This window comes from Pseudomonas baltica, assembly GCF_014235765.1.
GTDB lineage: Bacteria > Pseudomonadota > Gammaproteobacteria > Pseudomonadales > Pseudomonadaceae > Aquipseudomonas > Aquipseudomonas baltica.
The window spans coordinates 798684-856354 of the sequence record NZ_JACMYH010000001.1; the positions used below are offsets into that span (position 1 = coordinate 798684).

The 57671-nt window shown below is 60.3% G+C and carries 39 protein-coding genes and 1 pseudogene (2 of these 40 cut by a window edge); 16 read left to right on the forward strand and 24 right to left on the reverse strand.

The window, feature by feature from the left end; genetic code table 11:
* From H7993_RS03625 to sohB, 3 genes are all read right to left on the reverse strand, one after another.
* A protein-coding gene (locus tag H7993_RS03625; RefSeq protein ID WP_185793468.1) for a dermonecrotic toxin domain-containing protein crosses the window boundary here: on the reverse strand, positions 1-1566 show its start. It extends 3441 nt beyond the left edge of the window; 1566 of the gene's 5007 nt are visible here — the first part of the coding sequence; its start codon is at positions 1564-1566; its stop codon lies off the left edge, out of view.
* 91 nt (positions 1567-1657) lie between these two features.
* Positions 1658-6040, reverse strand: a complete 4383-nt coding sequence (locus H7993_RS03630; RefSeq protein ID WP_185793469.1) for an NEL-type E3 ubiquitin ligase domain-containing protein — start codon at positions 6038-6040, stop codon at positions 1658-1660.
* Between the two features lie 96 nt (positions 6041-6136).
* On the reverse strand, positions 6137-7162 hold the full coding sequence (sohB, locus tag H7993_RS03635; protein ID WP_122476871.1) for a protease SohB: 1026 nt from the start codon (positions 7160-7162) through the stop codon (positions 6137-6139).
* Between the two features lie 249 nt (positions 7163-7411).
* On the opposite strand from sohB, the gene H7993_RS03640 reads away from it, so the two are divergent.
* The 8 genes from H7993_RS03640 (at position 7412) to H7993_RS03675 (ending at position 18646) form a co-directional block, all read left to right on the forward strand.
* On the forward strand, positions 7412-7729 hold the full coding sequence (locus H7993_RS03640) for an SCP2 sterol-binding domain-containing protein (protein ID WP_185793470.1): 318 nt from the start codon (positions 7412-7414) through the stop codon (positions 7727-7729).
* A gap of 194 nt (positions 7730-7923) precedes the next feature.
* Positions 7924-12090, forward strand: a complete 4167-nt coding sequence (locus H7993_RS03645) for a dermonecrotic toxin domain-containing protein (RefSeq protein ID WP_185793471.1) — start codon at positions 7924-7926, stop codon at positions 12088-12090.
* Complete coding sequence (locus tag H7993_RS03650; RefSeq protein WP_185793472.1) at positions 12090-13016, forward strand: hypothetical protein; 927 nt, start codon at positions 12090-12092, stop codon at positions 13014-13016. The genes H7993_RS03645 and H7993_RS03650 overlap by 1 nt, the downstream gene beginning before the upstream one ends.
* A gap of 105 nt (positions 13017-13121) precedes the next feature.
* Positions 13122-13964 carry an iron uptake transporter permease EfeU gene (efeU, locus tag H7993_RS03655; RefSeq protein WP_122476866.1) on the forward strand — a complete coding sequence of 281 codons (843 nt, stop codon included), beginning with the start codon at positions 13122-13124 and terminating at the stop codon, positions 13962-13964.
* Between the two features lie 7 nt (positions 13965-13971).
* Entirely contained in the window at positions 13972-15165 is a 1194-nt protein-coding gene (efeO, locus tag H7993_RS03660; RefSeq protein WP_185793473.1) for an iron uptake system protein EfeO, read from the forward strand.
* 296 nt (positions 15166-15461) lie between these two features.
* The gene (gene efeB / locus H7993_RS03665) at positions 15462-16775 is read left to right on the forward strand and encodes an iron uptake transporter deferrochelatase/peroxidase subunit (protein ID WP_185793474.1); all 1314 of its coding nucleotides are present in this window, start codon (positions 15462-15464) and stop codon (positions 16773-16775) included.
* 27 nt (positions 16776-16802) lie between these two features.
* The gene (gene efeO, locus H7993_RS03670; protein WP_122476861.1) at positions 16803-17630 is read left to right on the forward strand and encodes an iron uptake system protein EfeO; all 828 of its coding nucleotides are present in this window, start codon (positions 16803-16805) and stop codon (positions 17628-17630) included.
* Positions 17631-18154: 524 nt separating this feature from the next.
* Complete coding sequence (locus H7993_RS03675) at positions 18155-18646, forward strand: REP-associated tyrosine transposase (RefSeq protein WP_185793475.1); 492 nt, start codon at positions 18155-18157, stop codon at positions 18644-18646.
* 250 nt (positions 18647-18896) lie between these two features.
* Here the strand turns inward: H7993_RS03675 and H7993_RS03680 are convergent, their stop codons facing one another.
* The 7 genes from H7993_RS03680 to H7993_RS03710 form a co-directional block, all read right to left on the reverse strand.
* On the reverse strand, positions 18897-19688 hold the full coding sequence (locus H7993_RS03680; protein ID WP_122478319.1) for an IclR family transcriptional regulator: 792 nt from the start codon (positions 19686-19688) through the stop codon (positions 18897-18899).
* A 58-nt stretch (positions 19689-19746) separates the two neighbouring features.
* Positions 19747-21057: an MFS transporter gene (locus tag H7993_RS03685; RefSeq protein ID WP_122478321.1), complete on the reverse strand. Its 1311-nt coding sequence runs from the start codon at positions 21055-21057 to the stop codon at positions 19747-19749.
* A 145-nt stretch (positions 21058-21202) separates the two neighbouring features.
* Positions 21203-22351, reverse strand: coding sequence for a galactonate dehydratase (gene dgoD, locus H7993_RS03690; RefSeq protein WP_122478323.1), 1149 nt, complete (start codon positions 22349-22351; stop codon positions 21203-21205).
* Between the two features lie 277 nt (positions 22352-22628).
* Entirely contained in the window at positions 22629-23252 is a 624-nt protein-coding gene (locus H7993_RS03695; RefSeq protein ID WP_185793476.1) for a 2-dehydro-3-deoxy-6-phosphogalactonate aldolase, read from the reverse strand.
* A gap of 1 nt (position 23253) precedes the next feature.
* Positions 23254-24252, reverse strand: a complete 999-nt coding sequence (locus H7993_RS03700) for a 2-dehydro-3-deoxygalactonokinase (RefSeq protein WP_185793477.1) — start codon at positions 24250-24252, stop codon at positions 23254-23256.
* Between the two features lie 283 nt (positions 24253-24535).
* Complete coding sequence (locus H7993_RS03705; protein ID WP_122478330.1) at positions 24536-25831, reverse strand: MFS transporter; 1296 nt, start codon at positions 25829-25831, stop codon at positions 24536-24538.
* Between the two features lie 188 nt (positions 25832-26019).
* Complete coding sequence (locus H7993_RS03710) at positions 26020-26481, reverse strand: ANTAR domain-containing protein (RefSeq protein WP_185793478.1); 462 nt, start codon at positions 26479-26481, stop codon at positions 26020-26022.
* A gap of 449 nt (positions 26482-26930) precedes the next feature.
* Between H7993_RS03710 and H7993_RS03715 the strand changes: the two genes are divergently transcribed.
* Positions 26931-28211, forward strand: a complete 1281-nt coding sequence (locus tag H7993_RS03715; RefSeq protein ID WP_185793479.1) for a glycosyltransferase — start codon at positions 26931-26933, stop codon at positions 28209-28211.
* A gap of 15 nt (positions 28212-28226) precedes the next feature.
* Here H7993_RS03715 and H7993_RS03720 read toward each other — a convergent pair whose 3' ends face one another.
* Positions 28227-28550 (reverse strand): ComEA family DNA-binding protein, encoded by a 324-nt coding sequence (locus tag H7993_RS03720; protein WP_185793480.1) that lies wholly within the window; start codon positions 28548-28550, stop codon positions 28227-28229.
* A 298-nt stretch (positions 28551-28848) separates the two neighbouring features.
* Here H7993_RS03720 and H7993_RS03725 point away from each other — a divergent pair, with 298 nt between their 5' ends.
* Positions 28849-30054: an O-antigen ligase family protein gene (locus H7993_RS03725; RefSeq protein ID WP_185793481.1), complete on the forward strand. Its 1206-nt coding sequence runs from the start codon at positions 28849-28851 to the stop codon at positions 30052-30054.
* Between the two features lie 431 nt (positions 30055-30485).
* Here H7993_RS03725 and H7993_RS03730 read toward each other — a convergent pair whose 3' ends face one another.
* The 13 genes from H7993_RS03730 to H7993_RS03790 form a co-directional block, all read right to left on the reverse strand.
* Positions 30486-31376: a glycosyltransferase gene (locus H7993_RS03730; protein WP_122478340.1), complete on the reverse strand. Its 891-nt coding sequence runs from the start codon at positions 31374-31376 to the stop codon at positions 30486-30488.
* Between the two features lie 169 nt (positions 31377-31545).
* Positions 31546-32181 (reverse strand): CatB-related O-acetyltransferase, encoded by a 636-nt coding sequence (locus H7993_RS03735; RefSeq protein WP_185793482.1) that lies wholly within the window; start codon positions 32179-32181, stop codon positions 31546-31548.
* A 16-nt stretch (positions 32182-32197) separates the two neighbouring features.
* The gene (locus tag H7993_RS03740) at positions 32198-33094 is read right to left on the reverse strand and encodes a glycosyltransferase family 2 protein (RefSeq protein ID WP_185793483.1); all 897 of its coding nucleotides are present in this window, start codon (positions 33092-33094) and stop codon (positions 32198-32200) included.
* A gap of 418 nt (positions 33095-33512) precedes the next feature.
* Positions 33513-35513 carry a polysaccharide biosynthesis protein gene (locus tag H7993_RS03745; RefSeq protein WP_185793484.1) on the reverse strand — a complete coding sequence of 667 codons (2001 nt, stop codon included), beginning with the start codon at positions 35511-35513 and terminating at the stop codon, positions 33513-33515.
* A gap of 100 nt (positions 35514-35613) precedes the next feature.
* Complete coding sequence (locus H7993_RS03750; protein WP_185793485.1) at positions 35614-36624, reverse strand: MraY family glycosyltransferase; 1011 nt, start codon at positions 36622-36624, stop codon at positions 35614-35616.
* Positions 36621-37592: a UDP-glucose 4-epimerase family protein gene (locus H7993_RS03755; RefSeq protein ID WP_185793486.1), complete on the reverse strand. Its 972-nt coding sequence runs from the start codon at positions 37590-37592 to the stop codon at positions 36621-36623. The genes H7993_RS03750 and H7993_RS03755 overlap by 4 nt, the downstream gene beginning before the upstream one ends.
* Before the next feature lie 24 nt (positions 37593-37616).
* On the reverse strand, positions 37617-38732 hold the full coding sequence (locus H7993_RS03760; RefSeq protein ID WP_185793487.1) for a glycosyltransferase family 4 protein: 1116 nt from the start codon (positions 38730-38732) through the stop codon (positions 37617-37619).
* The gene (locus H7993_RS03765; protein WP_185793488.1) at positions 38729-39874 is read right to left on the reverse strand and encodes a glycosyltransferase family 4 protein; all 1146 of its coding nucleotides are present in this window, start codon (positions 39872-39874) and stop codon (positions 38729-38731) included. Before H7993_RS03765 ends, H7993_RS03760 begins: the two co-directional genes overlap by 4 nt.
* The gene (locus H7993_RS03770) at positions 39875-40771 is read right to left on the reverse strand and encodes a GDP-mannose 4,6-dehydratase (RefSeq protein WP_122795717.1); all 897 of its coding nucleotides are present in this window, start codon (positions 40769-40771) and stop codon (positions 39875-39877) included.
* Positions 40771-41802 carry a GDP-mannose 4,6-dehydratase gene (gmd, locus tag H7993_RS03775; RefSeq protein WP_122714154.1) on the reverse strand — a complete coding sequence of 344 codons (1032 nt, stop codon included), beginning with the start codon at positions 41800-41802 and terminating at the stop codon, positions 40771-40773. Before gmd ends, H7993_RS03770 begins: the two co-directional genes overlap by 1 nt.
* A gap of 297 nt (positions 41803-42099) precedes the next feature.
* Complete coding sequence (locus tag H7993_RS03780; RefSeq protein ID WP_122478358.1) at positions 42100-43518, reverse strand: TolC family outer membrane protein; 1419 nt, start codon at positions 43516-43518, stop codon at positions 42100-42102.
* Entirely contained in the window at positions 43515-44840 is a 1326-nt protein-coding gene (locus H7993_RS03785) for an HlyD family type I secretion periplasmic adaptor subunit (RefSeq protein ID WP_122714156.1), read from the reverse strand. Before H7993_RS03785 ends, H7993_RS03780 begins: the two co-directional genes overlap by 4 nt.
* Before the next feature lie 13 nt (positions 44841-44853).
* On the reverse strand, positions 44854-46695 hold the full coding sequence (locus H7993_RS03790) for a type I secretion system permease/ATPase (protein ID WP_122714157.1): 1842 nt from the start codon (positions 46693-46695) through the stop codon (positions 44854-44856).
* Between the two features lie 722 nt (positions 46696-47417).
* On the opposite strand from H7993_RS03790, the gene H7993_RS03795 reads away from it, so the two are divergent.
* From H7993_RS03795 to H7993_RS03820, 6 genes and pseudogenes are all read left to right on the forward strand, one after another.
* Positions 47418-48236, forward strand: a complete 819-nt coding sequence (locus H7993_RS03795) for a hypothetical protein (protein WP_185794161.1) — start codon at positions 47418-47420, stop codon at positions 48234-48236.
* 17 nt (positions 48237-48253) lie between these two features.
* Positions 48254-49699 (forward strand): DUF4214 domain-containing protein, encoded by a 1446-nt coding sequence (locus H7993_RS03800; RefSeq protein ID WP_185793489.1) that lies wholly within the window; start codon positions 48254-48256, stop codon positions 49697-49699.
* 149 nt (positions 49700-49848) lie between these two features.
* Positions 49849-51433: pseudogene (locus H7993_RS03805) on the forward strand (glycosyltransferase family 2 protein); the annotation flags it as partial.
* 792 nt (positions 51434-52225) lie between these two features.
* Positions 52226-54634 carry a glycosyltransferase family 2 protein gene (locus H7993_RS03810; protein WP_185793490.1) on the forward strand — a complete coding sequence of 803 codons (2409 nt, stop codon included), beginning with the start codon at positions 52226-52228 and terminating at the stop codon, positions 54632-54634.
* Positions 54635-54770: 136 nt separating this feature from the next.
* The gene (locus H7993_RS03815) at positions 54771-56324 is read left to right on the forward strand and encodes a hypothetical protein (RefSeq protein ID WP_185793491.1); all 1554 of its coding nucleotides are present in this window, start codon (positions 54771-54773) and stop codon (positions 56322-56324) included.
* A gap of 118 nt (positions 56325-56442) precedes the next feature.
* Positions 56443-57671 carry the beginning of a glycoside hydrolase family 99-like domain-containing protein gene (locus H7993_RS03820; RefSeq protein ID WP_185793492.1) on the forward strand. 2551 nt of this gene lie beyond the right edge of the window, so 1229 of the gene's 3780 nt are visible here — the first part of the coding sequence; its start codon is at positions 56443-56445; the stop codon falls past the right edge of the window.

The window sequence follows — 57671 nt, forward strand, 5'->3', positions numbered from 1 at the left end:
CTGTTGCATCTCGTCGACCACACCGTCCGCGCCATAGGTCGTGCCGAAATCGGCGGCCACGCCGTGGGCGACGACGGCCAGTGCCAGGTTGCCGACGATGCCCTTGAAGTGTCCGAACGCTTCGTCGGTGCGGCCATCCTCCCAGGCCTCGATACCGTGGTAGACCTCACCGACCAGCTGCTGCGCGATCACCGGCACCATCACCTCGCCCAGCGCCGGAATGCACAGGGCAGCTAGGTTCAACAGCGACACCCCCTCCTCCAGCCAACCGCTCCAGCGCGCCTGACGCTGATCGGCGTCGATCCGATCGGTAGGCACCGCCAAGCACCTGGCTTCGGCCTTGAGCCAAGCCACATGGCGCTCGTGCAGATGGGCAAACAGCTCGCCGCGCACCGACACCTCGACGATATCCAGCTTGGGTCGCGCATTGACCACGGCGATCTTGCGCCCGTTATCACCGTCCTCGGTGCGCCAGAGCCGACGTTGCAGGCGCGCCTGGAACTCGGCGCGTTCGGTCTGCGCCACCCGCGCAAGCAACCGGCCAACGGAGTCGGGCTTGAGTAGCTCCACAGCCAGCGCCTGGATGAACTCGGCCGTCGATGCGTATTGCTTCAGGGGTGCCCGCGCATCGCCCGGCATCCATACCAGACAAGGCATGGGCGCCGTCGCCTGGCCCACTCCGCGCGCCGGCCCGATCACCAGCACATCGTGCAGCGCCGACCCGAGCAGGCTCAGCCGAGAGAACTGTAACGTGCCGGTACCCCAGCGCTCGACGCGGCCGGCGACCACACTTTCGACCACCTTGAAGCCCTGCTCGTCGATGTCCCCTTTCATCCGCGCGACATGGGCCAGCACCCGCAGCTGGGCCCTGCGGGTCGCGTTGACTGCGGCAGCGACCTGGGCACGGGTGGCGGTGGCTTCGAACACCTCGCTCAAGTGCGCCTGGTACAGACGCCCCAGGTCCAACTGGCGGACCAGGGTGGCGAATCGTCCGGGGTCGATCGGCAGTGGGTTGTCGATGCGGTATTCAAAGCGGCTGGTGAACGGACCGAGCGGGAACGGACCGCTCTTTTTCACGCTGCCCGAGGGTGCCAGCGTGGTACGCGGATGAAAATCCGGAGCTGCCACGAAGTTGCCCAGCGCTGCCATGATCAGGGGTTCGGCTTGAGGCACATGGTCGTTATCCAGACCCAGCAGGTGCTCGCGCGTCTGGATACGGATGAAGTCCGTGGCATGGACATTCAAGGTTGCGCCGAAGCGCATGCGCATGGCCTCGGCGAGGATCGGTTCGGCGAATGCGACCACGCTGCGAAACCCGGCCAGGGCCAGGCTCAGCTTCGAGCGGCAACGCTGGCGCTCGGCCTGGGCGGATATCAAAGCGTCACGATGCTCGCTCGAAGCGCGGGTGAACCAAGGCAGTGGGCCGTTCGAGCTGAATTGCTCGGACACCAGCGCTTGCTGCAACTGGTTCATCTGCGTCGTGCCGATGGCGGCGGCCCATGCGGGGGTGCGCTCACGAATGAACGCATCATGGCGACCTGGAAGGGGAATCTCGGTGCTGGACATGCTTGGCTTTCCTGGTTTCGAAGAACGCCCAGCAAAACAGAGCCGACAAGGGCGGCTGCGGTAGCCATGCACCACAGCCGCCGGGGCTTGCCTATTGCGCCATGGCCTCCTGCGTCAGCGCACGCAGGACTGTCATTTCCGCGGCCTGGCGCTCCACCTGCAAGCTGACCAGTTCCTGGTCAAAACCGTCGTCATAGTCACGCGCCTGCAACTGTGCCAGGCGCACCTGCCACGGTGCCTGGGCGGCGTCCAGGCGAGCCCGGTGCTCGCGTCGCAGGTAATCGAGCCAGTAGTCCTGGCTCATGTGCCACTCCAACAGGGCCGCATCGCTTTCCTGTTGCAGCACCTGGCTGGCCACTGCATCGAGCTGGGCCGACGTCACCGGCTCGATGGCCCCGAACAGCATGCCATGGGGCTGGTTCAACAGACCCAGCCGCGTGGCCAGGCCAATCCGGTAGGCCAGCAGTACCTCGACCTCTTCCATTTCGTCCGCGTCGATATCGCGGGCCGCCGCGCGCGCCCGCACATCGGCGCGGGCCAGGCTGTCGACGCGATCGAGGCGGTACAGGCTGCGCGACAACCCAAGCAGCTGAGCACTGCGTTGCGGCCCATCGAGCGCGGGGTCGGCTGCGCGGACGTACATCTGTTGTTGTTCCAGGTCGGCAAACAGTGCCATCACCTGATCACCGCAAGTGTCCGGGCGCTGGGCGATGGCGAACAATTGCTCGCGCAGCGAGCTCGACGCAGCTGCCGCGTCGATCACTTTCCAGGCCCGCTCGGCCAGGTTGGCGGGGACCAGACGGTAGTCTGCGGTATCGCTGAGCCTGCCCAGCAGCTGCATGAAGCGCCGGCTGCCCGGCATCGCACGCAGCCTGGCCAGTCGCGCCGCAGCCTCGCCGTCGGCCGCTTGCGCCAGTATCTGCAGGTAGTCGAAGACCACGCCCACGGCCTGCAGGCGGCTGACCGCAACGGCGCTCAAGTGGGCGAAAGAAAGACCCAGCGGGCGTGGCACTTGTGGCTCGCCTCGGAAGAACGCCAGCGTGTGCAGCTCGGGCACCTCGACGATGGGATTGTCGTCCAGCTCGACCCAGCGCAGGCGCAGCGGTTGACGGTCCATCAGGCCGGTCAAGCCGACAGGCCACTGCTGCAGCTGACAATCGCGCAGGCGCAGCCCGCCTATGGCCTGAAGCAGGCTCAGGTCCAGGTGCGGGCCCACCGGATTCCCCGACAGGTCCAGGTAATCCAGCGTTCGCAGGCTGCCCAGCGCCTGCATGGCCTGGGGCGTCAGGGTCATGCCGTTGCGGCCCACCCACAGGCTTTCCAGGTTGGGCAGCCTGGCAAGAATGGGCAGGTGCTCGGCCATCGCCTGGCCATCGGTGTTGTCCAGGGCCAGGTAGCGCAATGAGGACAGGCTGGCCAGGCGCTGCACGGCGGTCGGGGGAATCTGCACGGGGTTGTCGCGCAGCACCAGAGCGTGCAGGCCAGGCAGTGTGGCCACCTCATCGAACATCGTTGGCGAGGCCTGCAGGCGGTTGTCGTCGAGCGCGATCATCTGCAGTTCGTTCAGCGCCGTGACACCGGGCGGGATCCGCGTCAGGTAATTGCTTTGCAACTCCAGATGTTCCAGTTGGGTGAACATTTCCAGAAACCCGGGCGTCAGCTCGGTCAGGCCGCACTGTTCCAGCGACAGATAGCGAACCCGGGAAAAGTCGCCTTCCAGCACCGGCAGCGTACCAATGCGCAACTCCGAGAGATCGAGCACTTGCGACATTTCACCGGCACCGTCCTCGGCCAGGGGTGCCTCGCCGCGCCAGGCAGCCATGATGCGCTGCCGCGCCAGCTCGCGATCTGCGCTGGCGACTGCAACGGGTTGCCCATCGGCACCTGGCGTGGTGGTGCTTTCCTGGGCCCAGTGGGCCAGGGAGGCATCCAGCCGCCGCCCTTCGTCGAAGCGTGCCTGCTGGCGAGCGGCGCTGAGGGGACGCACAGGTTGCGCCAGTTCGTCCTGGCTGCCACCACGACCGCTGAGACGATAACCCCAGCGGTGCCCCGCGATGCGCTCGGGCGCCGTGAAGGCCTTGGGCCGGCGCTGGCCAATGAGCCGGGCGGCCCGCAGGCGATCCCCGGCTGCCAGGGCCAAGAGTTTCTGCGGCGAAACAGTGCGCTGTTGTTGCTCACTCATGGCCGCCGTCAGGCCCTGGCGCAGCCTGGCGGTGCGTGCATCGCCGGCGCCAGTGAGGCCGAGGATGGCTCGATTGAGCTGCGCCTCCCACAGGCTCCAGCGTGCCTGGGTGGCCAAGCGCAGCGGAACGCGGGCAGCGGCAATCAGCTGTGCCCGTTCGCGGTCGTTGGCGCCGGCCGCGATCTCTTCGGCAACCACCTGCGGCAGGCGGGGAAAATCGCGAAGCAAGGCGGCCGCCGGATGCCCGACAGGTATCGCTGGTGCTGCTTCGCGCAAACGCGCCAGAGCGGCCGTACGCTCACTCGCGGGAAGCGCCAGCACGGCCCGTTCGGCGCGCAGGTCATCGGCGCACGCCTTGACCAGCGCCGGGAGCTTGCCGCCGCGACGATGCAGATCGCGCAACTGGCGCCCGCTGATTCCGCTGACCTGGCGCACCCGTTGCAGCGCGGCATCATCCAGCCCGTCCAGCGCAGGGCCGAATCGACGCAGCGCCTGCACGGCAGTCCATTGCCCGGGATCTTCGTGGGCCACGCGCCAGGCGCCTTCACCGTTGTGGGTCAAGGCCAGGCGATACTCGACGTCGGCCGCGGGATGTTCGATGTACCAACGTGCGCTACTGGCCTCGAAGCTTTGTCGGTAGAACAGTCCATCGTGCTTGATGTAGTGGCTGCCCCCGTGCGCGTACTGCCACTGCGCATCGGGCACCAGCGTCTGCGGAAGCTGCTCGCTGGCCGCGAACGCTTCCAGGGTGGTCGGCCACAGGCGGGTGCGCCCGGCTCGGTCGACGACCGGCAGCATGCCGGCCACGAACGGCGACCGCGCCAGGGCCACGCCGCCTGCGACCGTGGCGCCCACCACAGCGAGATTGACCGCGACGGCGAAAAAGTGAGCTGCCGCTTCTTCGGTCTGTCCGTGGGTCCAGTCGTCCATGCCGACGAACAGCTCGCCAAGCAGTTGAACGGTGCCGACGGCGGCCATCAACGCACCGAGGGCCGGCACCGACAAAGCGGCAACATTGAGCAGCGTCACGCCCTGCTGCAGGTAGTGCATCCAGCGCGCCTGCCGCTCGGCGGCGTCGATCTCGGCAGTCGGTACAACGAAGTAGCGCGCATCCGCCGCGCGTTTGGCCAGCATGGCCTCGTGCAGCAGCGGTACCAAAGCCTGGGCGCTGGTGGTGCGGCGCAGACCGATATCGGCGTCCGGATCATCCAGTGAACCCTGTGCAATGCCCCACTCGACACGTTGCGGACGCAACGTGTTGTTCAGCCTGAGAAAGAACTCGCGGCGGTCGGGCTCGGCCACGAACCCCGCAAACCAGCCCTGGAAGGCCCCGTCACGCAACTTCGCACGCAGGTCGGCACTGAACGCGTCGAAGCTGGGGTACTGCTTGAAGGCACCGTCGCCAGCACCAGGCATATAGACGATGCACGGTGCACTGGATTGCGTGCTGGTCTGGATGGACACCACACCGTGCAGCGTCGTGCCGCTGTGCACCCAAGTGACCAAACCACGCAGATCGCACAATATCACTGGCTGACCCTGCCACTTCACCTCACCCGGCGTATCTGCCAGCAGCTGCTGCACCACGCTGCAGGCTTGCGCATCGAGCTGGCCGCGCAGCAACGCCTGCTGCGCCTGCACGGCCAGTTCGCTGCGTATATTGGCGCGAAATGCACCCGTGACCCATTTGCTTCTAAGTGCCGTGGGCTTGAACACCTCATCGAAGCGTTGCTGGTAGGCACGGCCCAGATCCAGGCCTCGGCACAGCCGGGCGAACTGGTGAGGTTGTACCGCGATCGTGTCCTTGGCCTGATAGTGCCAACCGTAGCTCCAGCGCAGGCCGTGCTCTTCGAGCCGCAATTGCAGGGCATCGGGTTGCAGCAGCAGCGTGCCGCCGGTGAAGTGGCCAGGGCTGGCTTCGTCTTCACTGAAATTGGCCATGGCCGCTTCCAGCAACGTACGCCGCCGCACACTGAGCGGTCGGCCGAGAATCGCCGAGCCACGGTCGAATTCGACCCATTCGGCGCGAGTGACATCGACAGCGCCCGCTGCACCGAAGGCAGCGTCGAAGGCCGATTGCAGACGGGAGCCGACGAACTCGGCCGGACCGACGAAATCTTTCGCCAGATACTGCGCAGTCGCCTGGCTCGCGCGGTTCTGGCGCAAGGCTTTTTCGTAGGCGTGAATGGCCGCTGGCTCGGCCTTTCGCAACCAGTCCGGGACATGCTTGGCGATGACAGGGTAATGGGCGGGGGTGTCGCTGACATGCAGCGCGGGTGCTGGGGTAACCAAGAGCAGGCTCCAATCCGGGTAATCCACGGCGACATGCCGCAGATGGCCCAGTGGAGCAAGGCGCCCGAAGCGCCCGGTGTTACATAACGCTGGACGTTACCAGAAACGCTGCTGGCTGAGCTTCTCCCAGGCCTTGCCGGCCAGGTGCTCGACCGAGCCGCTGGCTGCCAGCCCTACGCGCTCCTGCAGGCTCTTGGCCTTGGCGTAGTGAAGATGGAACACCTCGGCTTGCCTGGCGCGTTCGGCCAGGTATTCGTCGCTGGTCTTGAGTTCGTCGACCAGCTGCTTGTCGAGCGCTGCCACGCCGAGCCAGACCTCGCCGGTAGCGACATCGTCGATCGACAACTGCGGGCGATAGTGGGCGACGAAACTCTTGAACAGCTTGTGGGTGACGTCGAGGTCTTCCTGGAATTTCTCCCGGCCCTTCTCGGTGTTCTCGCCGAACACGGTCAAGGTGCGCTTGTACTCGCCGGCGGTGAGTACCTCGAAATCGATGTCGTGCTTCTTCAACAGCTTGTTGACGTTGGGCAACTGCGCGACCACGCCGATGGACCCGAGGATGGCGAACGGCGCGCTGATGATCTTCTCGCCGATGCACGCCATCATGTAGCCGCCGCTGGCGGCAACCTTGTCGATGCACACGGTCAGCGGCACACCGGCCTGGCGGATGCGCGCCAGTTGCGAGGACGCCAGGCCGTAGCTGTGAACCATGCCGCCGCCGCTTTCCAGGCGCAGCACGACCTCGTCGTTGGGGGTGGCCAGGGTCAGCAGTGCAGTGATTTCATGACGCAGGTTTTCGGTGGCGGAAGCCTTGATGTCGCCATCGAAGTCCAGGACGAAGACCCGGTGCTTGCTGTCGGGCTTTTTCTTCTTGGCTTTCTTCTCGTTCTTCGCCTGTTCCTTGCGCAACGCCTTGAGCTTGTCCTTGTCGAACAGACCGGCCTCGAGCCGCTCGCGCAGGCCCTTGTAGAAGTCATTGAGCTTGCTGACCTGCAACTGGCCGGCCGGTTTGCGCCGGCCCTTGGCGCGCAGCGACGCGATGGCGGCCAACACCACCAGGATGGCAACGACCAGGGTGACGGTGCGGATCAGAAACCCGGCGTAATCGGCGAAAAACTCCACGGTGACTCCTTACATGCATGACGCCCGCCAAGCCAGGGGGACGATGGAATGAGCCCAGCATACCGGGGGGCAAAGCCTTGGGCCAGCCGGGAAACGCTTGGCATCAAACGAGCCATTCAAACGCACGTATGATTATCCGTTGACAGGCGCCGATACCCCCCCTAACCTCGCAGGACTTTCACTGCCCTATCGAGCCAGGCCGCCCAGGCCCTCGCGATCATTGCACACCTCCAACAAAAGGACCGCACCATGACCTCCGTAGCCGACGCCGTACACGCCATGAAAGCCAAGTTCAATCCAGAGGCCGCCAAAGGCCTGGACCTGGTATTCGGATTCAACATCACCGACGAAGACAAGCAGTACGCCCTGCTGGTGAAAGACGGTACCTGCGAGCTGCAGGAAGGCGAAAACCCGGACGCCAACGTGACCCTGGTCATGGACAGCGAAACCCTCAAGGGTATCGTCAGCGGCGAAACCGATGGCATGCAGGCGTTCATGGGCGGCAAGCTGCGCGCCGAAGGCGACATGATGCTGGCCATGAAGCTGAGCGAACTGTTCCCGGTCTGATTGTTCCCGGTCCAGAGCTGCGCTTCACCGCCGCATCCCACCTGCCCCGACCACGCCTCGGGGCAAGTGCGTCTCAAGCCTCATCCATTTGGCTCCCCTCGCCACATATGTACAGCCATGGTACGCCTGCATCGCTCTAGCCTTGATCGCTCTCAGGCCGGCACCTGCCGCCTGTTCCTTCGATGGAGCGCATCATGGCCAATACCCTTCCCTGGTTTCACTCGCGTCAACTTGCCCAGTGCATGTCCCGCCACCTCACCCAGGCATTTGAAAGCGAACAACTGAGCGTCATCGAGTACGACTGGCTGCGGGGCCTGCCAGATAGCCCCACCATTGCGCCGGACATGCAGGTCTGCCTGCTGGGCAATGCCGATCCCGGCGTGTTCTGCGGACTGCGCATCACGCGCACCGATCCGGACCTTGCGGCGGCCTACTATTACTCGCCACTCACAGGCATCCTGCCGTTCACCAGCAGCGCCGCCTTGCGCGATGCCCTGTTGGCGGGGTTGCAGGCCGAAGCCGGTGCTCGGCCGACCACCACACGCGAGCCGAAATGGGTGTCAGTGACCCAATCACCGTTCAAGCGCTGGATGAAAGCGATCATTCTGGCGCAAGCGCGGCGCCTGAAAGCCATCGACCGTACCTGGCATCAGTTGCCGCTGCTTGGCGATATCCTCGACCGCGACCTCACCGCAGCGCTGCGCACTGCGATGCCTGCCAGCGACCCGATCATCCCGCGCAGCCACAAAGTGCATCGTGTCGACCGTCAGACCCGGGCAGTGGTCAACGTGCAGCGCCTGCTCGATACCGCTCTGGACCTGCTCGCCGACTCACCGCAACCCGACTGCGAACATCGTTTCCTCGGCGTCTATGGACAGACGTTGAGTGACGCCGATGCGCTTTGCTACCGCAGTACGCTGATGGCCACCAACTCACGATTGGCGAAAAACTACAGCGCTGCGCTGGCCGACTTCTGGCGCGCCAACCCCGACAACGAGCGCGGCAGCCTGCGCGATGGCCTGGGTCGGAGCCTGCAGACTGCCTACCTGAGTGCAGTGCTCGAGGCGCAAAGCCATCTGCATGCGAGCAACGCGCAACTGGAGCTGCTGAAATCGGTGGCGACATCGCCAGCGCCTGCCGGCCTGCGCCTGGAAACCCTTCGGTTCAACGCCGACCAGGCGCTGAACGACGAGCCCGTGGCCTGGCCAGGCACGCTGATCATCAGCGACGCCGACCAGGCCAGCCTCGGCTACTACATTTTCAGCACGGACCAGGGTCTGTCGCATTGTGCCGACCTGCAGGCGCTGGGTGACTACCTGCAAGGGCTGGTCGCCGGGGCGAGCGACAGCCTGCGGCTGATCAAAAGCGATCGAGCATTGTTCAACGCGATGATTCGGCCTGTACCCCAGCGCCTGGCGCTGACCGGGCAAGCGTTCCAGACCCTGGCCGACGGCTTGATCGACTTGCAACGGCGCCGGGTGCAGGAGGTGTTCGGCAACACGTCAGCCCTGCGCCCTTCTCCGCTGCTGGCGGTGGCCGAAGCGTTGGATCTGCGCAAGCTGGCACACCCTCGGCTGCACTGGCTCAGTGGCGAGCGGCCGATCACCGCCTTGGCCCTGCAGGCAGTCGAGCCTTCCACGAATCAGGCCAAGAGCAACTGGCTGCTGCAGATCGAGACCCTGCGCAGCTGGCAGCGATCGACCATGCACTGCGTCTCCCCGGTCAAAGACGGTGTGCGCCTGTTGTTCGCACCCGGCCTGCTGGCGATGCAGTCACCGCTACCGGCCGACGAGCTGCGCCTCCACATCGACGGAGCACCGGAGTTGGCAGCTATCGGCCTGGTCGACTACTTTCTGGAGCGGACCAGCGGCGCCATCATCGCGCCACTGACCTCGGCGGATCGAGTGTTGAACCTGGCAGGCATCGAGCTCAACTGGCCCGACGTCGAGCATATAGAACAACTCGTGCTGGCCTGCAGTCCGGCACTGACGAAAACCTACCGCGGCCTGGTGCGCCGGCAGATGTCCGCACCGCAACCACCTTGCCTGGGTGCCTATGACTTGCCAGGTCAACGGCGGGCATTGCGTGAACTCGGCCTGCGTACCAGCCTGGCCGTCGCCCGGCGTGAGGGCAGCATCGACGAGACACTGCTGCAACTGCTCGCCACTGCACTCGACTATCCCACGGCCCGTTTGCGCAATGCTGCCGACACCGACGTGCATGCCATCTATTTGCGGGTGCCTTCAGAAACGAACACCATCCCGCTGGCCGACATGTTCGTGCTGCACTGCCATTCAAAGCCTGCAAGCCCGGTATTGATGTGGTCCGGCGACCACGGGCTGTTCGCCTTTGACTCGCTGCAGCAACTGAAGAAAACCGTGGCGGCTTCGGCCCGTCATCCGCACGCCCGTACACGCTGGCTCAACGGCCTGGATCCGGCCTTGATCGCGACAGTCCTGGAACACTTCCAGGCCGCTCCCGTCTCCGGCATTCACGTGGAAACCCGTGCGCTGACCGGCGACTTCATTACCGAGCTCGATGCGCTGGAAAGCCATCGTCAGCTGACCGGTCTGGGCGTCAACATGGCGCTGGCCGTCCAATGCGGCTTTTCCGCCACGCTGTTCCAGCGCAATGCAGACTACAGCCGCGCCGACAACATGCTCACCGTTGGCCTGGACCGTCTGGCCGTCGATGCGGCGAACGTGCAGCTTGCCGAGCTGCTGCCCCCCTGGATCCAGCGCGTTAGCGCCAGCCAACTCGCCCGCTACGCCGACATTCTCGGACGCTGCCTGGCAACCGCCAACAGGAAAAGCAATTATCTGGCGCAGATCCCCTTCATCGATGATTTTTCGCGAGACCGTCTGCGCGCCTCCATGGCCAAGGTCTGGCCAGAAGGCCCCAGTGATCCTGATCGGGTCGTGATCAAACTGACCGACACCAGCGGCGGCGGGGTCAGCATTGGCGGCATGCTCGGTACCGGTACGCTCGTCAGCCGGACGAAAACCCTGACCGAATGGGCGATCAGCCAATTCTCCGGGTCGGTGTCGAGCGAGATGCACATCAGCCTCGACCCGCCCTCGTTGATCATGGATGTACCGACCACGCACCAGGTGCGCGAGGTGGTCAAGGATGCGGATGTGGGTGGCGAGTACCGCAAGCTGCTGGCCGCCAAGCTGTCCAGGCAGTCCGGAGACTACCCCTTGCGCCGTTTGCTGTTCGTCAAGGCATTGCCGGCGCAGATGGTGCGCAACGCACTCGAACGGGAGATGCAGGGCAAGATCAGTGCGGCGGCCACCGACATGATCGCTCAGGTGGTAGAGATGCCAGACGGTGTGGCTCGCGAGCCCTTGAACGGTCAGCGGATCACCCTCGGGCCGCTGGGCTTGATCCCGGACGTGGGCATGAAAGCCGATATTGCCTGTGGCATGTACCTGATCGCGCCGGTGCAACCCGACCGTGGGCCGGTCGTGCTCTACACCTGCTATGGCGAGTCGGAGACCATTCGCGAGTACGCATCGCGCGCACAGCTGCTGGAGCAGATCAAGACCAACACCGCGCTTCAGGCACAGATCCTGAGCCGACTGCCTGAAGACGTTCATTCACGCTATGAGCACTCGGGGTTCACCGAGCCCCATATCCCCTGGACCACCGAAGTCAACGACGGTCAGCGACTGGGCAAACCGCCAGCCATCGTCCTGCTCGATCAACCAGAACAGGGCAACGCTCTGTACTATCTGTTCGAAGACAATCTCCAGCTCATCCAACTGCTGGCTCGTCAGCAGACCATGTCCTCGGGAGAAGCGAGCTGGAATGCTTTCTGTCACATCGTGAAACTGGGCATCGAGCAAGGTGCGATGATCCTGCCCAGCGTCGTCGGGTCCCTGGTGGCGCTTTATCAGTCGCAACAGCTGCTCAACGATTCGGTCAAGGCGATGGGACGCAGGCGCTGGGGTGAGGCGCTGGCCGACTTCATCGCCGCCCTGGCTTCGGTGGTCGGCGCGCGCCGTGGCGCCGAGCATTTCAAGCGCGAGATCCAGGCCGCCGAAAATGCCGAACACGCACCCAGGGCGCTGGTGGCAGGCCGGCGCTTCGGCGGCCTGAGTGCGGCACTGGCCGTATTGGAAGCCAACGATGTGGCATTGAACAGGCTCAACTACGACGCCCTGCTCAACATGTATGAAACCGCCGACCTCGCGCACCGCTATGCCGTGGTCGATGGCCGGGTGATGGAGGTCAAGCGCGCCGAGCAAGGTTGTACATCGTCAGCAAAGGACGTGAAGGGCCAACCATTACCCTGGATGGCCAGCAGAAGTGGCACGCCGATCTCGAGATCGCGCGGATGGGGGCCGGGTATTCGTTGATGGACAACTACGACACCTGGATCACCGACATCAACATTCCCGACGTATTCATCACCTTGGCCGAAGGTACCGAGCAGATCCGCCAGCGCTACCCTCGTCATCACCAGATGATCGTGCGCGCCCATGCCCATGCGGTCGATTGCCTGCGCAATGCGCTGCAAAATCTCAACCAGAAAACTCCCCACGTACCGCTGCCGGCGCAAACCCTGGAGATTCTGACCGACGTGTTCGAAGTAGACGTCACGCCGGCCATGCTGCAACGTCTGCGCAGCAGCTGTGTGCAGCTGCTCGACGCACTGACCAGCGATGCACTGGACCCACACTCCTCGCCCCGCTATTGGGACGGGCTCAATGAGGAGGGCCACGAGGGCAACCACGCCTTTGTCTGGGAGGGCGATCCGCAGCAACGCATATTCCTGACGGAAAAATTCTTCGATCTGCCGATCGAGACCATGATGTATTCCAGTCATGAACGCACCCAGGCGCAGTTGTACGCGCACCATCAGGCCGCATCGCTGCTGCACGAGCTCAGCCATCAGGTGCTCAAGACCGTGGACCTGGCCTACCTCGACACCTTTCTGCCGCTGCACCAGCATTATGATGACCTGGGCGGCATGTATGGGCAGGCGCAGGTGTATGCGCGCAGCCTGCTCAAGATCCGCCAGGAAGGGTTATCCTTGAGTACGCCGCTGGCAAAGCTGTTCACTCGCCCGAGTCCCGGTGGTCGGCGCGATTTTCGTCCCAGCGACGGGCGTCAGCGCAAAACGGTCCTGCAATTGACAGGCAAGACCCACCTGGCCGATGCCCGCGTGGCCTTCCGGACCGACCCCGAGGTGCGTTCGAAGCTGATTCTGGCCAATGCCGATTCAGTCACACTGCTGGTTTTCCGCCTGGGGCAGGAGGTCTTCACGCCGCCCTCTTCCTGAAGATTTGTTCAGCTTCCATTCGGCGCAAACATCAAGCACGCTGTTTAATAATGAGTATCATTATGTTACAAGTTAGCATCCTAATTACTCGTTGAACGGTGCGAAGTGCTGGTTCCATTCTTGATCATGCTGCGCGAAGGGATTGAAGCCGCGCTCATCGTTGGCATCATCGCCAGCTACCTGAAACAGACTGGTCGTGGTCAATGGATGCCAGCGGTCTGGATCGGCGTCTTCCTGGCAGCGGCCCTGGCCCTGCTGGTGGGCGGCGGCCTTGAGTTGATGAGCGCGGAATTCCCGCAGAAGCAACAGGAATTGTTCGAAGCGCTCATCGGCCTGGTGGCCGTGGTCATCCTCACCTCCATGGTGTTCTGGATGCGCAAGGTCGCCCGCTCGGTGAAGCACTCGCTGCAGGCAGCCCTGGACCAAGCCCTGACTGGCTCTCGCCACCAGGTCGCGGCGCTGATCGCCATGGTGTTCTTCGCCGTCGCCCGTGAAGGCCTGGAAACCGTATTTTTCCTGCTCGCCGTGTTCCAGCAGAGCGAAGGTCCCGGTGCGCCCATCGGCGCCCTGCTCGGCCTGCTGCTGGCGGTGGCCATCGGCTTTGCCATCTATTCGGGCAGCATGCGCCTGAACCTGTCGCTGTTCTTTCGCTGGACCGGCTTGTTCATTCTGGTGGTCGCGGCGGGCATTCTCGCCAACTCGGTCATGGCCCTGCATGAAGCAGGGGTCTGGAACAGCTTGCAGAGCGTGGTCTTCGACATCAGCGCCACACTGCCCATGGACGGTCCGATCGGATCGGTACTGGCCGGCATGTTCGGCTATCAGGACGCACCGACGATCAGCACCCTGGGTGCATACCTGATCTATCTGGTGGTGGCCCTGGTGGCGTTCTTCATGCCCCATGCCGCGCCGGCGCAGGTCAACTCCTCCCCCGCCACTCATCAGTAAGGCTTCCATGTCCAACCCAGTCAATGGCGCCCCGCCGCGTCTGATGCGTGTGGCGCTCGCCGCGTCGGTGGTCGTGATGATCGCCGCCGGCGGCCTGTTCTACTATGCGTCGCAAGTCGCTTCGAGCAAACGTCAGGCCACCGCCCAGAACGAGATCGTGGTGAACATCCATCCGCACAACTGCGAGCCGGCCGCGCTCACCGTGGCCGCGGGGCGCAACAGCTTTCGCATCGTCAACCGCTCCGAGCGGGCGGTGGAATGGGAAATCCTCGATGGCGTGCTGGTGGTCGAAGAACGCGAGAACATCGCACCCGGCCTGAGCCAGGTGATCAACGCCAACCTGCAGCCGGGGGATTATCAGATCACCTGCGGCCTGCTCAGCAATCCGCGCGGCACCTTGAAGGTCACGCCCACGGCCGAGTCCGATGCTGCAGCCAAGGCGCGGCCGTCGATGGTGGCTTTCGTCGGCCCTCTGTCGGAATACCGGGTGTACCTGGCAACCCAGGGCAGCGCCCTGATTCGCGCCGTGGACGCCTTGAACCAGGCCATTGTCGCCGGTGATCTGGCGCAGGCACGCAGCTTGTACGCCCCGGCACGAGCCGCCTATCAACGTATCGCGCCCGCCGCGCAACGCCTGGCCGAACTGGACAATGCCATCAATGCCCGCGCCGACTACTACGAGAAGCGCGAACAGGATACGGCTTTCGGTGGTTTCCACCGCTTGGAGTACGGCCTGTTCCAGCAGAACAGCGTGGAGGGTCTGGTGCCGGTGGCGCAGAAACTGGCCAGCGATGTCACTGAACTGAGGCGCCAGCTGCTGGCGCAGCCATTGCCTCCCGAACAACTGGTGAGCATCGTTGCGCGCAACCTGCACGGGTTGGCGGACCTTCGTAGCCAGGGTGAAGAAGAGCGCTACAGCCACACCGACCTGAATGGCTTCGCGGCCAATCTGGAGGGTGCGCGCAAGGTGGTCGACCTGCTGCGTCCACTGTTGACGAAGTCCGCGTCCGAGTTGCTGCCGCGGATCGACGAGGCGGCGGATGAGTTGGCCATGCAGTTGGCGAGCCTGCGCAGCGGCGACGGCTATCAGAGCTACGAGACGGTCAGCACCGAGCAACGCCAGCAGATCGCTGCCCAGGCCAAGGCCCTGGCCGATGCCCTCGACGGCATCGACCCTGCGCTGGGCCTCTCCACCCTGTAGGCCCGTCGGCGGCACCTGCGGTGTAACTGGCTGACTGCGCTGAACCCGGACGCGGGGATACGACAAGCCGCAGTGGCAGTGCGATCTCTGTAGCAGCGGCGCGAGCCGCGTCGGCGGTACCTGCGGTGTAACTGGCTGACCACGCTGAACCCGGACGCGGCTTGCACCGCTGCTACAGGGATTACGCCAAGCCGCATTGGCAATGCGATCTCTGTAGCAGCGGCGCGAGCCGCGTCGGCGGTACCGGCGGTGCGACAGAGGTTGAAGTGAATGAAACAGCGACGAGATAAACGATCATGAGCAACACCGACAATCCGAATTCACCTGTCGACGCCCAGCGCCGTCGCGTACTGCTGGGCCTGGGCGCCGCCGGTGCGGCCCTGGCCGGTGCCGGCCTGAGCTGCCCGGCGATGGCCGCACCCGCCGCCAAGGTCACCGAAGCGCCAAAAAGCGAAAAGACCCAGGACCGCCATGACTACCAGGGCCTGCACCAGACCGGGGTCGTCACACCGCGGCCAGCCGCAGGCATGCTGGTGGCATTCGATGTACTGGCCAGTGATCGCGAAGATCTGGAGCGCCTGTTCCGCACCCTGGACGAGCGCATCCGCTTCCTGATGACTGGCGGCCCCGTGGCGCAGGTCGACCCCAAGCTGCCGCCGGTGGATTCGGGCATCCTTGGCCCGGTGGTGGTGCCAGACAACCTGACCATCACCGTGTCGGTGGGCGAGTCACTGTTCGACGAGCGCTTCGGCCTCGCCGATGCCAAGCCCAAACGCCTGTCGCGGATGGTCGGTTTCCCCAATGATGCGTTGGAGGCGGATCAATGCCACGGTGACCTGACCCTGCAGTTCTGTGCCAATACCCCGGACAGCAACATCCACGCCCTGCGCGACATCGTCAAGAACCTGCCCGACCTGCTTTTCGTGCGCTGGAAACAGGAAGGTACGGTGCCGCCGCAGGCGCCTGCCAAACCTGGCGAGCCTGAACAGAGCGCGCGCAACTTCCTCGGCTTTCGTGACGGCTCGGCCAACCCGGACTCCAACGACACCCGGCTGATGGATGCGCTGGTATGGGTACAGCCTGGCGGCGACGAGCCAACCTGGGCCGAGCATGGCAGTTATCAGGCGGTGCGCATCATCCGCAACTTCGTCGAACGCTGGGACCGCACGCCGCTGCAAGAGCAGGAGAATATCTTCGGCCGGGTGAAAACCACCGGTGCGCCCATGGATGGCCGGCTCGAAAGTGACGTGCCGGACTACGGCAAAGATCCCGAAGGCAAGCTGACCAAGCTGGACGCGCACATTCGCCTGGCCAATCCGCGCACCCCGGAGTCGCAGCAGAACCTCATCCTGCGTCGACCCTTCAATTATTCGAACGGGGTGAACAAGAACGGCCAGCTGGACATGGGCTTGCTGTTCATCTGCTACCAGGCGGATCTGGAAAAAGGTTTTATCACCGTGCAGACCCGCCTCAACGGCGAACCGCTGGAGGAATACCTCAAGCCTGTGGGCGGCGGTTATTTCTTCACCCTGCCAGGGGTGACCAGCGCCCAGGATTTCATCGGCCGCAGCCTGCTCGCTGCGAGCAAGAACCTCACCACCACTGCATGACCACTTGATACAACCGGGGAACCATTCATGACAAAGACGCCACTCGCTCTGCTGCTGACCCTTGGCCTGTTCAACGCTCCGCTGTCGGCCTTTGCCGCGACCCAGTCGCCGTTGGACCTGGTAGGGCCGGTTTCGGACTACAAGATCTACGTGACCGAGAAGGTCGATCAACTGGCCGTGGAAACCGCCAGGTTCACCGACGCGATCAAGAAAGGCGACCTGGCCACCGCCAAGAAGCTGTATGCGCCGACCCGCGTGCACTACGAGGCCATCGAGCCGATCGCCGAGCTGTTCAGCGACCTGGATGCGTCGATCGATTCGCGTGTCGATGACCATGAAGCCGGTGTGAAGGCGGAAGATTTCACCGGTTTTCACCGCCTGGAATACAGCCTGTACTCGGAAAATACCACCAAGGGCCTGGATGCATTGGCCGACGGTCTGCTCAAGGATGTGAAGGACTTGCAGAACCGTATCGCCGAGCTGACCTTCCCGCCGGAGAAAGTGGTCGGCGGTGCCGCCGCACTGCTCGAAGAGGTGGCCGCCACCAAGGTGTCCGGTGAGGAAGACCGTTACAGCCATACCGACCTGTATGATTTCCAGGGCAACATCGACGGCGCGAAGAAGATCGTCGACCTGTTCCGTCCGCAGATCGAAGGCCAGGACAAGGCGTTCGCAGCCAAGGTAGACAAGAACTTCGCCACCGTCGACAAGATCCTGGCCAAGTACCGCACTGCCGATGGCGGCTTCCAAACCTACGACAAGGTCAAGGAAAACGACCGCAAGGCACTGATCGGCCCGGTCAACACCCTCGCCGAAGACCTCTCCACCCTGCGCGGCAAACTCGGCCTGAACTGAGCCGTCTGCTGGTGATAAGGGCCCTTCCAAGGGCCCTTTTTTGTGGGCGCCGTTTTTGTCAGGGGCGTTTTTTGCAGGGGCTGTTTTTGTGGGAGCGGGCTCTGCCCGCGAAGCCCGCAACCCGGTACATCAGAAACACCGCAAGGCCCCTTCTCGGCCGATGACCGCTCCTACGGCGGACTCGAACCCTGCGTAGGAGCGGTCCGTGGCCGCGAACGCAGCGCTGCGGTCTCCCAGACACACCGCAGCGCCCCCTTCGCGGCCGATGACCGCTCCTACGGCACCCTCAAACCCTGCGTAGGAGCGGTCCGTGGCCGCGAAAAAACCGACGCAATACCCCTGATCTCCCGCAGCATCTCATTCGCGGCTACACGCCGCTCCTTCAAGCTTCTGGCACTGTGCAAACCTGGCCCTCATTACCGGTCATTTCGATCTCCGTAACGGACACACACAGTCATTAATCCGCCCCACTCACCTGCTCACTGCCCGCTACATTCAAACCTCCGCCATGGATGGAGGCTCTCATGCCACTCTACAAAAATTGCAGGTTACGCACGGGCCGCTTTTCTCAGCGTGGCGGCATCTATCTTCTGACTGCCGTTGTGAAACATAGAACGCCCCTGTTCCGGGATTTCGAACTGGGACGGTGCGTAGTCAGGGAGATGATGAATGCCCAGCGCTGGAACCAGGCACAATCGCTGGCCTGGGTTGTCATGCCCGATCACCTCCACTGGCTGATGCAACTTGAGGACGCATCGCTGGAAAGCCTGATGCGTCAGGTCAAATCGCGCTCGAGCAAGGCAATCAATGAACGGTGCGCAAGAACAGGCCAATTGTGGCAGGCAGGCTTCCACGACCGAGCGCTGCGTCAGGAGGAGGATTTACTCGCCAGTGCCAGATACATTGTCGCCAACCCGCTGCGCGCAGGATTAGTCAAAAGGGTCGGCGATTACCCTTTGTGGGATGCTATTTGGCTGCAGGGTTACCAGGCATCCAGCTCAACCCCACGCCCGTAGGAGCGGTCCGTGGCCGCGAACGCAGCGCTGCGGTCTCCAAGACACACCGCGGCCCCCCTTCGCGGCCGATGACCGCTCCTACGGCGCCCTCGAACCCTGCGTAGGAGCGGTCCGTGGCCGCGAAAAGTCGCTGCAGTCTTCCAGACACACCGCGGCGCCCCCTTAGCGGCCGATGACCGCTCCTATGGCGCCCTCGAACCCTGCGTAGGAGCGGTCCGTGGCCGCGAAAAGAGCGCTGCAGCGTCTGGGGTTACACCCTAGCGCCGAGTTCTGCGGAGATGGCGTGAGCGGCTTTCTGGACCACAGGAACCAGGGATTCCATCTTCTCCACAGGCATGTAAGGCAGCGTACTGGCGACACTGATCGCGGCCACGATTTGTCCGCTGGCATCGCGGATGGGTGCAGCCACGCAGCGAATCGACGGTTCGTTGTCTTCCAGGTCGAACGCATAGCGACCCGTCACATAGGTCTGCATACGGGCCTGGAACTGGGGCCAGGTGAGTTGCGGGTGGTCGGGCCACAGGGCGGATTCCGCCGCAACGGCCTCCCCCCGTTCGAACAGCCTCTGCCATTCGGCCGCACCCGCGTCGAGCATCAGCGCCTTGCCGATGCCGGTGCGCGCCAGCGGCATGCGATGACCTACCCGCGAACGCATCTCCGGGCCATTGCGCCCTGGGGTCTTGTGCAGGTACAGCACCTCGTCGCCGTCGCGAATCGCCAGGTGAATGGTATCGCCGGTCCGCGCCGATAGTTCATCCAGCCAAGGGCTGGCCAACATCACCAGTGGCACTTCATCCCGTGCCTGGAAGCCCAGCTCGATCAGCCGCGGCCCGAGCAGATAGCCCACCTGGGGCAGCACCCGCAAGTAGCGCTCGTCCACCAGGCAACTGACCAGCCGGTGGGTGGTGCTGCGCGTGGTGCCGATGCGCCGCGCGATCTCTTTCAGATCACGGGCGCCGCCGGCCACGGCCTGGATCACTGCCAGCCCGCGGAGCAGAGTCTGGGTGCCGGTCGGTGCGGCGGGGGGCATGTCGTCCTGCATGGTCAACCTTCGCGTCAGGTAAAAGCAGGCGCATTATGTTCGCCTGCTCGCAATCGGGTCAAAGCTCGATCCGCTCGACCTTGCCCACCAGCAGAATGTAGGACAACGCCCCGACCAGCGCCGTGACCGCAATGTAAGTGATCGCGGGCGCGAACGAGTCGCCGGTCGCCAGGAAGCCGATGGCGATCGGTGTGGTGATCGCCGACAGGTTGCCGATGAAGTTGAACACCCCGCCCGTCAGCCCCAGCAACCGCGCAGGGGCCAGGGTCGAAACCAGCGACCAGGTGATCGACGCCAGGCCGTTGCCGAAAAAGGCCAGCGCGAGGCAAGCGATTACCAGCGGGGTCGAATCGACGTAGTTGGCGCCGATGATGCACGTCGAGATCAACAGGCCGCCGATGATCGGCAGCTTGCGCGCCAGGCCGATGCTGGCGCCGCGACGGATCAGCCAGTCGGAAAAGAACCCCGAGCACAGCACGCCGACAAAAGCGGCCAGGAACGGCAGCGAGGCGAGCATGCCCGATTTGATGAAATCCATGCCGCGGTATTTCACCAGGTAAGTCGGGAACCAGGTCAGGAAGAACCACAAGGTCGAGTTGAGGCAATACTGGCCCAGGTAGATACCCCAGAGTTTGCGCTTGCTCAACACGATGCCCAGGTCGGTCCAGCTGAAACCGGCCTTGGCCTGGCGCGCCGATTTCTGCATGTCGACCAAGCCGCCGCCGTCGCTGATGAGCTGGATTTCGGCCGCGTTGGCGCCTTTGAAATCGCGCGGCTCGCGATACACCGCGTACCAGATCACTGCCCAGACAATGCCCACCAGACCGGTGCTGACGAACACCATGTGCCAGCCGAATTCGTGTTGCAGCCAGGCCAGTACCGGGGTGAGGAAGGCCAGGCCGACGAATTGGCCCGAGGTGTAGAAGCCGATGGCGGTGGCACGTTCGCGCTCGGGGAACCAGGTCGTCACCACGCGGCTGTTGATCGGGTACGCCGGCGCTTCCAGCGCGCCCACGGCCATGCGCAGCACGAACAGGGCGATGAAACTGCCGGCAAAGCCGAGCATGACGGTGGCAATGGACCACAACGCCAGGGCCACGCTGTAGAGGATGCGTGGCGGAACGCGGTCGACCAGCCAGCCGCCGGGGATCTGCATGGCGGCGTAGGTCCAGCCGAATGCCGAGAAAATCAGGCCGACGTGCACCGGATCGATGCCCAGGTCGCTGGTCAGCGCCGGTGCGGCGATGGACAGGTTGCTGCGGTCCAGGTAGTTGATCACCACGGTGATGAACAACAGCACCATGATGAAGAAGCGCTTGCGGCTGGGCGTCGCCAGCGCCGGCGCGGCGGTAGTGGATTGGGTATGCATGGGGTGCCTCTTATTGTATTTGTAGAGGGGTGATGCGGCGACAGGCCGGACGCCTTCGCGGGTAGAAAGCTCGCCGCCCGTGTGGGAGCGGGGCGGGCGGCGAGCTTGCTACCCGCGAAGGCCGCGCCGCGGTATCAGCGGTGAATCACCACTCGGCGAAGCTGCCGTCGGCATGGCGCCAGATCGGGTTGCGCCAGCGATGGCCGATCTCTGCGCGCTCCCGCACGTACTCCTCGTTGATCTCGATTCCCAGGCCCGGCCCGTTCGGAATCTTCACGAACCCATTGTCGTAATCGAACACTTCAGGATGGGTGACATAGTCGAGCAGATCATTGCTCTCGTTGTAGTGAATGCCCAGGCTCTGCTCCTGGATGAAGGCGTTGTAGCAAACCGCATCCAGCTGCAGGCACGCCGCCAGCGCGATCGGTCCCAACGGGCAATGCAAGGCCAGCGCTACGTCATAGGCCTCGGCCATGTTGGCGATCTTGCGGGTCTCGGTGATGCCCCCAGCATGCGAGGCATCGGGCTGGATGATGTCCACATAGCCTTCACTGAGGATCCGCTTGAAGTCCCAACGCGAGTATAAACGCTCACCGAGTGCGATCGGCGTACTGGTCAACGGCGCCAGCTCCTTGAGCGCTTCGTAGTTCTCGCTCAACACCGGCTCTTCGATGAACATCAGCTTGAACTGGTCCAGCTCCTTCATCAGCACCTTGGCCATGGGCTTGTGCACCCGGCCATGGAAGTCGACGCCAATGCCCACGTTCGGCCCTACCGCATCACGCACGGCCGCAACGCTGGCCAGGGCGCGATCGACCTTGTCGAACGTGTCGAGAAACTGCAGTTCCTCGGTGCCGTTCATCTTCACCGCAGTGAAACCACGAGCCACCGCCTCGCTCGCCGCGCGCGCCGTGTCGGCCGGGCGGTCGCCGCCAATCCACGAGTACACCCGGATCCGATCGCGTACCTGCCCGCCAAGCAGGTCGCTGACCGAAACGCCCAGGGCCTTGCCCTTGATATCCCACAGCGCCTGATCGATACCGGCCAGGGCGCTCATGTGGATGGCGCCGCCACGGTAGAAACCGCCGCGGTACAGCACGGTCCAGATGTCTTCGATATTGCGTGGGTCCTTGCCGATCAGGTAGTCGGATAATTCGTCAACGGCGGCAGCCACGGTGTGCGCGCGGCCTTCGACCACGGGCTCGCCCCAGCCGACTACACCCTCGTCGGTCTCGACCTTGAGGAAGCACCAGCGCGGTGGAACGATGAAGGTCGTGAGTTTGGTGATTTTCATCTGTTGTCTCTCTTGTTCGATGGACGCTCGAGCGTCTGTAAATGTTGCCGTTACCGCCCGTATGGATCTCTGTAGGAGCGGTCCGTGGCCGCGAACCGGGCGACGCGGTGGATCAGTCACTGCGCGGCGCCCTCTTCGCGGCCGATGACCGCTCCTACAGGGGAATGACATCTCTGTAGGAGCGGTCCGTGGCCGCGAACCGGGCGACGCGGTGGATCAGTCACTGCGCTGTGCCCCTTCGCGGCCGATGACCGCTCCTACAGGGGCGCACAGCGTGTCAACCTTTCAACGACTGCCAGGCCTGGACGTACGCCTTCGCGTTATCAGCCACCTGTTGCACCGTCATGCCTGGCTTGAACAGGCCCGAACCCAGGCCAAACCCGGCAACGCCGGCGTCGAGAAACGGCTGCATGTTGTCCGGGCTGATGCCTCCCACCGGTACCAGCGCCGTGCCTTTGGGCAGCACCGCCAGTAGCGCCTTGACCACGGCCGGCGTCAGCGACTCGGCCGGGAACAGTTTCAACACGTCGGCACCGGCAGCCAGCGCGGCGAACGCTTCGGTCGGTGTCAGCACGCCCGGCGCCAGGAACATCTCGGCCTCCTTGACCGCCTTGAGCACTGCAGGATCGCTGTGCGGCATGACGATCAGTTGCCCTCCCGCCGCCTTGACCTGAAGCACCTGCTCGGCCGACAGCACCGTTCCGGCACCGATCAGGCAATCGGCAGGCAAACTGTTGCGCAACAGCCGAATGCTGTCGAAAGGCTGCGGAGAGTTGAGCGGCACCTCGATGATGCGAAACCCGGCGCTGTACAGCACCTCGCCGATGGCCACCGACTCTTCGGGGCGCAGGCCGCGCAAAATGGCGATCAGCCCGTTCTGGGCCATTGCTTGCTTGAGCATGTCAAACCTCTTGGAACTGTTGAGCGACGAGCCCGGCGGCCAGCGCCAGGCTCCAGAGACCGCGTTCGGTGGCCTGTTCGGCCAGGCTGACGCTGTTGAAGCCACACAAGGCCAATGCCTGCCGATAGCGCTGGCACAACGCACTGCTGCCGATCAGGACCACAGCCGGCAGCGATTCCTGCCCGCTGCGCTGGCGCAGCATTTCGGCCAGGGCGCGCAGCTCGTGGCCAATCATCAGGCCGGACAGATAGTCCGCTTGCTCACTGCTCGCCAATTGGCCGGTGAGGCCAAGGCTGCGCGCGCTGAACATGGTCGACAGCACGCCGATGCTGCCCTCGCGCGACATCGCCACGGCTACACCGCGCTCGAACGCCGCGCTGTCGAACGACGCACTGCGCTTCTGCGTGCGGCCGAGAATGGTGTGGGCACTGGCTGCGGCGAACAGCTCGCCGGTCATGAAGGTGTCGAAATGCTCGATGCGCTGCTCGACCACCCTCGCCCACTTCGAATGGCTGCCAGGCAGGCCGATCAGCAAGGTCTGGTCGCGCTCACCCGAAGGCAGCGACTGCAGCAGGCCGAAGATCTGGGTTTCCTCGCCGCGCATGACGTTGGGCAGTGCCGAACGTTGCAGCACGCCGGGCACCAGATGCACGCAGATACCCCTGAGGGTACGCACGCGAGCCATGCCGGCTGCGACATCGGCGGCCTGCGCCGGGCTCTGGCAATACGGCACCTCGTGCCAACCCTGGGCGCTGCCGACCATGCCGCAGGCGATCACGGCAACGTCAGGAAAAGCGTCGAGCCAGTCGCCGCAGGCCTCATCGAAGGTCAGCTCGAAACCATCGCTGGTCTGTTCGCCGCAAATGCTACGGGGGGTGTTGGACAACTGCATGATGCCCCGATCCAGCGAACGCTGGTCGAGTACGTGGCCATCAGAGCCGAGCAGATAAGCTCGCAGGGAACTGGTTCCCCAATCGAGTGCAACGAGTTGCGGCTGCATCGCTTCACCTTGTTTGTTTTTGGTAGTGAGTGGCGGTGTGTGATGGCCGACTATAAATCCATTTGAACGATAATCTCAATATATAATTATCAATCCCATATATAGGGATTTTATAGGCACAAATCCCTCGTAGGAGCGGTCATCGGCCGCGAAAAGAGCGCCGCGGTGTGTCAGCTGAATCGCGGTGAATCTTTCGCGGCCACGGACCGCTCCCACACCAGCACCGCAGCATTCTTGGGATCGAGGCATAAAAAAACCGGCCTGGTGGCCGGTTCGTTTGAGGTCAGGCGTAGGCCTGAAGAGGTCGGCGTCTGCCGAAGAGCCAGGCGGTGCCGACACCGACCGCACCCATCACCACGCAATAGCCCACACAGACCCACGGGCTCCACGGCATCAAGGCGATCAGCAGCAGCGGCGTGGTACTCGCCCACAGCGCATACGCGATGTTGTAGGTAAACGAAATGCCCGATACACGCACCTTGGCGGGAAACAGGCCGACCATCAGCGACGGCACCACACCCACCACTCCACACCCCAGACCAGCCAGCGCATAGGCCACGGCAAGACTGCCGACCCCGGCAACCAGGCTGGCATAGAGCGCGGTGATGCCCAGCGGCAGCAGCACGCTATAAAGGACCAGCGCACGCCAGGCGCCGATGCGATCGACCAGCAGGCCAGCCAACACGCAGCCAACGTTGAGGAAGACGATACCCAGGCTACTCAGCGCAAAGGTGTGCCGTGCATCCAGGCCAAAGCGCTGCTGCATCACCGTCGGCGTGATCACCACCAGCACCACCACCGCCGAAGTCAGCACACACGTCAGCAACACCGCCGGAATCAGCGAAGCGCGGTGTTCACGCAGCACGGTACGCAGGGAGAATTCGCTGACCTGCTCACTGCGCGCGCGCATGGCCAGAAACACCGGTGTTTCGCTGAGCAGTCGGCGCAGCCACACACCGACCACGCCAAATACGCCGCCCAGCAGGAAGGGCAAACGCCACGCCCAATCGAGGATTTCCTGCGGGGTGTACACCCGCGCCAGCACGGTGGCAGTCAATGCGCCGAGCAGATAGCCAAAGGTCAGCCCCGCCTGGAGAAACCCCAAGGCATAGCCGCGTCTTCTCAGCGGCACGTGCTCGGCCACGAACACCCAGGCGCTGGGCACCTCGCCCCCCACGGCAGCGCCCTGCAGAATGCGCAGGGCCAGCAGCAGCAGCGGCGCGAAGTAACCGATCTGCGCATAGGTGGGCATCATGCCGATCAGCAGGCAGGGCACCGCCATCATCAGGATGCTCAGGCTGAACACACGCTTGCGTCCCAGACGATCGGCGAAATGCGCCATCAGGATGCCGCCCAACGGGCGGGCCAGATAGCCGGTCACGAAGATGCCGAAGCTCTGCAACAGGCGTAGCCATTCGGGCATCTGCGGCGGGAAGAACAGCTGGCTGAGGGTCAGGGCGAAGAATACGAAGATGATGAAATCGTAGATTTCCAGCGCGCCACCGAGGGCCGCCAGACCGAGGGTCTTGTGGTCGCTGCGGTTGAGCAGCAATGGCTGGGCAGAGCTATCGGCAGGCATGGGCAAGTCCGCTGGTGGCCGACGGCGCGTATCCTCGCGCCTGTCAAAGGCGCGCAGGATAGCAAAAACCGTTAGGCGTGGCAGGCGCTATGAGGTGCCTATCCCGTAGAAGCGGTCATCGGCCGCGAAAGGAACGCCGCAGACTGGCTGATACACCGCAATGCCCGGTTCGCGGCCGACGACCGCTCCTACAGCGGCGGTGGGCTGAGGGATTTGCGTGCGCGGATGCCATCGCCGATCACGCGAACGCGATGCTCCGGCGGCGCCTTGGGCGATTCGACAATGGCCATGAAGGTCTGCAGCGCGTCGCGGTCCGGCAGCTGCGTGACGCTGGTGCTCAACCGCTCACCGCCAGGGTCGGCCAGTTCGGTTTCGATCCGCTTCTGGCTCTCATACAGCAACGCATGGCGAACGTGCTCACTGTTCTTGCAGAACCGCGGCAGATCGACACCCGACCGCACAGCCATGTCAGTGTTGGCAATCAACAGATCGAAAGGCTCGTAAGCGCTTTGCACCATGGTCAGCAGTTCGTCGAGCGAACCCACCGGCACCACCCTGAAGTAGCCCAGGTTGTTGAGCGTTCGTTCGATCTGCACCGCCTGCTGGTCCAACTCGTCGGCAATCAGAATCCGCAATCTCTTGTCAGCCATCATCCACTTCCCAGGCGTCGGCGCAGGACGATCCCTTACCCGCCTCGCCAAGCCACTACAGCGGGTGCAATTCAACCCGCGGCTTCCAATGATCATCACCCCCAGGGGGTGGCCCGCCGGCAAGCTTACTCTCCCAAACGACAGTTCGAAACGGAAAACGTCGAGCGTTTGACGATAAATCACAAACTACATTTGAGATTGTCTGCAAGCTGCTGTTTTGTAATGCTTTAATTCTTTATTACTTAAAGTTTACCCAGCATATTTCCGACGGTTAGCGCCGTTTCCAGATACATTTCCGGTGACAACACGGAACGAGCGGCAACGACCTGCGCTCATAGCTTCGAACCCTCCCCTGATTCACGCTAGCTGCATCAGCGTACGGCAGGCCCCGCTTGCCGTTGAGAGAGGACCTGACGCACTGTGTTCACCTGAACGCGCCGGAGTCGACAATGATCCGCTTTGCCATCATCGCTCCACCCCTGCCGAGCCACTTTCAACCGCTTGAAAACCTGGCAATGGAGCTGATCGACCGCGGACACAGCGTCACATTCTTCCACCAACTTGACGCACGTCATCTATTGCATTGCAACAGGGTCAAATTCCGCAGCGTCGGCCAGGAACGCTTTCCTGCCGGAAGCCTGGCAAAAAGCCTTGCACTGGCAGCCAATTTCGACACTTTGCTCGGCCAGCGGCGTACCTACGCCGATATGGCGCAAGTCACGCAGATGCTCTGTGAAGAGTTGCCCAACGCTCTGCGCGAAGAACGCATCGACGCCGTGCTGTGCGACCAGATGGAAGCAGCGGGCGGGCTGGTGGCAGAGTCGCTTGGCCTGCCGTTCGTGTCCGTCGCCTGCGCATTGCCGGTCAACCGGGAGGACATAACCGTACCGTTGGCCGTATTGCCCTACCCGTACGAGCGCGGCGAAGACGCCATCGAGCGGTATGCGCGCGCCGAGCGCCGGCATGACTGGGTCATGAAGCCATTGCGCAAAGCCATTGCCCGTCAGTCCGCCGCACTTGGGCTGAGCGTCCGCGAGGGCCTGCATCAATGCCTGTCGCCGCTCGCGCAAATCAGCCAAACGGTGCTGGAGTTCGATTTTCCGCGGCCCAATCTGCCGCCATGGTTCCATGAGGTCGGCCCCCTGCGCCGGGTGTCCGATGAGACCAACCACCTGCCCTACACGTTGGACAATGCTCGGCCTTTCGTCTTCGCAACCTTGGGCCGGCTCCATGGCAACCGCATGAGCCTGTTCAAACGCATTGCCCAGGCCTGCAAGTTGCTCGATGCCCAACTGCTGGTCATGCATTGCGGTGGGCTGAGTCATCGGCAAAGCGATCAACTGCTGCGGCACGGCGCAACCTGGGTCACGGATTTTGCCGACCAGCCCATGCTGTTGCAGTATGCCGACGTGCTGGTGACCCACGGCGACCTCGACATCGTGCTCGAAGCCGTCGTGGCAGAAACGCCGATCCTGGCCTTGCCCATCGCCGCCGACCAGCCAGGCGTTGCGGCGCGGGTGGCCTACAGCGGTTCCGGCGTCCACGCCAGCCGGCATTGCAGCAGCCGGGAGTTGGCGGAACACATGCGTCATCTGCTGGAGAACCAATGGCCCGACCTGGAGAACCTGGCCGATGCCATCCACCTGATGGGCGGCACCCAGCGGGCTGCCGATATCGTCGAGGCGGTGATTCCCGACCGGTTCAAACTGCGTCTGGTCAGCTCCAGCTGAGCCTGCGACCGATCGTCAGTTGACGACCAGCTTGTCGCGGTTGCGATCCAGCAAAGCCTTGCCGATACCCGTAACCTCCAGCAGTTCTTCGACCGAGTCGAATGGCCCGTAGGTCTGTCGGTGCTTGACGATGGCGGTCGCCTTGGTCAGGCCGACCCCGGAGAGTTCCTTCTTGAGGGTTTCAGCGTCGGCCGTATTGAGGTTGACCCTGCCCGGCAGCCCCGGATGGGCAACCGATACCGAGGCGGCGGGTGCCGCCATGGCCGGCGAGCTTAGAATGGGCACCGCGGTGCTGGCGAAGAATGCCAGCGCCAGTGCAGGAAGGAGGATCTTGCGCATTGCTTATGCTCCATGACTTGAATGAGAAGTGCGGCATTCCCGAGCCGCCTGCCAACCCTAGCCCCGCATCGCAGATGTTCCAGTGCCACCCTGTTGCACGACGTGTCGCACTGGCCCTGCCCCGGCCTGCGCGGGCGCCTGACGGATTGAGGGCATGTGTAAGTAGGTGTGTGCGCTGCACCAGCCCGTAGGATTTTTCGGCGTTCGGACCTTCTGTGTTGATGCAAAGTCACATCCACGTACAATCCACCCGCCCCCAAACACTTCACTGCCAAGGCCTATGGACAGACAACCTCTCATGCAATCCCAGAGTACTTCCGTGCGCGAGCGTACGGTGCACGTGCTGAACGCCTATGTGCTCCCCATCGGCTGGTTGGTCATCATGACCGGCATGTTCTGGGCATGGGATCGCTCTCTGTATCACAAGCTGTTCTACATCTTCCTGGCGGTGCCCACCCTGCTCGCCCTGGCATTGCAGCCAGGTCCGTTCAAGGCGCTGGTGCGCAACCCGATGTTCCTTGCCTTCGTGGCCTTCAGTGCCTACATCCTGCTCAGTGTCAGTTGGGCCGCAGAGGGCGAAGACTTCGGCTCGCTGTTCAAGCGGCCGCTCTACATCGCCATGGTGCTGCTCTCGGCTGGCCTGATCGCGCTGAAGGTGCCCGCGCGACTGGCGCAACTCACCCGTGCAGCGGCAGTGATCGCCACGGCAGCGGCGGGTTTGTCGTTGATCTATTTCTATGGCGTGCAAGGCGCGTCCCTGGGCAGCCGTCTGGATGGGTATGGCGCGCTCTACAACCCTCTGCTCAGCGCCCATGTGTTCGGCGCCTTTGCCAGTGTCTGGCTGGCCACCTGGTACATCGGACGCAATCCGTGGAACCCGTTGGCGCTGGGGTGCCTGGCGGTACTGGGCGTAACCTTGATCGCCACGGGTTCGCGGACGCCGATCATCGGCATGGCGGCGGCATTGCTGTGGCTGATGGCGGCGGGAAACAAGAAACGCGGCGGTCTGGCGATTGCCATTGCGCTGCTGGGGATCGCAGCGCTGTACGTGGTAATGCCCGATGTGCTGACCTCGCGCGGGGCGTCGTACCGGCCGGAAATCTGGATGGAGTCACTGCGTCAGATCGGCGAGAACCCGTGGTTAGGGCGCGGCTACGATTCGGAAATGACCATCGTCATCCCAGGTCTGCCGTACACCTTGGCCGACCCGCACAATATCGAACTGGGCGTGCTGTACATCGGCGGCGTTGCAGGGCTCAGCCTGTGGATGGTGCTGTATGGTCTGGCCATGCGCTTCTGCTGGATGAATCGCCGCGAACCGCAGGTGGTGTTGGCTGCAACCTGGCTGGTGTTCGGGTTTGCGTCGGGGCTGACCGAAGGCAGCGCCTTCATGTCCCGCCCCAAGGAGCACTGGTTCCTGATCTGGATTCCGATGGCGCTGGTGTATGCGCAATGGCTATGCCACTGGGGCAACCGCCTCAGCCGCCCTGCCAAGGCCGTTTGAGTGACATTACGGATTGCCTGATGCAACGCAGTGCGCCTTTCGCGGCCACGGGCCGCTCCTACGCAGAATCCGACGTCCCGTAGGAGCGGTCATCGGCCGCGAAAACGTCTACGCGGATTGCCTGCTGTAACGCAGCGCGCCCTTCGCGGCCACGGGCCGTTCCTACGGAGAATCCGCCCTCCCGTAGGAGCGGTCATCGGCCGCGAAAACGTCTACGCGGATTGCCTGCTGTAACGCAGCGCGCCCTTCGCGGCCACGGGCCGCTCCTACGGAGAATCCGACGCCCCGTAGGAGCGGTCATCGGCCGCGAAAAGGGTTACGCGTACTGCCTGATGCACTGCGGTGCGCCTTTCGCGGCCACGGGCCGCTCCTACGGAGGATCCGACGTCCCGTAGGAGCGGTCATCGGCCGCGAAAACGTCTACGCGGATTTCAGCTGAACACCATACGGAGCATGCCGCGCAGGGTCTTCCTGTTCCAGGCCCTGAGCGGAATCATGCCCAGCAGCTCTCTGCTCAGGCCCTTGTCCTTGCGCGCATACTTCAGGAACATCGAATTGAGAAAACGCCAGCGCACCTGCTCGTACGCCGGGTGCTCGCGGTACACGGCGTAGGTCTTGAGCACGTTCTCGACCATGAAGCGGCCATTCTTGTAGGTGTTGGTCGCATGCTTGCGGTACTGCGCCAGGGGCTCACCCAGTACATCGATGAAATAACCCGCGCGGGTCACTGCCAACTCGATATAGACATCCTCAAGGCGAATCTCCGGATCGAACCCACCTACCTTCTCCAGCGCCTCGCGACGGAACATCAGCGTGGCGGCGGTCGGCCCCGGCTTGCGGTCCATGAACATGTCGTCGAAATCCAGCCGGCGGAACGGCTCGTTGCGCTTGCGCTGTTCACGCTCGCACATCACCTTGCCGGTCGCATCGATGATCTCGGTATTGGCCGAGCAGATACCCACCTCGGGCTTGCCTTCCATGTACGCCACCTGAGTGGCGATACGATGGGCGAACATCACGTCATCCGACCCGAACGGCACCACCAGGCTGCCCTGGCAACGGGCCACCGACTCGTTCAGCGTCCGCGACAGCCCCTTGTTCTCCTGCACGCGCAGATCGAAACCATGCTCGGCACTGAGTTTGCGCAGCAGCTCGACGCTGCCATCGGTCGAACCATCGTCCACCACCAGCAACTCGATGTTGGCGTAGGTCTGCGCCAGCACGCTGCCGATCGAGGCCTCGATATACGGCGCATGGTTGTACGACGCGATGATCACCGACACCAGGGGCTGCTTTCGATTGTCTGAGGTGGACGTGTTCATAATCACTGCTCTGAAAAAGTGATGCCGTGCCTACGCGAAGGTAGGCACTCTAGGTACGACGAGCGGCCGAGCCAATCGCCAGGGCCATTCGCATTGTAACAATGCATGACCTCAATGGATGTCAGGCCTTGCTTGCAACGTTGGCAAGCGGATGACACTTCCAACCACTTCATCCAGCCACGGCTGTTGGCTGGCGATTGCGGGCATAGGCCAGAAATGCCTCGAGGTCGTCGCTACACAGCAGGTGGGCCACGGCTTTGACTTCGGCAACAGGCCAATCCCACCACGCCGACGCCAGCAAGGCGTCCCGCACGCGTTCTTCGAAACGCCACTTGATGAACCGACACGGGTTGCCGCCCACCACGGCATAGGGCGGTATGTCCTTGGTCACCACCGCGCCGGCTGCAACCACTGCACCATGGCCAACCGTCACACCGGACAGAATCAACACATTGGCGCACAGCCAGCAGTCGCTGCCGATGATCACGTCGCCTTTGGTAGGCGCTGCGCCCGGCACGTCCTTGACCTCGTCGATTATCAACGGAAACGGAAAGCACGACACCCAATCGGTGCGGTGGCCACCGCCGAGCAGGATCTTCACCCCCTCAGCGATCGAGGTGTAGTTGCCGACCTTCAAGGTGGTGTCGTCACCGAACTCCTGCACGTCGGGAATGCCGTAGGTGCCCACCCCGATTGCATACTGGGGGTAGCGCATGCGGATTCGCTCGGGCCCGCGAAACAGCTTCTCGAACTGCCCGAGGTGCTTGCGAACCTTCCTTTTCTTCAACCGGTCCCACCACTTCATCGACGCACTTCCTTACTTACCAATGCAGCACCAGACGCTTGAGACGGCGAAACGTGGTGCGATCCCATAGCTTGAGCGGGATGGAGCGCAGCAGTCGCAGCGCATCCTTCTTGTCTTCCACCACCGCGTATTTCAACGCCTTGTTGACCAGCTTGGCGCGGCCACGCTCGTAGCCAGGGTGCCCACGATAGGGTTCGATGGCGCGCATGTCGGCTTCGAGCAGGGTCTTGTAGCGGCGCGAGAGGTTGTGCGGATGGCGCCGGTAGCGAGTCACGATCACCGGCAGCATGTGGATCTCGACACCCTGCTCGGCAATGCGCAGGGTGATCTGGAAATCCTGGACCTTGATGGCCGGGTCGTAGAACTTGGCCTTGCGCAGCACGTCCATGCGGTACAACGACACCGGCGCGCCGCAGACCCGGGCATTGGCGAGGATGTCGGCGAAATCCATGCGGCGGATGCGCGTGTGCGTCTGGTCCTTGAGGGCATTGCCCTGGGTGTCCATGTAGGTGATCAATGCACCTACCGCGCCGACTTCCGGATTCTGTTCGAGGTAGTCGACGCGCACGCGCAGGGAGTGGGCGAGCATGATGTCGTCCAGATCCGGCGTGGAGACGTATTTGCCGCGGGCGTGCTGCAGGCCGAAGTTGAGCGCGGCGCTGACACCCTGGTTGGTTTGCCGCAGCAACTGGAAGTCGTAGGTCGCCTGCAGCGCGGTGAGCATCTCGATGCTGCGGTCACTGGAACCGTCGTCGACGATGATCACTTCGAAATTCGGATAGTCCTGGGCGAAGATGCTGGCCAACGCCTCTTCGAGGAAATTTTCAGCGTTGTAGCACGGCGCCACGATCGAAACGAGGGGCAAATCCGCTACGTCGGCTCGATCGGCAGGTTCGGAAAGTATGTCGGTCATTTTATGGGCAACGACTAATTCGGGTATGTACGGCCTGATATCGGCAGCGCTGCATGATGGGCGATCCGTAACCGATTGTCGACCAATCCATGCCCCCCCACCGTAGGAGCGGTCATCGGCCGCGAAAAGGTCCGCGCGGTGGGTCAGGCGAAATGCGGGGCGGCCTTCGCGGCCACCGGCCGCTCCTACGGGGTGTCGGCAGATCGGGCAACCCTCCGTAGGAGCGGTCACCGGCCGCGAAAAGGGCACCGCAGTGGATCAGGGAGACCGCGGGCGGGGGAGTCGGCAGGATCGGCAACCCTCCGTAGGAGCGGTCACCGGCCGCGAAAAGGGCACCGCAGTGGATCAGGGAGACCGCGGGGCGGCCTTCGCGGCCACTGGCCGCTCCTACGGGGGAGCGAGTTTGCAAGACGCCGGATCAGTCGGGGGTGCCGCGGTGCTGTTGGATGTGCAGCCAATCGACGATCTCGCCTTCGGGCGCGTAGCCGCTCACGGCTTCCTGCAATATCTCGCGGACCCGGTCGAAATCCGTGTCATCCAGTGCCCGCAGCAAAGCGGTCAGCTCACCCTTGAGGGCTTCCCATGGCAAATGATCCTCATGGGCGCTCATGATCATCGGATGACGGGTAGCCACCACGTTATTGCCGATCAGCAATTCCTCATACAGCTTCTCACCCGGCCGCAGCCCAGTGAACTCGATGCCGATATCCCCTTGGGGATTCTGCTCGGACCGAATGCTCAAGCCCGACAAGTGAATCATCTTTTGCGCCAGGTCGATGATCTTCACCGGCTCGCCCATGTCCAGCACGAACACCTCACCGCCACGCCCCATCGACCCGGCCTGGATCACCAACTGCGCGGCCTCGGGAATGGTCATGAAATAGCGGGTGATGTTCGGATGGGTCACCGTCACCGGCCCCCCCGACTTGATCTGCTTGTGAAACAACGGAATCACCGACCCCGACGAGCCCAGCACATTGCCGAAGCGCACCATGGTGAAGCGTGTCTTGTTCACCCGCGCCACGTTGGCCGGGTCGCCGAACAACACCGGCGCCACTTCACGGCTCAGCGCCTGCAGGGTCATCTCCGCCAGGCGTTTGGTGCTGCCCATCACATTGGTGGGGCGCACCGCCTTGTCGGTGGAGATCAATACGAAGTTGGCCACCCCCGCCTGCAACGCCGCCTGGGCGCAGTTCAGCGTACCCAGCACGTTGTTGCGTACACCCTCGGCAATGTTGTGTTCCACCATCGGCACATGCTTGTAGGCCGCCGCGTGGTACACCGTGTCCACCTTCCAGGTAGTCATCACCTCGAGCAGCTTGGCCTGGTCGCGCACCGTGCCCAGGGTCGGCAGCATCTGCACGTGCAACCCTTCACGGGCGGCACGCTGTTCCAGCTCGCCGCTGATGGTGTACAGATTGAATTCGCCATGATCCAGCAGAATCAGCAGCGCCGGCTCAAGGCCAAGAATCTGCCGACACAGCTCGGAGCCGATCGATCCCCCTGCCCCGGTCACCAGCACCGACTTGCCAGCAATGCAGTGTTCCAGCAGGTCATCCTGCGCAGGCACCGAATCACGCCCGAGCAAGTCGGCAATGTCGACTTCCTGAATGTCGTCGACCTTCACCTCACCACTGGCCAGCGCGGTGAAGTTGGGCACACTGCGCACGTGCAGCGGAAAGCCTTCGAGGAAACTGAGAATCTCGCGACGCCGCGAGCGCGACGTCGACGGCAACGCCAGCAGCAGCTCCTCGGCGCCGGTCAGATCGATCATTCGCTGGATATGCTTGGGCTTGAACACCTGAATGCCGGCAATCACCCGGTCGGATATGCTCGGGTCGTCGTCGATGAACGCCACCGGACGCATCACCCGGCCCATGCGCAGTGCGGCAACCAGCTGGTTGCCTGCAACACCGGCGCCGTACACCGCCACCTTGGTCAAACGGTCGTCACGCCCGGCGAAGGGCACGTTGTGCACGGCGTTGAACCAGTCGCCCATGAAGTATTGGCGCATGGCCAGGCGCAGGCCGCCGATGATGACCAGGCTGATCCACCAATAATTGAATATGATCGAGCGCGGCACCACCGTCTGGTGGTTGCTGTACCAATACACCACCACCGCCAGGATCAGCGCCGACAGGCTGACCGCCTTGACGATGGCCACCAATGCATCGTTGCCGAAGTAGCGCATCACCGCGCGATACATGCCGAAACGAATGAACAACGGTATGGCCACGAACGGAGCGGCCACGAACAACCATTCGTGCTCGCGGATCGGGTTGTACATGTCCTCGATGCCCAGGCGCACCAGAAAGGCCATCCACAGTGCAATCCAGACCAGCACGATGTCCGCGACCACTTGCAACATACGCTTCTGGCGACGTGGCAAACCCAGCAAGCGTGTACGTATTCTATCCATCAGTATTCGACCCGAATGGCCCCAGACCGTAACGGTCGGTTGTAGTAACTACGTAACCTTAAGTGCGATCAGCCAATTGCACCAGTGCGCGAACGCAATTTCATGCGCGTTCCAATTCCCCCGCATGATAACGAAAAGCCAGCCACAACAAAGGGATGTACGCAATAAAGGTGCCTAGAACGGGGCTCAGACCGAAAACCGTCACGGCAATGGCCCAGGGCAACAGCCAGCCCAGCGTGATCGACGCCGTCGCCAGGGTCACCGGCAGATGACGCCCGTAGACCCGCGAGGCGTACTGATAGGCGTGGCTTCGATGAGCCTGATACACCTTGTCACCGCGCAGCAAACGGCGCAGCAAGGTGAACGTGGCGTCGACGATGAACACACCCAGAAGGATCACCCACCCCCAGAAGTAAGCCGGCTCGATCCACGCTGCCTGAACCGACAGCACCGCCAGCACCAGCCCAAGAAAACCGCTGCCCGCATCGCCCATGAAGATCTTCGCCGGCGGCCAGTTCCACAGCAGAAAGCCCGACACCGCCGCCGCCAGCACGGCCGGCAGCCACATCAACTGCGCATGCCCGCCAAGCGCATAGATCAAACAGGCCCCGGCGCACACGCAGATGGCCTCGACACTGGCGATACCGTCGATGCCGTCCATGAAGTTGTAGAGGTTGAGCATCCACACCAGGTACAACAGGCCGAATAACCACCACAACGCGGCAAGCCCGTCGACCGCACCGATCACGCCGGGCATGCCGCCCAGGCACAGCAGGGCCCAGCCGCCCGCTGCGAAATGCCCGAGCAGGCGCCAACGTGCAGCGATGTGATTGTGATCGTCGAGAAAACCCACCACGGCCACCAGCGTCCCACTGCCGAACAGGGCCAGCCAAACATGGCTTTCGAGCATTCCCCAAAGCGCCAGCCCGCTGATGGCGGCCAGGAACACCAGTACGATCGCCACGCCACCGCCGCGCGGGGTCGGCACCGTGTGGGAACTGCGCGCGTTGGGCACGTCCATCAGGCTGCGCGCCAGCGCATAGCGACGCAGAGCGAACGTCAGCCCATAAGCAAACACCAGCACGACCAGCAGCCATACCAGCAAGCTCATCGACGGCGCGCTGCCACGTAGGGGCGCGCCGTGGCGGCCAGAGCGTCGGCCATGGAGGTGGGCGGCTGCCAGCCCAGCAATTGGCGATTCTTGTCGATGTCGACTTCCAGGGAATCAAACAGCCGTTGCGTCACTGCACCCTGCCCCAAGGCATTCGCCACGCGGCTCATCCACGGCAACGGCACATCGAGCAGCCGCGGCTGCTTGCCCATCGCCGCAGCCATGGCGCGCACCAGGTTCGCAGTGGACACCGGCTCGCCATCACTGACCAGAAAGGTCTGATTCGCCGCAGCCGGATGTTCCAGGCAGGTGCACACCAGATCCGCCAGATTGTCCAGTGCCACCAGGCTGCGACGGTTGTTGGTCTTGCCGAAAGGCAGCGGCACACCACTGCTCACCAGACGCAGCAGCGTCTGGAAATTCGCGCGCACGCCTGGCCCGTACACCAGCACCGGGCGAATGATCACCACCTCCATGCCGGTGCTTGCTGCCAATGCTCGCAAGCCCACTTCCGCTTCAAGCTTGGAAATGCCGTAGGCATCACGCGGAGACGGCTCGTCGTCGGCACGAAACGGCTGCCCCGGCTCGGTGGCCTCGCCATTGACCTTGATCGAACTGATGAAAACAAAGCGCCGCACCCCGGCCTGCGCCGCCTGGCGGGCAAGGTTCAGCGTGCCTTCGACATTCACCCGGCGAAATTCGGCCAAGGGATCGGCGTGCGACTCGCGCATCACGTGCACACGCGCAGCGGCGTGCACCACACTGTCGATGCCGGCCAGCGCGCTGGTCCAGTCGGTGTCGGCGGCCAGGGTGGGCACCACGCAGCCTTCCACCCCTATGGGCAGCTTGGTGTAGGCGCGGCGCACGGCGGCGCGGGTGATCGGGCAGCCCAGCCGCACCAGCCGAGCCGCGACAGCGGCACCGACAAAACCCGACGCGCCAGTTACCAAAACAGCTTTCGAGATCATGGGCGAGCACCTTGGTCGAATGGATTAACGCTGCAATACGTCGTGATACAACTGCACATAACTGTCCGCCATCCCCTGCGCGGTGAACACCTGCTGGAAGCGACGCGCCGCGGCGGCGCCCATGGCACTGGCCAGGGCTTCATCGTTCCACAGTGTCTGCATGGCCGCCGCCAGCGCCTGGGGATCGCGCGGGGGAATCACCAGCCCGGTTTCACCGGCCCGGTTGATGTAGCTCATGCCGCTGCCGATGTCGCACGAAATCATCGGCTTGCCATACATGGCGCCTTCAAGCAGCGAAATGCCGAACGACTCGGAACGCAGGTGCGACGGAAACACGAAGGCGTGGCACAGGGTCAGCAGCGCCGCCTTGTCTTCATCGGGCAAGCCGCCGAGAAAATGCACATTGCTCACTTCAAGCTGCTGGGCATGGGCCTTGAGCTCAGCTTCCAGATGGCCACCCCCAAGAATCACCACCGGCAAGCCGGTCGCCTTGGCAGCATCGAGCAGGTAGTTCAGACCCTTGTAGTAGCGCAGCGCACCGACGAAAAGAAAGAACTTGCCGGGAAAGCGCGCCTGCCAATGCGCCAGGTGCTCGGCAGACGGCGTGGGGTATGAGGTGGGATCGAGGCCGAACGGGATGACCGACAACTTTTCAGTGAAGCGCTGCAGCACCGGGCTGCTGGCCGCGTAGTCGGGTGAAGACACGACGATACGGTCCATGGACCCGAGGAAGCGATTCATCAACGGCTGATACAACTTGAGCAGGGTCTTCTGCTTGATGATGTCGGAGTGATAACTGACCACCGACGGCTTGCCGGTGCGGCTGGCAAAATGCACCAAATCCATGAACGGCCAGGGGAAGTGGTAGTGAATCAGATCCGCCTGGCTGGCCAACTCCTTGAAATCGCCCAGCGCCGACCAGGAAAACCCGGTCGAGGCCACGTGCAAATCGAGCTTGGCACGGTGGGCCACATGGTGCCCTACCCGTTCGCCACGCGCCGCGCCGCGCTCGCTGAGGTACAACACTTCGGATTGCACACCGCCCGCGGCACATCCCTCTGCCAGCTGAAAGATGACCTGCTCGATACCGCCCATGGAATCGGGGAAGTACGTCTTGAAGAAGTGCAGCACCTTGATCATCGGCTTTCCAACGTGCGGCGATAGGATATCAAGGTCTGCGCCGCACAACGGTCCCAGGAGAATCCGTCGGCGTGGGCCAGACCACGTTGCCGAGCCTCGGCGCGCCATGGGTCGTCTTCCAACGCCTTGGCCATGTGCTGCGCCAGGGTTTCGATATCCATCGCCTCGCACATCAGCGCCGCCTCGCCCGCCACTTCCAACAGGGACGAGTTGTTGGCACAGACCACCGGCACGCCCGAACTCATCGACTCCAGCACCGGCAGGCCAAACCCCTCGTACAACGACGGAAAGGCAAACAACCGCGCGCCCGCGAACAGCACCGGCAAGTCCTCGGCCGGCACGAAGCCCAGATAGCGCGCCCAGCCCTGGCGCTGCGCCGACTCGATGCGCGCAAAGATCGCCTCGTTCTGCCAGCCTCGGTAGCCGGCCAGGATCAACGGCCAGCGTTGGCGCGTGGCCAGCGGCAGCGTTTCGTAGGCGGTGAGCAGCGTCTCGATGTTCTTGCGCGGCTCGATGGTGCCGGCGAACAGGCTGTAGCCTTCGTGGCTCAACCCGTAGCGCCCGAGCACTTCAGCGGTTTGCGCCGCGCTGCGCGGATGAAACTCTGGCGAACTGGCCAGCGGCACAGTGTCTATCCGCTCGAGCGGCCAATCGAAATACTCGGCCAGTTCGCGCCGGGTGAATTCGGAGTCGGTGATCAGGCGGTCCGCGCGCTTCAAGGTCAGCCGCAGCTCTTTCTGCAGGTAGCGCGCCAGCTGCGGCGCGTGACACTGGGACCAGGTAAACGGCGACAGGTCGTGAAAGGTCGCAATGCGCGGCCCCTTGAACGGCGGCAGGTAATAATTGGGGCTGTGATACAGATAATCGCCATGCCCTTTCAGGGCACGCGCCTTGAGCAATGGCATCAGCAGACGATAGGCCTCGATGGCCAGAAAGTTTTTCTGCACTGCCCGCTTGAGGCTGTAGCCGCTGCCGGACGCGTCCGCCGCACTCGGCAGCGCCAGCAAGAAGCTGCGCCCGGCGAAGAACTGCAGGTCGGTTATTTCCGGACTGCTCTGCAGGCGGCGCGCCAGCTCATAGGTGTAACGCCCAATGCCCGTCAGCGGAAAGCGCACAGGCTCGACGGAAAGGACGACCTTCATTTATTGGGCAGCCAACATCCATTGCAGGGTGTCGCGTAACGGCGGGGTCTGCCAGTCGCCCACCAGCGAACGCAGGCGGGTATTGTCCCCGCACAGCGTCTTCACTTCGTTGGCGCGCACGAATGCGGGGTTCACTTCCACACGGATGGAATGGCCGGTAATGCTTTCGCACAACTCGATCACTTCACGCAGCGAATGGGTGACACCCGAGCTGACATTGACGGTTTGCCCCAAGGGCTTGTTTTCCAGCAGCCCACGGTATGCGGCGACCAGCGCACGTACGTCGCTGAAATCGCGCCACACGTCGAGGTTGCCCAGCTCGATCACCTCGGCCTTGCGGCGGAAGTGCGAGACGATCTTGGGCAACAGAAAATTGTCCGCCTGCCCCACCCCGGTGTAGTTGAACGGCCGGGTGACGACAATGGGCAAGCGGTTTTGCCACAAGCTGGCCATGTATTCCATGGCCAGCTTGCTGACGGCGTAATCGTTGGCCGGCGCAGGAGCCGTGCCTTCGTCCAGCATGCCTTCGGATGCATTGCCATACACATTGGCGCTACTGGCCAGCAATACACATTCAGGCGCCTTGCCCGAAGCGGCGACCGCTTCGAGCAGGTTGCGCGTACCAATCAGGTTGACCTGATAGAACGCATCAGCCACGCCATGGCCCACGAACGCCAGTGCGGCGAGGTGAACCACGTAATCGGGCTGCAGCTCTGCCAGCAACGCGCTGAGCCTGGGCGCATCGTTCAGATCGGCCTGGTAGTAACCTGGCTCCTCCGACGGCTGACTGCCCAAGCCGATGACTTCGTACCCATGGGCCTGCAACTCGGCGGCCATGTAGCGGCCGGTGAAACCCTGGATACCAGTGATCAATGCGCGTTTGCCGACATTAGCCATCAGAACGAAAACCCTTTCTCGTTGCGGCGCAGGTCAGCCTCGACCATCATCCGGCACAGCTCTTCCAGCGAGGTTTTCGGTTCCCAGCCCAATACGGCCTTGGCCTTGGCCGGGTTGCCGATCAGCAGGTCAACTTCGGTTGGGCGGTAGAACTTCGGATTGACCGAAACCAGCACCTTGCCGGTCTTGGCACACAGGCCCTGCTCGGATTCAGCTTCGCCCTGCCACTTGATCTCGATGTCCACGGCCTTGAAGGCCATGGTGACGAAGTCACGCACGGTTTCGGTACGGTTGGTGGCCAACACGAAGGTGTCCGGCTCGTCGGCCTGCAGCATGCGCCACATACCTTCGACGTATTCCTTGGCGAAACCCCAATCGCGCTTGGCGTCGATGTTGCCCAGCTCCAGGGTTTCCTGCAGGCCCAGCTTGATCTTGGCGACGGTGTCGGTGATCTTGCGGGTCACGAACTCACGGCCGCGCAGAGGCGACTCGTGGTTGAACAGGATGCCGCTGGTGGCGAAGATGCCGTACGACTCGCGGTAGTTGATGGTCATCCAGTGGGCGTACAGCTTGGCCACACCGTAGGGGCTGCGCGGGTAGAACGGGGTTTCCTCGATCTGAGGAATGGCCTGCACCTTGCCGAACATCTCGGAAGTCGAAGCCTGGTAGAAGCGCGCCTTCGGATTGACGATGCGGATGGCTTCCAACAGGTTGACAGCGCCCAGGCCAGTGATTTCGGCGGTGGTCAGCGGCTGCTCGAACGAGACACCGACGAAGCTCTGCGCAGCAAGGTTGTAGACCTCGGTGGCTTCGGTGGTCTGCAGCAAACGGATGCTGGCAGACAGGTCGGTCAAGTCGTACTCGACCAGGTGCAGGTTAGGGTTGTTCTGGATACCCAGCTCTTCGATACGCCAGAAGTTGACGGAGCTGGTACGGCGGTAGGTGCCGTATACGGTGTAGCCCTTTTCCAGCAGCAGTTCCGCCAGGTAGGCGCCATCTTGACCAGTGATACCAGTGACAATAGCTTTCATGCGAATTAACCAACTCCATTTAGTGCCGACTAGGCAGTGTAAAGAGAAACCGAACAACGCTTGCGGCCGCGCAAAGCACCGGCGCTCGAATTATCAAAGCGCGGAGTATACATATACCCGCAAGCCCAGCCCAGCCTCCAACACCGGCGCGAGCCGAAGACCGCACGCTGCTCGCATCCCGTAGGAGCGGTCCGTGGCCGCGAAAAGAACACCAAGGACTGACTGATGTATCGCAGTGTTCCGTTCGCGGCCACAGACCGCTCCTACAGAGTTGTTACATCGACGATACAACATCAATCAGGGTTTGGTTTTCACCTTGGCTACATCACCGCCAGGCAAACCTTGTTCCGGCTCGGGGCTGAGCCAGACGTTGACACTGTCGACACTCTCTTGGTTCAACTTGCCACTCCAACGGTTCAACATGAACAGGTTGGTAATGAAGTCGTACTGCGATCTCAGCAAATCCCTACGCGCCTTGAACTCGTTCTGCACACTGGTCAATACATCCACCGCATTCACCACGCCATAGGCAAACGCCTTCTGCGCCGCCACGCTAGACTGTTGCGCCGAAGACAATGCGTTCTTGTTCGCGCGTATCTTTTCCACACTGGCTTGGGCAGTCAGGTAGGAAGTGGTCGTTTCTTTCACCACCTGCCGACGCACACCTTCGAGTTCCTGCTCGGCAGCCAGTTGGTCATCGTACAAACCCCGAACCCGCGCCGAGGTGGAACCGCCGCTGTAGATCGGTACCCTCACCCCAAGCGTCGCCACGTAGCTGTCGCTGCGAGGCGTCAAGGTATTGTCGTAGCCCACGTCACTTTGCTGAGCGCTCAGGCTTACACTCAGTTGCGGATAGTGCCCGCCCTTACCTTCGCGCACCGCCGCATCGGCCGCTTCGGCGCCACTCTGGTAGGCCTTGAGCAAAGGGTTGGCATCCATGGCCTGGGAGACGAAATTGGCCAGCGGCGCAGTCGGCGCCTGCAAGGCCACATCGTTGCGTACGCGGCTCAGACGTTCGTCGATGCGCCGGCCGACGATCTCGGACAAGGCTTCACGACTGACCTGCACCTGGTTGCGCGCATCCACTTCCTGCGCCGCCAGGGCATCGACCCGTGCCTTCAGGTCGAGCTGATCGGTGATCTTGGCCATCTGCCGCTCGTAGAGCATGTTGATCCGATCAAGGTTCTTCTGCGTAGCCCGACGCTCGGCCTGCACCAGCTCCAGCTCGTCATCGGCGGCCAACGCGATGAAGTATCGCTTGGCCAGATCCACCGTAGCCTCGGCATGGGAATCTTCGGCCTGGGCGCCCTTCTGCGCCGTGACGCTCTTGGCCTTCTGCCAGCCTTCCCACGCGGTCTTGTTGTACAGGTACTGAGTCAAGCTCAGGGAATAGCTCTTGTTGTCGTAGATCTCACGCGCCGCGTCGTCCTTGCGCAAAATTCGGTTGAAATTGCTCTGCGCGGACAACTGTGGAAGCAAGCCGCCCAGGGCTTCGCGCTGCTGCTCGGACGCGGACCGCGCCCGGGCATAGGCTGCCAGCACGCGCGGGTCTTCAAGACGCGCCTCGCGGTACAGCCCGGCCAGGTCCAGTGCGTAGGTCGAAGCCGACACTGGTGGCTTGGGCGGAACATCGTTGGGAACCAGCGGTTCGGCGCCAACGGCTTGCAACGCCAACATGCTCAACATCACACCAGGTAACAAACGCGACACAGTCATTCCTCGATCATCGACTTGGCGAACATGTTACGGGCCGGCTTGAGCAGGTATTCAAGCATTGTGCGGTCACCTGCGTTGATCAGCACATCAGCGGGCATGCCGGGCTGCAGCCTGCGATCGCCCAGGGTCTTCAGGCCTCGCTCAGTCACCTTCACGCGAACCAGGTAATAGGAATCTCCGGAGCGTTCATCCTTCAGCGCGTCAGCGGAGATTCGCGTAACTTCGCCGTCGATCTCCGGTGTGGTGGCGTTGTTGAACGCGCTGAAGCGAATGTCGGCGCGCTTACCCATCTCTAAACGGTCAATATCAGCCGGAGCCACGCGCGCCTCGACAATCAATTCGGCCGCCGCCGGCACGATGTCCAGCAAAGGGGTTCCAGCGCTGACTACGCCACCTACGGTATGGACCTTCATATCCAGCACCATGCCGCTTTCAGGCGCACGAATGACCACCCGCGAAAGACGGTCGTTGAGCGCTGCTTCCTTTTCCTGCAGGTCGAACACCTGGGCCTGAACATCGGACAGATCATTGGCTACATCGGAGCTGAATTTCTTGTTTAGCTGAACGATGGAGAGCTCGGTCTCGCTGATCTGCAATTGAGTCTTGAGTATGGTGGACTGATGGTCGGCCACTTCTGTTTTGAGCATGTCGAGCTTGCGCTCCTGCTCCAACAAACGCTGATTATCGACGAAACCCTGAGACAGCAAGTCCTTAAGCTGGACGATCTCGCCACTGTAGGACTTCTCGAGGTTCTGCTTGGTCCTGATCATGCCCTGCAGGCCTGATATCTGCTGCTTGAGCTGACTGATACGCTCGCGCTGCACGGAGATTTCGCTCAGGCGCGAATCATGCCGTGCTTTGAACACTTGCTGCTCTCCGGCCAATGCCTCCATGGCACGGTCCGAGTCGGTGCCGGTCATCTGCACCGGCGGAACTGATTGCAATCCATCGCGCTCGGCACGCAACCGTGCCTCTTTGTAGCGGGCGACGATCAGTTGATTACGCGTGGATTCGTATTCTGCACTCAACTGAGCTTCGTCGAGGACGATCAGCGGGTCGCCCTGCTTGACCATGTCGCCGTCGCGCGCGTTGAGTTCCTTGATGATGCCGCCTTCCAGATGCTGGACGGTCTTGCGATAGCTCTGCACGGTGACGATACCGCTGCCATGTACCGCATTGCTCAGAGGCGCAACAGCCGCCCACGTACCGAATATCCCGAAGGTGACGAAGATGATGGTGAAACCGACCCGGCGAATGCCGCGATCGGAGATAGGCATGTCATCGAAATTGTGGTCGAACGTGCTAATGGCTTTACTGGTCATCGATGAAATCCTTTCACACGCCGGTCGATTGGGTGTTGGCGGGGCCGGCGGGCGGCTTTGCTGCAGGAGGCGCGACTGGCGCAGTTGGTGGGTTCGGTGCAACTGGGGCGCCAGGCGATGCAGGCGTACTTGGCGTACCTGGCGCTGGCTGGGCTACGCGAGGCTGGCCCTTGTTCTGTTGCGCCGCCAACTCGGCAATCACCTTGTCACGCGGGCCGTACATCGAAATGGTACCTGCCGACATCACCAGAATGTGGTCAAGGCGAGACAGGATGTTGGGGCGATGTGAAACGATGAAGACCGTCGAGCCGTTTTCCTTGACCTTCTGCAAGGCCACGCCCAGCGCTCGCTCGCCTACTTCGTCGAGATTCGAATTCGGCTCGTCGAGCACGATCAGCTTGGGGCTGCCATAAAGGGCACGCGCCAGGCCCACCCGTTGACGCTGTCCACCAGACAAATTCACGCCATCGCTGCCGATAATGGTGTCGTAACCGTCTGGCAGCATTAGAACCATCTCGTGCACACCGGCAGTCTGCGCAGCGAGCACGACCTTCTCCGCATCGACCTTTTCGAAACGGGCAATGTTGTCGCTGATGGTGCCTTCGAAGAGCTCGATATCCTGCGGCAGGTAGCCTACATAGGGCCCCAGCTCGTGCTTGTCCCAAGTACTGATATCGGCGCCATCGAGGCGAACCACGCCATGCTGAGGTGGCCAGATGCCCATCAAGGCTCGTACCAACGTGGACTTCCCTGCCGCGCTCGGGCCGACGATGCCCACGATGGCCCCAGCCGGTGCGACGAAGCTGATATTACGAATGACAGGCGCTTTGGCGCCAGGCGGGGCCACAACCAGATTCTCGACTTGTATGTGGCCTTGTGGGGCAGGCAACGGCATCCGCTCCGGCTCGGCGTTGAGCTTGTCCAACACCTCATTCAGACGCCCATACTGAACCTTCGCACCCACGAAGCCCTTCCAGCTTCCGATCATCTGATCAATGGGCGCCAGCGCGCGACCAAGCAGAATCGAGCCAGCCATCAACAGCCCAGGATTGATCTCGTGAATGATCACCAGGTAAGCGCCCATCGCGAGCATGATGGACTGCGACCACATGCGGAACGTCTTGGAGATGGACGTAACCGCCCCGCCCTTGTCACTTGCATTGGATTGCAAGAGTAATATCCGGCGTTGGCGTACGGCCCAGCGATTCATCAGTGTCTCGAGCATGCCCATGGACTCGATGACTTCGGCGTTACGCAGGTTCTTGGTCGTGGCTACGTTGGACTTGACACTTTGCAGGTTGGCATCAGCCAAGGCCTGGGTCGTGAAGCGATGATTCATGAATGCCAGCACGACAAGAACGACTCCGCACCCAACGGTCATCCAGCCGAACCATGGGTGAAACATGAACATCACAGCGGTGTAGATCGGAAACCAAGGCGCATCAAAAAAAGCGAAGAGTCCAGGCCCAGTCAAAAATTGCCGCAGAGATGTCAGATCGTTCAATGACTGAGCAGTCGCATCCATCCCGCCGCTGTTAAGTGCGCGCTTGAAGCTGGCACGGTACACATCACGACTGAGCAGTACATCAAGGCGATTACTTATGCGGACCATCATGCGCGATCTCACCCACTCCAGAGCGCCCATGGTGATCATCAACACTGTGAGAATCAGCGTCAGCATAATCAGTGTCGAACTGCTGCTGGATGGCACGACCCGCCCAGAAATCTGGATCATGTAGAACGTCGGAACCAGCATCAGCGCGTTGACGAAGAAGCTGAACACACCTACGGAGACAAAGCTGCTTTTGCAGGCCTTAAGGGCGGCTTGCAAATTATTTTCCGGTAAACGACTCATAGTATCCGTACTTCAAAAAAGGCGAAAACGGCGGGCATTGTACCACCGGCACCAGAGCGCGGGGCGCAATCATTAATATGACCAAGTGATGACCCCGACTGGTGTAATCATTCGCCATAATATGGAAGCCGAGCGAATGAGAACATAGCTATTGTCTGATTTTTTATTCAGCAAGCATGCCGGTTTGTGACATCGGATCGGGACGTCGCGCCAAATTCAGCTAGAGGTTAGTTGCTTGCGAAGACCTGTAAGCCAAGGGTGGTGCATTCCCTCCTCATCATCAGAATCGAGCGACAGCAAAGCTGGCTTAAAGCCACCAGTAGAGCGACCAGAATCTGTCACTATTTTTTTAAAGTATTATTACTTACTGCAATCTATTGATTTTACTAGGATTATTTTATTTTGATTCAGACTGACCTTGCGCAATGATGACTCAATAGTGAACGCCGTAATACGCCGTAACATTCTGTGCTAACCGCTCGTAGGATGTATTCCGGCCGCGTGTAAGAATTTTTACATTCAGTGATTGACATCACACCCCGTCTGGCTCAATCATCCTAGCTTCAAGGGACGCCAGCGCTGGTTGATCGCTTATTACAGGTTTGTCGTTTTTTAGATGGCACGGTGGTTAAGCCAACAGGAAATGGAAATTCATGTCACTGCCCTCGCACGCACTTGACGGTTTGAAAATAAGCTCGCGGGTAACTCTGCTTGAGCCCGGAATGTATATATTCCGATATGCCTCTCAGCCGCCCTCGGACAAGCCTGTCTGTATTTCGCTACAACAAGCTCCCCTTGGTAAAGGATCAATCGATTTCTTCCCTGCCGAAGGTGTCAGCAAAAATATGCTGACGCACTTGGGAGACACCATTGTTGCCCGTGTCAAAGGTGGCGTTGCGACTGTACTGATCACCGAATATCACATGTTTGAATCTGAAATCGACCCGGTCGACCTCCGCATCGATCGTATCGATACTTCACCCGCCATCATGCGCAATTTTGCCGTTGTGGCAACGCCTGAGCCGAGCTTCCCGCTGGCCTTTGAAGCAGCCCCTGCAACATTGAAGCTGATCGCACACCTGCAAGGCGCAGGCGATGTGGAGTCGACCAAGGGCTGGGTGGGCGAACATGACGGCACAAAGCGGCTGGAGGGCTTCTGCGTCATCTGGGAGAACAAGCCAGAGGGCGTTGATCTCGTCTACACATCGACAGTTGCCGGCTCGGGTCCCAGTCCCAACGTAGCGGCCGGCACTTTCAGCGGCACCCGCGGCAAAGCATCTCCTCTTATCTCCGCAGGTTTCAGCCTGGTTGGGTCAAATCGCTGCCTTTACGAACTTTCGGGTCACATCGTGTTTTCCGGCTCCTCGCCGCAACTCGTCGTGCCCAATCAGATGATGTATGGCCCCACTGGCACCGAGCCTCTGGTGGCGCTGCATCTGTCTATAGATCCCGTCACGAAGACGAACGCCCCCCGCTATAAGTCTCCGTGGGAAAACTCTGCATTGAAGCAGAAAACTAGCAGCACAGGCCAGATGGCCTGAAGTAACAGGAATTACACATGCAATACGACCAGCCTTACTCCGCGTCCGAACTGAAAGGTTCGCTGGCCAATAACCCTACCCTGTTGTCCTCCACTACCGCCGCTGCCATCAGCACCCTGCTGGCACTGGACACTGCTGAAAGCGTAAGTGTTGCTTCGTGGGACGGCGTGTCTGCCCCAGTTTCGCCGGAAGGCACCACTCCTGCACTGGTTAGCGCGACCATCGCTGGTGCAGCGGGTCAAAACGTTGCCGTTGCAATTCCTGCCGAGCTTTCTACAGCTCAAGCGTTCGTATTCGATAGCGATGCCAACCTGGTCGTGTCGTTCAACACGCCAGCACCGGTCGCCACCTTTGCTGCTCTGGCTGAAGGCGATGTATCTGCCTCTGCCACAACCGATTCCACCCCTGATATTATCGTTACCACCGATGCTGGCGACGATACCCTGATCTTCACCGGCGACCGGAATGTCTACGTCGACGGCCGTGAAGGTAACGACACCATCATCACTGCCGCTGGCAATGACACCATCTACGGCGGCGCTGGCAACAACGTCATCCTTTCGGGTGCCGGTAACGACGAAATCTTCCTGGCCGGTACCGCTGACGTGGTCGACGCTGGCGAAGGCTACGATGTCGTGCACCTGGGCGGCTCGCGTCAGGACTACGACTTCACCGTCGGTAACAACTTCAATGTGAACCTGACCGGCACGCAAACTGCGTCGATCACTCACGCTGAGTTCCTGTCCTTCGACAACAACGAATCGGTTGCATTGGTCGACAGCGAAGCCGAAGCAGCTGCACTGCGTCTGTTCCAAGGCCTGCTGGGTCGTGATGCAGACAAGGATGGCGCACAACTTTGGGCTGCTCAGGCTGAAGCCGGTGTTTCCACTACCGCTATCGCCCAGGAGTTCCTGAACTCTTCCGAGTACACCGTTGTTTCGAACGAAGCGTTCGTTGAGTCTCTGTACACCCAGATTCTGCAGCGTGACACAACGAACATCGACGAAGCAGGCGTACAAAGCTGGCTGAACACTCTGGCTGCCGGTGGTACTCGTACCGACGTGGTCAGTGCAATCGCCACTTCGCAGGAAGCTATCAGCAACGACCAGAGCAATGGCTCGTACGTCCAAGGCCTGTACCAGTCTGCACTGGGCCGCGGCGCCGAAGCCGATGGCTTGAATAACTGGGTCAGCCAGCTGGTCAATGGTGCTAGCCGTACCGAAGTCGCTGCCACCATTCTGAATTCGGCTGAAGCCGGTCAGAAAATCAACAGCGATTTCATCGACAGCCTGTACACCAACGCCTTGGGCCGCTCTGCGACCGAAGACGCTGCAAGCAAGGCTGGCTGGATCGACTTCATCGCTCAGGGTCACACCCTGGCGGACGTCGCTATCGCCATCGTCGGTTCGGAAGAAGCTACCAACACAATCGACAATGTCATTGTGATCCACGGCCAGGTCTAATCCGCCCAGTCGTAGCAAGCTGAATGCTCCCCGCCGCAAGGCGGGTGGTATTCGAAAAAGGGGCGACTTTAGGGTCGCCCTTCTTTTTATTATTTGCAGTGAATTCGCCAGCCATGTCCATAAACCTCGACCGTGGGCGAGAAACGCTCATGGACATATTTCATCGTCATCGTGAAGCGCAAGAGCATGAAAGCGCCGCGGCGATGCTTGAGCTTGCCCTGCAGACGCCCGAATACCGTCCGGAGGCTTTGATCTGGAAGGGTATCGACGCCTTGCCGAACGACCCCAAGCTGGCTTTTATTTTTTTCAGCAATGCCGCACATGCCCTACCCGAACGTGCCGATGTTCATGCCCTGCTGGGGCGCAGCATGCTGGCGCAGGGACAACCCGATATGGCTGCTCGCTATCTCGCTGCCGTATGGCAGAAACTCCCCCACGACCCCTCTCTGCGCATGATGCTGTGGCAGGCTCGCAGCCAGTCGGCCAGCCCTGCCGAGCTTCGCCGTTTGATCCTTGCTCACCTGCCAGACATCACGGTCGCTAACGAGCTGAATTTTGTCCTCAAGATCCTCGCTGCACAAACCGATGCCCCAGGTACCGTTGGCGTTGTGCGCTATTTGCCCGAGGAGAAGGAAATTCAGGGATGGGCCGTCGATCTGCGCAACGTGCATGCACCCCCCACACTTGAACTTGAAGCGAACGGCCAGACGATGTTGGTAACAGCCAACGTGGCCAGCCCCCTCCTCACTGCAGCAGGCCTGCCCACCATCCACGGTGGAATTCGCATCAAAGTGCCAAATCCCACACTGGCAGTCACCGTGAGGTTTGCGACGGGGTTGCCCCTCTTGGGCAGCCCGGTGTCGGCCATGCCAACCTTCGTCCCCCCCGAGCCGGTCGCCGATGCAGGCAAGCACCACCCGGTCGACGTGCTGATCCCGATCTACGATGGCTTGGAGGAAACCCTCGAGTGCATCAACAGTGCCATCGCCGCACGCAAACTTAACCGTACGCCTCATCGCCTCGTGGTGCTGGACGACGCAACACCTATTGTCGCTTTGCGCAAGGCGCTGAAGGTACTGGCGAGCAAGGGCAAGATTACGCTGATACAGCAGCCTGTGAACTTGGGCTTCATACGCACCATGAACCGCGCCATGGCGCTAAGCCCCCGCCATGACGTCGTCTGGCTGAACGCCGATACACGTGTGCACGGAAACTGGCTGGATCGCCTGCGCGATACCGCCTATGGCGCCGCCGATATTGCTTCGGTAACGCCCTTCACCAATAACGGCGAACTGATGAGCTTTCCAGTGAGCAGAGTGAGTTCGCCGATGCCAACTGCTGCAGAACAGGCGGAACTGGACACACTGGCAGGCGGTATCGCGAGTGCTCCGGTGGAGCTGGAAACCGGTTGCGGATTCTGCCTTTATATAAAGCGAACAGCATTGGAAAGTGTCGGCTATCTAGATGAGGTTGAACTAACTCGCGGGTATGGAGAGGAAACAGACTGGTGTTTGAAAGCAAAAGCTATGGGTTGGCGTCATCTGGGTGCTACTGATGTATTCATTGCTCATAAAGGCGGAGTGTCTTTTCGGGAAGAAAAGAAGATACGAGTTGCGTACAACAATGCTGTGCTCAGACGGCGATATCCTAAAGCCGAGAAAGCTTATCTGGATTTTTGCCAACGCGACCCCCTCCAGCCGGCCCGTAACGCATTGCAAAAAGCTCGACTCAAAGCATTCACAAGTAAGTACAAGATCACGGATGGAAAAGATAATGTTCTTAAAATATCGATACAGGACATGGACGATACAGGTGAGAGCCATGCAGTAAGCCTCACCCATCAACAGCTCACAAGTGGTGCAGTTGCAACAGTGAATATAAGGTTTAGCTCTTTAGATATTATTGTTGATTATGACTTGAGCACCCAAATGGAAAAGCTAGCAGCTGATCTCGATCAGCTTCTTGATATCCGCCAAGCATCTTTGGTCTATTCCGCGCCACACCTGACGCCACACCTTCCAAAAACCTTGACGTCTAAATTGCACTCACGACTGGAAACGCTCGTACAAAGTAACAGTTGGACCGACGCGACCCAAACACATTGTAATGATGGCGCGATCTCATTTACCGATAAAGACCTATCACATCAGAGACTTTTTATAGAAAGCAATGACACTTCAGAAGAGGCGGCAAACTTTCAGCTCGAATTTATCCGAAACATGAGCACGACCAATAAACATCAAATTATTCTCATCGATATAGATGCCAGTAACTACATAGCCATGTGCGCGTTAAACTGCGTGATGGGTATAACTGAGCTCCCAGGGCTCACCCGCATGGACAGCAACGTGCTTAGCGGTTGTAGCCCACCGATTAAAATCACCAGAGCGGACCAAATTGAGACGTCTACACCTTTGGATAACGCAGTCAAGCGCACCACTGAGCGGCTGGCGCCCCAGCAAACGCATAATTTAATCATGCGCAAGCCCGAGATTACTGAATGATTAACTTGACGCTGAGCATCCTATGAGAACCAATCCAAGCTTACGAGGAGCAATTACTGGCTTGTATGGGGACGTGCTACAAGGCTGGGCTATAGATGACGATCAGACCGAGACAAGAATTGTAGTAGAGGTGTTTGCAGACGGCCAGAGCATAGGATTTGTGAGAGCTGAAGCGTTCATTCAGAATCCTGTCATAGGTGACGGGTTTCACGGCTTTGCCATGAAAATACAGGAACGCTATCTAACGAATGCTAGACAGATCTCCGCACGAATCGCGAATCTCGGACATCGGCTTAGCGGGAGCGTGGCATTGCCAGCACCTCGGCCGGCGGGACAATCAAATGCGGCTTCGCAGGTCTGGCATACAGGCGGTTTAAAAATCTACGGCTGGGCTTGGGATACCGGCAGGCCAGACAGGAATGTCACAATAAACGTGATCGAGCGCGGTCGAAAGCTTACTAGCACAGTAGCAAATCTGGCGCACCATTCCTTATCCTATCTCAACACAAACGATCATGCGTTTGAACTTGATCTTCCTTGGGAACTCGCCGATGGCAGGACCCATACTCTGATTATAGAAAACGATTGCGGGGAGCCGTTATCGGGCAGCCCAATTACATTGTGTATTTGGCCAGAAGGCATAGAAGCTGTACTATCCACTAAAACAGCAGCTGAGCTGAGCGATAAAGATATCCAACTGCTGGCTAACGTGGCTAAGCAACATGAGCTGATATTGCCAAAGAGTGCCGGACTTAGGAATTATCATCAATGGTTTGAGGCTTTTCAGTCTGATCCCCCGATGATCTATAACCAACCTGTCAGTTGCGGGATTCTTGTGCTCACTGAAGGAGCGAAGGATCTTGAAGAGATCTCTAGGACCATTCTGGCTCAAAGGCATCCAGCAAAAGCGATAGAGTACTGTTCAAGCTCTGATGTATCTAGCGGATTTAAAAGCCTTCAACTGCAGGGCTGCAGTAGTGTCATACCAGTTAAAGCGGGTGATCGCCTGGCACCTTCTGCGGTCGATCAATTGCAGGCACTAATGATCGAAGGCGTTGATTGGGCATATGGAGATTGCGACTGCGACGGTATCAATGGCCAACGCACTGCACCGTGGCTCAAGCCTGCTTGGGACATAGACCTTTTTATAGGCGAGGACATATTTTCACCAGGCGCGATCTTTAGCATGTCAGTCATCACCGCTGCAATTGATCTCACAGTGAACTGTAGGAATGAAGGGAGGTTAAACTGGGATATGTTTCTTGCCGGTGTTGCACTGTCGACTGCAATCAACTCTGGACGCGTTCTGCACCTACCACGCGTGATCTACCATAGGGCTAATAGCCTGGCTCCAAGCCCTGCAGAAGATCCAAAGCCAAGCAGCCGGCGAAAATCTATAGACTGGCTTGTTCAATCTCTATCAAGTGAGGCGACTGTTGATCATGTCGTTGGGTATCCGAGTCTACTAAGAGTACGCTGGCCGTTGCCGGAGGTCTTGCCACGGGTGACGATAATGATCCCTACACGAGATCAAGTTGACCTATTGAGAACATGTGTCGAAGGCGTGCTTGGAAATACTGATTATGATAACTTAGAGGTTATCATAATTGATAATGACTCAACCGACAGTAGGACCCTTGCTTACTTATCCGAGCTTGAAAGCCGAGGCGTTAACATACTGCCGCATCCGCACCCGTTCAACTATCCAGCAGTTAACAACAGGGCCGCTGAAGTTGCAACAGGTAGATTTTTATGCCTATTGAATAACGATATCGAAATTATAGAAAATGATTGGCTAAAAGAACTGGTAAGCCAGGCACTGCGGCCAGGCGTTGGAGCGGTAGGCGCCAAGTTACTCTGGGCAAACGGAATGGTACAGCATGGTGGCGTCACTGTAGGTATAAATGGGCTCGCGGCGCATGCAGGAAATAATAGTGCCCGCCAAGATGCTGGTTATCTTGGGATGAATCAAATCGTTCGGCGCCAGAGTTCCGTTACCGGTGCGTGCATGCTTACGCCTAGAGATGTGTATCTAGAACTAGGTGGGATGGATGAGAACTCACTGCCTATCGCGTTCAACGACGTAGATCTATGTATGAGAATTTGCGAACGAGGATTGAAAATATTATGGACGCCTTTCGCTGAACTCATTCATGCAGAGTCTGCCAGCAGGGGAAAAGACTCGACTGCAGATCGCATTGCCCGAGGACAGCGCGAACAGCGATTTTTTAGGTCCAGTTGGACAGACGATGGACAGGTAGATGATTACTATCATCCGGGGTTGAGTCACGATTATCAAACAGGACCTTACGGAGGTCTGGCACTACCTCCAAGACCGTTGTCGATCGTCAGGGGGCTTGATAAAGCAAAAGCCTTAAGAAAGGCGCTACGCTCGCTAGATGCTTTGGCTTCGATGAAAGACAAAGATTGAGGGCCAGCCATGGCGAAGCGATAGATAGCCGCGGAGATTCGAGAGTTGATCGATGATGCGTCGTGACCAATTGCAATGCTATCAGCGTTCGATTTCAGTGTGAATTTAAGTAGAAACGATATTGGACACACCGACAATGACCGCAAAAAAAAACCGAAATGAAAAAAACACGCATGCGTTGGACAAAGAGCCAGTCATGGCGGCAGGTCTCTCGGCTCGGACGTCCATTGCTTCAAGCTTAGGAAAACTGCAAAAGGAAATTGAAAGTACTATTTTTGATTCCGAGAAAGCGGTAGCTAATCTCAACAAGCAATTAAGAAGCAAATACGCACTCATCGAAAGATTGAAAGAGGAAATCTCAACTGAATCAACAGGCCTTATACAGGGAAAAACGGGGACTACGCATCTCCACGACATATTTGAAGAACATGAGGCCGCACTGCATCGCATTAAGAAGTTAAATGAAGACTGCGATAATTTAAAGAAAGCAAATAAGCAGCTTGTAGTTGAAGAGAAGGCCGCCCTCAAGACAGTTTCTCTGATAGAAATCGAAACGATAAATACAAATGCAGAAAATAGTGAGCTATTGGCTCAGCTTCATCAATCCCAAGAGATTATCGAAGGGCTGCTTGAGAAAACAGATATTAACCAAAAGCAGCAGCGTCGCATCGAGTCTTTTATAAAAAATAACCCTAACTACTGGGAGTGCGAGTCGATTTCAATCAGCGTTGTTGATAACGAAACACTAAGCTGGATTGTGACGCAAACTTATATTAATAATCTTTATATTCCAGAGCTACGTTTCGATACTAAGGTGCATGGCGGGATTGGCACCATGACTATTTATCGATCGGGCAGTTGTTCGCCACTGGTCAAATGGCCACGTGCTTTCAAACAAAACAACGAGCTACCGCTTGTTGCCACTCAAGGACCGGTGATGCTACACGGGAACGCTATCATAAGTGAGCTGGGTTCCTCAGACTGGCTGATGTTCTGCGAACTCGTGCGCAAAGTTTTAAGATTCGTGAAGAATACCGAGCCTACAAAGCTTTCCAGTTTCAATAAAGATGTATTCATCGATGGGTTTTCGGTTTTGGATCGTGTGCTCAACGGCTGGCCAGCCCTGCTTAGATACGACCATGCATCTATATCAAACAATACTAATCTGGATAATTATCAATCAGTTTCCATCGTTCTAAAGAATGTTCGACTTGGTAACAAAGCGTGGCCAGAGCTAGAATATAAGCTCGCGAGCGCCAACGGCATCAACGGGGATTTCGGCCAGAACCCCCGACTGGAGTTCTTTGAGAGCAGTGCACATGCCTTCCATAGCTGGTTCGCAGAGAGCGATGACGCTCGTGGGAAGCGATTAGAGCTACGATTCGCGATGCCATATGCGATGGATACAAATGTATGGAGCTTATTGCACGACGAGGACAAGCTTTTACTAACCGCTCTGGTTGTCAGCTTACCAATCCAGCTTGATGAGGTGATCTCTGCAGGTACTTTGCAAGGCGAAGATTGCACGCGATGGAAAATTGTCAGCGAGTCTTTGAAACAAATACTTATCAGGAACACATCGAGCGGACCGCTACAGCCAACAGAAAAAGTCAGAAAAACAACCAGGCCGACCTTGAAAGGCGGACAAAAAAACAAAGAGCTGGATCAATCATCAACAACGAAGAGTTAAAACCGTTCATTTAACGTACGATGAGAGGAAGAGGCTGAGCCTATTAAATGCGTGCATACCAGACAATAGCGGATATCAGCCCTTTTAAATTCCAGACTGAATTTACAGTGATCACATCATGAAAAACAAGACCAGCCTTTCAATCGCTAACGAACAGTTTCGCTCTGAAGATTATAGAGGTGCGATAAAAAGCTATGAGCGCGCGAGAAAAGAAAATCCTGAGCTCGGAAAGATAGTTGAATACAATATACGTCTAGCCAAACAGCGAATACAAAAGAAAACCAAGAAGGCAGATACTATTCAGGAAAAGCTCATGAAAGATATGGCGGCATTGAGAGCCCCTATACTAGCGACCTTGAACGAATCCGCTCGACGCTCCGAAATGCTTACTCGGATAGTAGCCAACAAATATCATGACCCAGATGCATTTGATGAAGCTATTTATCTCAATGTATATCCTGATATCGAAGAAGCTGTAAGAGAAGGTGTATTCGGGTCTGCGCAACAACACTTCGACATGTTCGGACAGCATGAAAAACGAGTGCATTCATTCCAGACTTTCCGCGATAGCGTACGCAAAGAAGTCAGCGCACTTAGAACCCAAATCAATAGCATTGATAGGCTTTTCAGCAAAGGTGGCTGGCCTGAACAAGCCGTTTTATCGCAGAATGTTTCGAGTATTCCTTACTACTTGGAAAGCTCAGTACACAGTGGATCACCGCAATCCATCGACGGTATGACAGTTGCTGTACATTTGCACTTATTTTACCCTGACATGCTCCAGAAGATGATTCAGCATCTTAAGAACATACCTCTTGCTTTCGACCTTTTTGTATCTACTCCATGTAACACAACTAGTGAAATATCAGAAGAAATAGCTAAACACGTCAGCAACATACAGGAACTTAACATAAAAACGGTCCCGAACAAAGGCAGGGATCTGGCGCCATTTATCATAGAATTCGGCGCTGAACTTCAGGCCTATGACGCCGTATGTCATATTCATACAAAGAAAAGCACACATACCCAAGAGCTTGAGAGCTGGGGAGACCAGATACTCAACTCACTGCTAGGCTCGAAAGACAAAGTCCACAAGATACTGAGCTTAATAAATAGCGAGACCAAGCTTGTATACCCCGAAGGCCAAACTTATTATATCAAAGACCCATCAGGCTGGGCCGGAAACTATGACATCGCTCGAGAAGTGCTACACGAACATCTCGATATCAATATCTCGGACTTTCCAAAAATAGAATTCCCTGAGGGTTCAATGTTCTGGGCGAGTAAAGAGGGGATTTCGCCTTTCCTCTCTATGCCTCTCGGCTGGGAAAATTTTCCAGAAGAACC

Excerpts from the sequence above, each read along its gene's own strand:
- H7993_RS03815 (WP_185793491.1), top strand. The coding sequence starts at position 54,771 with ATGACCGCAAAAAAAAACCGAAATGAAAAAAACACGCATGCGTTGGAC.
- H7993_RS03645 (WP_185793471.1), top strand. The coding sequence starts at position 7,924 with ATGGCCAATACCCTTCCCTGGTTTCACTCGCGTCAACTTGCCCAGTGC.
- H7993_RS03795 (WP_185794161.1), top strand. The coding sequence starts at position 47,418 with ATGTATATATTCCGATATGCCTCTCAGCCGCCCTCGGACAAGCCTGTC.
- H7993_RS03780 (WP_122478358.1), bottom strand. The coding sequence starts at position 43,518 with ATGACTGTGTCGCGTTTGTTACCTGGTGTGATGTTGAGCATGTTGGCG.
- H7993_RS03740 (WP_185793483.1), bottom strand. The coding sequence starts at position 33,094 with ATGACCGACATACTTTCCGAACCTGCCGATCGAGCCGACGTAGCGGAT.
- H7993_RS03735 (WP_185793482.1), bottom strand. The coding sequence starts at position 32,181 with ATGAAGTGGTGGGACCGGTTGAAGAAAAGGAAGGTTCGCAAGCACCTC.
- H7993_RS03730 (WP_122478340.1), bottom strand. The coding sequence starts at position 31,376 with ATGAACACGTCCACCTCAGACAATCGAAAGCAGCCCCTGGTGTCGGTG.
- gmd (WP_122714154.1), bottom strand. The coding sequence starts at position 41,802 with ATGAAAGCTATTGTCACTGGTATCACTGGTCAAGATGGCGCCTACCTG.
- H7993_RS03750 (WP_185793485.1), bottom strand. The coding sequence starts at position 36,624 with ATGAGCTTGCTGGTATGGCTGCTGGTCGTGCTGGTGTTTGCTTATGGG.
- H7993_RS03800 (WP_185793489.1), top strand. The coding sequence starts at position 48,254 with ATGCAATACGACCAGCCTTACTCCGCGTCCGAACTGAAAGGTTCGCTG.
- H7993_RS03765 (WP_185793488.1), bottom strand. The coding sequence starts at position 39,874 with ATGAAGGTCGTCCTTTCCGTCGAGCCTGTGCGCTTTCCGCTGACGGGC.
- H7993_RS03770 (WP_122795717.1), bottom strand. The coding sequence starts at position 40,771 with ATGGCTAATGTCGGCAAACGCGCATTGATCACTGGTATCCAGGGTTTC.
- H7993_RS03785 (WP_122714156.1), bottom strand. The coding sequence starts at position 44,840 with ATGACCAGTAAAGCCATTAGCACGTTCGACCACAATTTCGATGACATG.
- H7993_RS03680 (WP_122478319.1), bottom strand. The coding sequence starts at position 19,688 with ATGCAGGACGACATGCCCCCCGCCGCACCGACCGGCACCCAGACTCTG.
- H7993_RS03695 (WP_185793476.1), bottom strand. The coding sequence starts at position 23,252 with ATGCTCAAGCAAGCAATGGCCCAGAACGGGCTGATCGCCATTTTGCGC.
- H7993_RS03700 (WP_185793477.1), bottom strand. The coding sequence starts at position 24,252 with ATGCAGCCGCAACTCGTTGCACTCGATTGGGGAACCAGTTCCCTGCGA.
- H7993_RS03640 (WP_185793470.1), top strand. The coding sequence starts at position 7,412 with ATGACCTCCGTAGCCGACGCCGTACACGCCATGAAAGCCAAGTTCAAT.
- H7993_RS03705 (WP_122478330.1), bottom strand. The coding sequence starts at position 25,831 with ATGCCTGCCGATAGCTCTGCCCAGCCATTGCTGCTCAACCGCAGCGAC.
- H7993_RS03685 (WP_122478321.1), bottom strand. The coding sequence starts at position 21,057 with ATGCATACCCAATCCACTACCGCCGCGCCGGCGCTGGCGACGCCCAGC.
- H7993_RS03710 (WP_185793478.1), bottom strand. The coding sequence starts at position 26,481 with ATGGCTGACAAGAGATTGCGGATTCTGATTGCCGACGAGTTGGACCAG.
- efeO (WP_122476861.1), top strand. The coding sequence starts at position 16,803 with ATGACAAAGACGCCACTCGCTCTGCTGCTGACCCTTGGCCTGTTCAAC.
- H7993_RS03720 (WP_185793480.1), bottom strand. The coding sequence starts at position 28,550 with ATGCGCAAGATCCTCCTTCCTGCACTGGCGCTGGCATTCTTCGCCAGC.
- H7993_RS03715 (WP_185793479.1), top strand. The coding sequence starts at position 26,931 with ATGATCCGCTTTGCCATCATCGCTCCACCCCTGCCGAGCCACTTTCAA.
- dgoD (WP_122478323.1), bottom strand. The coding sequence starts at position 22,351 with ATGAAAATCACCAAACTCACGACCTTCATCGTTCCACCGCGCTGGTGC.
- H7993_RS03760 (WP_185793487.1), bottom strand. The coding sequence starts at position 38,732 with ATGATCAAGGTGCTGCACTTCTTCAAGACGTACTTCCCCGATTCCATG.
- H7993_RS03755 (WP_185793486.1), bottom strand. The coding sequence starts at position 37,592 with ATGATCTCGAAAGCTGTTTTGGTAACTGGCGCGTCGGGTTTTGTCGGT.
- H7993_RS03675 (WP_185793475.1), top strand. The coding sequence starts at position 18,155 with ATGCCACTCTACAAAAATTGCAGGTTACGCACGGGCCGCTTTTCTCAG.
- efeB (WP_185793474.1), top strand. The coding sequence starts at position 15,462 with ATGAGCAACACCGACAATCCGAATTCACCTGTCGACGCCCAGCGCCGT.
- H7993_RS03745 (WP_185793484.1), bottom strand. The coding sequence starts at position 35,513 with ATGGATAGAATACGTACACGCTTGCTGGGTTTGCCACGTCGCCAGAAG.
- H7993_RS03650 (WP_185793472.1), top strand. The coding sequence starts at position 12,090 with ATGGACAACTACGACACCTGGATCACCGACATCAACATTCCCGACGTA.
- efeO (WP_185793473.1), top strand. The coding sequence starts at position 13,972 with ATGTCCAACCCAGTCAATGGCGCCCCGCCGCGTCTGATGCGTGTGGCG.
- H7993_RS03810 (WP_185793490.1), top strand. The coding sequence starts at position 52,226 with ATGAGAACCAATCCAAGCTTACGAGGAGCAATTACTGGCTTGTATGGG.
- H7993_RS03790 (WP_122714157.1), bottom strand. The coding sequence starts at position 46,695 with ATGAGTCGTTTACCGGAAAATAATTTGCAAGCCGCCCTTAAGGCCTGC.
- H7993_RS03725 (WP_185793481.1), top strand. The coding sequence starts at position 28,849 with ATGCAATCCCAGAGTACTTCCGTGCGCGAGCGTACGGTGCACGTGCTG.